57 protein-coding genes (1 of these 57 running past the window's edge) are annotated in these 57,671 nt (G+C 40.1%); 34 read left to right on the forward strand and 23 right to left on the reverse strand.

What is annotated here, in order from left to right:
* The first annotated feature begins 711 nt into the window (after window positions 1–711).
* A complete protein-coding gene (locus H6G14_RS03415) occupies window positions 712–1,281 on the forward strand; it encodes a retropepsin-like aspartic protease family protein (RefSeq protein WP_190565746.1) in 570 nt (189 codons plus the stop codon).
* Window positions 1,282–1,341: 60 nt separating this feature from the next.
* Here H6G14_RS03415 and H6G14_RS03420 read toward each other — a convergent pair whose 3' ends face one another.
* Window positions 1,342–2,844 carry a HAMP domain-containing histidine kinase gene (locus H6G14_RS03420; protein ID WP_190565747.1) on the reverse strand — a complete coding sequence of 501 codons (1,503 nt, stop codon included), beginning with the start codon at window positions 2,842–2,844 and terminating at the stop codon, window positions 1,342–1,344.
* An 845-nt stretch (window positions 2,845–3,689) separates the two neighbouring features.
* Between H6G14_RS03420 and H6G14_RS03425 the strand changes: the two genes are divergently transcribed.
* Complete coding sequence (locus H6G14_RS03425; protein ID WP_190565748.1) at window positions 3,690–4,139, forward strand: BON domain-containing protein; 450 nt, start codon at window positions 3,690–3,692, stop codon at window positions 4,137–4,139.
* Window positions 4,140–4,363: 224 nt separating this feature from the next.
* Here H6G14_RS03425 and H6G14_RS03430 read toward each other — a convergent pair whose 3' ends face one another.
* A complete protein-coding gene (locus H6G14_RS03430; protein WP_190565914.1) occupies window positions 4,364–5,209 on the reverse strand; it encodes a M56 family metallopeptidase in 846 nt (281 codons plus the stop codon).
* Entirely contained in the window at window positions 5,209–5,628 is a 420-nt protein-coding gene (locus H6G14_RS03435) for a BlaI/MecI/CopY family transcriptional regulator (RefSeq protein WP_010996725.1), read from the reverse strand. The genes H6G14_RS03430 and H6G14_RS03435 overlap by 1 nt, the downstream gene beginning before the upstream one ends.
* Before the next feature lie 275 nt (window positions 5,629–5,903).
* On the opposite strand from H6G14_RS03435, the gene H6G14_RS03440 reads away from it, so the two are divergent.
* The 5 genes from H6G14_RS03440 (at window position 5,904) to H6G14_RS03460 (ending at window position 13,904) form a co-directional block, all read left to right on the forward strand.
* Entirely contained in the window at window positions 5,904–6,641 is a 738-nt protein-coding gene (locus H6G14_RS03440; RefSeq protein ID WP_190565749.1) for a 2-phosphosulfolactate phosphatase family protein, read from the forward strand.
* 821 nt (window positions 6,642–7,462) lie between these two features.
* Window positions 7,463–9,844 (forward strand): phosphoketolase family protein, encoded by a 2,382-nt coding sequence (locus H6G14_RS03445; protein ID WP_190565750.1) that lies wholly within the window; start codon window positions 7,463–7,465, stop codon window positions 9,842–9,844.
* Between the two features lie 206 nt (window positions 9,845–10,050).
* Window positions 10,051–11,082, forward strand: a complete 1,032-nt coding sequence (gap, locus tag H6G14_RS03450) for a type I glyceraldehyde-3-phosphate dehydrogenase (protein ID WP_190565751.1) — start codon at window positions 10,051–10,053, stop codon at window positions 11,080–11,082.
* Between the two features lie 96 nt (window positions 11,083–11,178).
* Complete coding sequence (gene pyk, locus H6G14_RS03455; protein WP_190565752.1) at window positions 11,179–12,609, forward strand: pyruvate kinase; 1,431 nt, start codon at window positions 11,179–11,181, stop codon at window positions 12,607–12,609.
* Between the two features lie 296 nt (window positions 12,610–12,905).
* Entirely contained in the window at window positions 12,906–13,904 is a 999-nt protein-coding gene (locus H6G14_RS03460; protein WP_190565753.1) for a transaldolase, read from the forward strand.
* Between the two features lie 326 nt (window positions 13,905–14,230).
* Here H6G14_RS03460 and H6G14_RS03465 read toward each other — a convergent pair whose 3' ends face one another.
* On the reverse strand, window positions 14,231–14,575 hold the full coding sequence (locus H6G14_RS03465) for a hypothetical protein (protein ID WP_242053337.1): 345 nt from the start codon (window positions 14,573–14,575) through the stop codon (window positions 14,231–14,233).
* A gap of 257 nt (window positions 14,576–14,832) precedes the next feature.
* On the opposite strand from H6G14_RS03465, the gene H6G14_RS03470 reads away from it, so the two are divergent.
* The gene (locus H6G14_RS03470; protein ID WP_190565755.1) at window positions 14,833–15,024 is read left to right on the forward strand and encodes a hypothetical protein; all 192 of its coding nucleotides are present in this window, start codon (window positions 14,833–14,835) and stop codon (window positions 15,022–15,024) included.
* Between the two features lie 311 nt (window positions 15,025–15,335).
* On the forward strand, window positions 15,336–16,553 hold the full coding sequence (locus tag H6G14_RS03475) for an acetate kinase (protein ID WP_190565756.1): 1,218 nt from the start codon (window positions 15,336–15,338) through the stop codon (window positions 16,551–16,553).
* Here the strand turns inward: H6G14_RS03475 and H6G14_RS03480 are convergent.
* The 3 genes from H6G14_RS03480 to H6G14_RS03490 form a co-directional block, all read right to left on the reverse strand.
* Complete coding sequence (locus H6G14_RS03480) at window positions 16,542–17,501, reverse strand: hypothetical protein (protein ID WP_190565757.1); 960 nt, start codon at window positions 17,499–17,501, stop codon at window positions 16,542–16,544. The two genes, H6G14_RS03475 and H6G14_RS03480, sit on opposite strands and share 12 nt — an antisense overlap.
* The gene (locus tag H6G14_RS03485) at window positions 17,488–18,399 is read right to left on the reverse strand and encodes a hypothetical protein (protein WP_190565758.1); all 912 of its coding nucleotides are present in this window, start codon (window positions 18,397–18,399) and stop codon (window positions 17,488–17,490) included. Before H6G14_RS03485 ends, H6G14_RS03480 begins: the two co-directional genes overlap by 14 nt.
* A gap of 98 nt (window positions 18,400–18,497) precedes the next feature.
* On the reverse strand, window positions 18,498–18,959 hold the full coding sequence (locus H6G14_RS03490; protein ID WP_190565759.1) for a hypothetical protein: 462 nt from the start codon (window positions 18,957–18,959) through the stop codon (window positions 18,498–18,500).
* 429 nt (window positions 18,960–19,388) lie between these two features.
* On the opposite strand from H6G14_RS03490, the gene sipA reads away from it, so the two are divergent.
* A complete protein-coding gene (gene sipA / locus H6G14_RS03495) occupies window positions 19,389–19,631 on the forward strand; it encodes a regulatory protein SipA (protein ID WP_190565760.1) in 243 nt (80 codons plus the stop codon).
* A gap of 80 nt (window positions 19,632–19,711) precedes the next feature.
* Entirely contained in the window at window positions 19,712–20,269 is a 558-nt protein-coding gene (locus H6G14_RS03500; RefSeq protein ID WP_190565915.1) for a peroxiredoxin, read from the forward strand.
* A gap of 293 nt (window positions 20,270–20,562) precedes the next feature.
* On the opposite strand, the gene H6G14_RS03505 is transcribed toward H6G14_RS03500, so the two are convergent.
* Entirely contained in the window at window positions 20,563–21,804 is a 1,242-nt protein-coding gene (locus H6G14_RS03505) for a hypothetical protein (protein WP_190565761.1), read from the reverse strand.
* 259 nt (window positions 21,805–22,063) lie between these two features.
* Here H6G14_RS03505 and pedR point away from each other — a divergent pair, with 259 nt between their 5' ends.
* The 9 genes from pedR to H6G14_RS03550 all read left to right on the forward strand — a co-directional run bounded on the left by pedR (window position 22,064) and on the right by H6G14_RS03550 (window position 28,196).
* Window positions 22,064–22,327 (forward strand): photosynthetic electron transport-dependent transcriptional regulator PedR, encoded by a 264-nt coding sequence (pedR, locus tag H6G14_RS03510; RefSeq protein WP_010996707.1) that lies wholly within the window; start codon window positions 22,064–22,066, stop codon window positions 22,325–22,327.
* A gap of 462 nt (window positions 22,328–22,789) precedes the next feature.
* A complete protein-coding gene (locus H6G14_RS03515; protein WP_190565762.1) occupies window positions 22,790–23,449 on the forward strand; it encodes a DUF6391 domain-containing protein in 660 nt (219 codons plus the stop codon).
* A 187-nt stretch (window positions 23,450–23,636) separates the two neighbouring features.
* Window positions 23,637–24,638: a glycosyltransferase gene (locus H6G14_RS03520; RefSeq protein ID WP_190565763.1), complete on the forward strand. Its 1,002-nt coding sequence runs from the start codon at window positions 23,637–23,639 to the stop codon at window positions 24,636–24,638.
* 69 nt (window positions 24,639–24,707) lie between these two features.
* Window positions 24,708–25,028 carry a hypothetical protein gene (locus H6G14_RS03525; protein WP_190565916.1) on the forward strand — a complete coding sequence of 107 codons (321 nt, stop codon included), beginning with the start codon at window positions 24,708–24,710 and terminating at the stop codon, window positions 25,026–25,028.
* Window positions 25,029–25,168: 140 nt separating this feature from the next.
* Window positions 25,169–25,519, forward strand: coding sequence for a YtxH domain-containing protein (locus H6G14_RS03530; protein WP_010996703.1), 351 nt, complete (start codon window positions 25,169–25,171; stop codon window positions 25,517–25,519).
* An 84-nt stretch (window positions 25,520–25,603) separates the two neighbouring features.
* The gene (locus tag H6G14_RS03535; protein ID WP_190565764.1) at window positions 25,604–26,149 is read left to right on the forward strand and encodes a DUF948 domain-containing protein; all 546 of its coding nucleotides are present in this window, start codon (window positions 25,604–25,606) and stop codon (window positions 26,147–26,149) included.
* A gap of 287 nt (window positions 26,150–26,436) precedes the next feature.
* Window positions 26,437–27,246 carry a TPM domain-containing protein gene (locus H6G14_RS03540; RefSeq protein ID WP_190565765.1) on the forward strand — a complete coding sequence of 270 codons (810 nt, stop codon included), beginning with the start codon at window positions 26,437–26,439 and terminating at the stop codon, window positions 27,244–27,246.
* Between the two features lie 134 nt (window positions 27,247–27,380).
* Window positions 27,381–27,524, forward strand: coding sequence for a hypothetical protein (locus H6G14_RS03545; RefSeq protein WP_190565766.1), 144 nt, complete (start codon window positions 27,381–27,383; stop codon window positions 27,522–27,524).
* Window positions 27,525–27,575: 51 nt separating this feature from the next.
* Window positions 27,576–28,196: a precorrin-8X methylmutase gene (locus H6G14_RS03550; protein WP_190565767.1), complete on the forward strand. Its 621-nt coding sequence runs from the start codon at window positions 27,576–27,578 to the stop codon at window positions 28,194–28,196.
* A gap of 122 nt (window positions 28,197–28,318) precedes the next feature.
* On the opposite strand, the gene H6G14_RS03555 is transcribed toward H6G14_RS03550, so the two are convergent.
* From H6G14_RS03555 to H6G14_RS03565, 3 genes are all read right to left on the reverse strand, one after another.
* Window positions 28,319–29,002, reverse strand: a complete 684-nt coding sequence (locus H6G14_RS03555) for a phosphate ABC transporter permease (protein WP_190565768.1) — start codon at window positions 29,000–29,002, stop codon at window positions 28,319–28,321.
* Window positions 29,003–29,027: 25 nt separating this feature from the next.
* On the reverse strand, window positions 29,028–29,864 hold the full coding sequence (gene dapB, locus H6G14_RS03560) for a 4-hydroxy-tetrahydrodipicolinate reductase (RefSeq protein ID WP_190565769.1): 837 nt from the start codon (window positions 29,862–29,864) through the stop codon (window positions 29,028–29,030).
* Between the two features lie 78 nt (window positions 29,865–29,942).
* On the reverse strand, window positions 29,943–30,689 hold the full coding sequence (locus H6G14_RS03565) for an ABC transporter ATP-binding protein (RefSeq protein ID WP_190565917.1): 747 nt from the start codon (window positions 30,687–30,689) through the stop codon (window positions 29,943–29,945).
* 195 nt (window positions 30,690–30,884) lie between these two features.
* Between H6G14_RS03565 and H6G14_RS03570 the strand changes: the two genes are divergently transcribed.
* Window positions 30,885–31,208 (forward strand): DUF4351 domain-containing protein, encoded by a 324-nt coding sequence (locus tag H6G14_RS03570; RefSeq protein ID WP_242053338.1) that lies wholly within the window; start codon window positions 30,885–30,887, stop codon window positions 31,206–31,208.
* Here H6G14_RS03570 and H6G14_RS03575 read toward each other — a convergent pair.
* The 5 genes from H6G14_RS03575 to H6G14_RS03595 form a co-directional block, all read right to left on the reverse strand.
* The gene (locus H6G14_RS03575; RefSeq protein WP_190565770.1) at window positions 31,190–31,969 is read right to left on the reverse strand and encodes an ABC transporter ATP-binding protein; all 780 of its coding nucleotides are present in this window, start codon (window positions 31,967–31,969) and stop codon (window positions 31,190–31,192) included. The two genes, H6G14_RS03570 and H6G14_RS03575, sit on opposite strands and share 19 nt — an antisense overlap.
* Complete coding sequence (locus tag H6G14_RS03580; RefSeq protein ID WP_190565771.1) at window positions 31,966–32,892, reverse strand: branched-chain amino acid ABC transporter permease; 927 nt, start codon at window positions 32,890–32,892, stop codon at window positions 31,966–31,968. The genes H6G14_RS03575 and H6G14_RS03580 overlap by 4 nt, the downstream gene beginning before the upstream one ends.
* Window positions 32,893–32,914: 22 nt before the next feature.
* Window positions 32,915–33,517: a Uma2 family endonuclease gene (locus tag H6G14_RS03585; protein WP_190565772.1), complete on the reverse strand. Its 603-nt coding sequence runs from the start codon at window positions 33,515–33,517 to the stop codon at window positions 32,915–32,917.
* 11 nt (window positions 33,518–33,528) lie between these two features.
* Window positions 33,529–34,479 (reverse strand): branched-chain amino acid ABC transporter permease, encoded by a 951-nt coding sequence (locus H6G14_RS03590; protein WP_190565773.1) that lies wholly within the window; start codon window positions 34,477–34,479, stop codon window positions 33,529–33,531.
* Between the two features lie 98 nt (window positions 34,480–34,577).
* Window positions 34,578–35,828: an ABC transporter substrate-binding protein gene (locus H6G14_RS03595; protein WP_190565774.1), complete on the reverse strand. Its 1,251-nt coding sequence runs from the start codon at window positions 35,826–35,828 to the stop codon at window positions 34,578–34,580.
* Window positions 35,829–36,102: 274 nt separating this feature from the next.
* On the opposite strand from H6G14_RS03595, the gene H6G14_RS03600 reads away from it, so the two are divergent.
* Both H6G14_RS03600 and H6G14_RS03605 read left to right on the forward strand, forming a co-directional pair.
* Window positions 36,103–36,444 (forward strand): hypothetical protein, encoded by a 342-nt coding sequence (locus tag H6G14_RS03600; RefSeq protein WP_190565775.1) that lies wholly within the window; start codon window positions 36,103–36,105, stop codon window positions 36,442–36,444.
* Window positions 36,444–37,142 carry a DUF6745 domain-containing protein gene (locus tag H6G14_RS03605; RefSeq protein ID WP_190565776.1) on the forward strand — a complete coding sequence of 233 codons (699 nt, stop codon included), beginning with the start codon at window positions 36,444–36,446 and terminating at the stop codon, window positions 37,140–37,142. Before H6G14_RS03600 ends, H6G14_RS03605 begins: the two co-directional genes overlap by 1 nt.
* Before the next feature lie 137 nt (window positions 37,143–37,279).
* Here H6G14_RS03605 and hglK read toward each other — a convergent pair whose 3' ends face one another.
* Entirely contained in the window at window positions 37,280–39,463 is a 2,184-nt protein-coding gene (gene hglK / locus H6G14_RS03610) for a heterocyst-specific glycolipids-directing protein HglK (protein WP_190565777.1), read from the reverse strand.
* Between the two features lie 60 nt (window positions 39,464–39,523).
* Complete coding sequence (locus tag H6G14_RS03615) at window positions 39,524–39,850, reverse strand: hypothetical protein (protein ID WP_190565778.1); 327 nt, start codon at window positions 39,848–39,850, stop codon at window positions 39,524–39,526.
* A 366-nt stretch (window positions 39,851–40,216) separates the two neighbouring features.
* Between H6G14_RS03615 and H6G14_RS03620 the strand changes: the two genes are divergently transcribed.
* Window positions 40,217–40,678, forward strand: coding sequence for a hypothetical protein (locus H6G14_RS03620; RefSeq protein WP_190565779.1), 462 nt, complete (start codon window positions 40,217–40,219; stop codon window positions 40,676–40,678).
* 307 nt (window positions 40,679–40,985) lie between these two features.
* On the opposite strand, the gene H6G14_RS03625 is transcribed toward H6G14_RS03620, so the two are convergent.
* The gene (locus tag H6G14_RS03625; RefSeq protein WP_010994992.1) at window positions 40,986–41,186 is read right to left on the reverse strand and encodes a hypothetical protein; all 201 of its coding nucleotides are present in this window, start codon (window positions 41,184–41,186) and stop codon (window positions 40,986–40,988) included.
* Window positions 41,187–42,368: 1,182 nt separating this feature from the next.
* On the opposite strand from H6G14_RS03625, the gene H6G14_RS03630 reads away from it, so the two are divergent.
* Window positions 42,369–43,820 (forward strand): glycoside hydrolase 100 family protein, encoded by a 1,452-nt coding sequence (locus H6G14_RS03630; protein WP_190565780.1) that lies wholly within the window; start codon window positions 42,369–42,371, stop codon window positions 43,818–43,820.
* Between the two features lie 101 nt (window positions 43,821–43,921).
* On the opposite strand, the gene H6G14_RS03635 is transcribed toward H6G14_RS03630, so the two are convergent.
* A complete protein-coding gene (locus tag H6G14_RS03635) occupies window positions 43,922–44,977 on the reverse strand; it encodes a DMT family transporter (protein ID WP_422394065.1) in 1,056 nt (351 codons plus the stop codon).
* 252 nt (window positions 44,978–45,229) lie between these two features.
* Here H6G14_RS03635 and H6G14_RS03640 point away from each other — a divergent pair, with 252 nt between their 5' ends.
* A complete protein-coding gene (locus tag H6G14_RS03640) occupies window positions 45,230–45,589 on the forward strand; it encodes a hypothetical protein (RefSeq protein WP_190565782.1) in 360 nt (119 codons plus the stop codon).
* A 213-nt stretch (window positions 45,590–45,802) separates the two neighbouring features.
* Here H6G14_RS03640 and H6G14_RS03645 read toward each other — a convergent pair whose 3' ends face one another.
* On the reverse strand, window positions 45,803–47,119 hold the full coding sequence (locus H6G14_RS03645; RefSeq protein ID WP_190565783.1) for a GAF domain-containing sensor histidine kinase: 1,317 nt from the start codon (window positions 47,117–47,119) through the stop codon (window positions 45,803–45,805).
* Between the two features lie 993 nt (window positions 47,120–48,112).
* On the opposite strand from H6G14_RS03645, the gene H6G14_RS03650 reads away from it, so the two are divergent.
* Window positions 48,113–49,531 (forward strand): ATP-binding protein, encoded by a 1,419-nt coding sequence (locus tag H6G14_RS03650; RefSeq protein ID WP_190565784.1) that lies wholly within the window; start codon window positions 48,113–48,115, stop codon window positions 49,529–49,531.
* A 221-nt stretch (window positions 49,532–49,752) separates the two neighbouring features.
* On the opposite strand, the gene H6G14_RS33485 is transcribed toward H6G14_RS03650, so the two are convergent.
* Together H6G14_RS33485 and H6G14_RS33490 are read right to left on the reverse strand one after the other, a co-directional pair.
* Window positions 49,753–49,935, reverse strand: a complete 183-nt coding sequence (locus H6G14_RS33485; protein WP_242053340.1) for a DUF2808 domain-containing protein — start codon at window positions 49,933–49,935, stop codon at window positions 49,753–49,755.
* Between the two features lie 42 nt (window positions 49,936–49,977).
* Complete coding sequence (locus tag H6G14_RS33490; RefSeq protein WP_242053341.1) at window positions 49,978–50,256, reverse strand: hypothetical protein; 279 nt, start codon at window positions 50,254–50,256, stop codon at window positions 49,978–49,980.
* 444 nt (window positions 50,257–50,700) lie between these two features.
* Between H6G14_RS33490 and H6G14_RS03660 the strand changes: the two genes are divergently transcribed.
* The 7 genes from H6G14_RS03660 to H6G14_RS03690 form a co-directional block, all read left to right on the forward strand.
* Window positions 50,701–51,387 (forward strand): response regulator transcription factor, encoded by a 687-nt coding sequence (locus H6G14_RS03660; protein ID WP_190565785.1) that lies wholly within the window; start codon window positions 50,701–50,703, stop codon window positions 51,385–51,387.
* A 191-nt stretch (window positions 51,388–51,578) separates the two neighbouring features.
* Window positions 51,579–51,851, forward strand: coding sequence for a hypothetical protein (locus H6G14_RS03665; protein WP_190565786.1), 273 nt, complete (start codon window positions 51,579–51,581; stop codon window positions 51,849–51,851).
* Between the two features lie 257 nt (window positions 51,852–52,108).
* Entirely contained in the window at window positions 52,109–53,125 is a 1,017-nt protein-coding gene (locus H6G14_RS03670) for a mechanosensitive ion channel family protein (RefSeq protein ID WP_011317488.1), read from the forward strand.
* A gap of 158 nt (window positions 53,126–53,283) precedes the next feature.
* Entirely contained in the window at window positions 53,284–54,060 is a 777-nt protein-coding gene (locus H6G14_RS03675) for a GTP-binding protein (protein ID WP_190565787.1), read from the forward strand.
* Window positions 54,057–54,869: a metallophosphoesterase family protein gene (locus tag H6G14_RS03680; RefSeq protein ID WP_190565788.1), complete on the forward strand. Its 813-nt coding sequence runs from the start codon at window positions 54,057–54,059 to the stop codon at window positions 54,867–54,869. The genes H6G14_RS03675 and H6G14_RS03680 overlap by 4 nt, the downstream gene beginning before the upstream one ends.
* A gap of 171 nt (window positions 54,870–55,040) precedes the next feature.
* The gene (locus H6G14_RS03685; protein ID WP_190565789.1) at window positions 55,041–55,793 is read left to right on the forward strand and encodes a metallophosphoesterase family protein; all 753 of its coding nucleotides are present in this window, start codon (window positions 55,041–55,043) and stop codon (window positions 55,791–55,793) included.
* Window positions 55,794–57,148: 1,355 nt separating this feature from the next.
* Window positions 57,149–57,671: the 5' portion of a beta-barrel domain-containing protein gene (locus tag H6G14_RS03690; protein WP_190565790.1), read on the forward strand. It continues 1,610 nt past the right edge of the window; the window shows 523 of its 2,133 coding nt (coding positions 1–523); it begins with the start codon at window positions 57,149–57,151; the stop codon falls past the right edge of the window.

Here is a 57,671-nt window from a genome sequence, read left to right on the forward strand (position 1 = left end):
TGTGCTGTCGAGGGTTTGCTGATTTCTCTGATTGTTCGATACCTAGTGAGTAGATGATACTTTTTATCAATCCACTCTTTTGCCATTTTGTCAATGCGTAAGTCCTATATAAGTAGGACAGGGTAAACATCTGCGTTTCACTGTCCATAAATTGTCTATGATACCGTTTCTTCATGTAGCTTGCCTGGCGTAGCCATAGATGCGCTTTATTCTGGACTGTAGAGACTTTGTATGCAAAGTCTCTACATCATTTATTTGGTGCAACTTCATAGAGAATTGGTATGAGTATCTATTTTAGGTACTCGTAGTTTTATGGAGTCTTCACTTAATCTTTAATTTATTCCTAAGTGAATATATGTAATATAGGACTAGTATTTGATTTCTGAAATATACGTAGGGTGAGCATAGCCCACCGTATCATGGTTGTGGTGGGCAATGCCCGCCCTACAGATACTTAGATATTTTCAATAATCAAGTCGGATTCCTATATATACTAAAGTGTTTATCAAAAAACCGATATTTTTAACAGTTAAACAATCAATTAATTTCCCGTAAAAATCATATAGATTAACTTTATTGCCTGAAATTACTATTTATTACAGAAAAAATACTACAAGCAACTAATTATTTAACTGTTTTCTAGATAGCTTTATATATCTAGTGAAATAGGTTGTTTATGGAAATTCCAGAAATATAATTGAGAACAAAATAATGATAAAAAATGATGGGAGGCGGGAAACTAAAAATATTAGGTTAGGTGTAATATCAGTGATACCAACACTGTTGTTTTTGATGTTTTCCCACACTGTTAGTGCTGAAGATCCAGGGGAATGTTTTATGATTACTACCTCTGGTAGAACCATTCCCTTGAGAAAGCTTTGTGGTGGTACAAAGACATTTCAAAACAGCGAACAGAGAGTTTTTCGAGTTCCGATCAAACGGCGATTGGGTAGAACTCCTGTGATTGATGTGACTTTCAATGATAAGAAAACTTTTGAAATGATTGTCGATACAGGTGCAAACAATACCTTAATACCTCTAAAGTTAGCGATCGCTCTCCAACTCCAGCCTACTGGGATCATGAAGGCTCAAATTGCTGATGGTACACAAGTGGAATTTTCTACTAGTCAGGTTAAATCGATCGCTGCTGGTGGAGCCATAGCTAAGAATATCCAAGTGGCGATCGCACCGAAAGCAGAGTTCGGTCTACTAGGTCATGATTTCTTTGGCAACTACGACATCAAGATTTTAGAAACAGAGGTAGAGTTTCATCCTCGGTAGTTGTTAGAGACGCGATGAATCGCGTCTGTACAATTAATTGTGAAAAATAGCAGAGTAAGCTTACCTCTTTATAGTTAAATTTTGCTTGTTACTGACTTCTAGGGGTAAGAAAATAGTTAATACTTCGCCGTAGTGTGGGCGCTGGCGGACGATTAACTTACCACCGATCGCTTGAAATAGGTGCTTGGTAGCAGCGATATTCAAACTAATTGTGCCTGTTTCTGGTTGGAACATGAGTAATTGTCCCAAGGCTTTACGGATGGGTGGTGTAACTGGTGCGCTGGCTTTATTGCTATCTTTGCAGTGAGTGTGAGGAGACAATTGTAACTTTAGTTGATCTCCCGCCGGAATCACTTGTACTTGAATATGGCTCCCGGCTGGTAAACTGCGGGTAAAATTCTCCATCAACCCAGTGAGTACACGATCCAGCATATTAGGATTGCTCACCACAGTTGGTAATTGTTGGGGTAAAACCACATCTAAAGTCAAGTTTCGCCGTTCGGCTGCTTGTTGCCAACGAGGGATACTTTGTTGCAACACTTGATCCAAAGACATTGCGGTTAAATGAGTATTCGCAGATTTCCCGGAAGTAGATGTTTCTAGTTCTGCGGCTTTGAATAGCAACTCCATGCGATCAATTTGCTCAGTACACTCATGATCGATAATTTCTAGACGATTAATCACATTGGCAGGTAAATCACGCCGCTTTAACAGCAGGCGAGTCATAGTACGAATAGTAGTTAACGGTGTACGGACTTCGTGAGCAAAAGCTTGCAATAATTCTACATCGGGTTTGATTGATGGCGGATTAGGTATGGGACATTGGACATTAGGTATGGGACATTGAGGATAGGGAATTTCTTCTATTCTGTTACCTTGTTCCTCTCCTCCCCTGGTTCTTCCTAATCCCCAATCTCTAGTTTCTTCCTCTGGTAATTCTTGGAGTAAAAATTGGCTAAACTGGAGTACTGTACGATAATCCGGTGCGATCGCTGGATACTGTTGCACTAAACTATCCAACTCCGTGAACAAATCAGGATTAGTCAGCATTACCCTTGCGCCTAGCGATCGCCAAGCCTGCTGGACTATTTCTGGCTCAAAGGAAAACGAGAAAGCTTTTTTACCGTTTTTATGTGTGGCGAGAACTAAAACTAATCTAAATTTATCTGTAAATATTAAACAAAACTGCTCAGATGCCAAAGGATCGGCAGGTAGTAAAGGTAATACAGGCTCACAAAGGGTAGTTTCTGACTCTGTAGAGGCGATCGTACTTGGCATTTGAAATGGCATCAGTGCCAAAGGGTTAAATGGCCTGGCGGTAAAAGTAATCGTCTGTAAGTTTTGAGTGAGGATGGGTTGACTGAATAGGGGTGCTGGTGCAGCTAAAACTAATCCTTGAAGCGCCTCAGATCCAACAGCAACTAAACTGTTAATGAGTAAATGTTCTGTCGCGGCTAGACTCATACGCCACTGTCGCTCTGCTTTGGTTGGTGAGCATTCAGCCACAGTTCCCTGACCGTCGGCTAAAACTTCACTCAGACTTGGCAATATCCATTCGTACACAGAACTTCACCCCTTCTTTCAAGAGCGACTAGCAGCTCGGAAAATTCAAAATTTCTCTACTACTTATGAGCGTATAGTTATTTATGCCTTAGTAACAGTCGTATAACCGAACAAGATAGGCGCAATTTCCCCTGTGGTGCTTTTTCACGTCTACCATCTCCAGTATGAAGTTTTTGTGAATTGGTGGCACAAATTAACAATTCAAAATTCAAAATTCAAAATTCAAAATTCAAAATTCAAAATTAAAGACAGTTGGAATTGGGGATTTAGCGAGAAACGCGGTCTTGGGCTTTGCCCAAGTGGAGCGATTTCTCAAGACAAACCCCAACTCAACTGATACTACGTGTAGACGTAGCGCAAAGTCTGAGCGCCGGCTTCCGGCGAACAGAACTTTGTAAGAGAGGGGTCTTAAACCCTTGAATTTACGATAAATGAAGAGTCTGTTAGCGATTACGCTTTTAAATTACATAGTCACTTGTATGGTTTGTTGACTGTGAGGCAGTCGCAGTCTTGGCGGTTTCCGTCGATTGCGAACTGCCGAACCCGGAGGGCTGACAGTTAACAGTCAACCGTCAACGGCCAACACGGAAAAATTCTGATAACATCTAAAAACTTTTATATGTCAAGTATTGTTAACTGCTGGTCTTGACTAAAACTAACTGAAAACTTTTAAGAAAAAGTTTGCGGATTTGAGTCCCAATGAGTGATCTAAGTTGTTAGCCTTATCTATCTTTTGCCTGCATCAACCATCTTGTACTGACAAGTTTAATGTTTATTTAGCATTTGCTCCTCCACACAACACACAGGTAAATTGATCGCTTCAAGTATTCCATTTGGAGACAAAAATGAAAAAAGTGTTTTCCCTATTAGTGTCCGGCTTTCTATTAGTTGGTAATTTTGGCTGCAAAGAAGCTCCCAGCAGCACCAGTGGATCTGATCAAGTACCTGCAAAACAGGCATCTGAAATGACAAAATCCACAGGTAAAACTATCAAATCTACTGTCAAAGAAACCCCGATTCCCGCAGTTAATAGCAATAACAAAGATAAAACGGTAACCAATAAAACCTTAGCTACAAAAACTGAAGGAGATATAAAAGCTTTAGTGACCAATAAATTACAGGCAGGTATCCCAGGTAATAAGCTTGTAGTAGAAAATCAACAAGGTGAAATTACCATCAAAGGTATAGCAAGTTCTCAGCAAGAACTAGAAAAAGCCGAAAAATTGGTCAGAGAAGTGAAAGGCGTGAAGACCGTAAAAGTAGAAGCTAAAGTTGAGCCTAGCAACAGGTCTTAGGTTATTAGGGAACACCAACAAATAAACTATTCCAAATTGACGGTTAGTAGGGTACGTCAGTATAAATAATTTCTTGGTACAGCTAAGTTTTCTCGCACTGACGCACCCTACCTTTGGATATTTTTTATTGAAAAACAGGACTCATGATCAAGTCCTGTTGATGATTGATGAAGATAGATCACAAAGCCTGAGTCGAATGCTGACGCTGCGCTCAAAATTTTTGTTCAAGTGTGAAATATGACAGTTATTAAGGGCAGTAGCGCTAAAATAAAACCGTGCCAAGATTGAAATTTGGCTTCTGGGGTGTGATTTGGTGGTGCTAATAGGGCTTCTATTCTTTGTTCCAAGCGATCGCCTACACTATCACCCAAAGCTGCACAGCAAATTTCTGATTGTGAAAATGCAGAACCATTACTAACCACTAATAAGAGTGATTCTGCTAGTAACAAGGGATCAACTTGGGATGCGGCGTAACTATCTGCACGAAGTTCGCGCAAAACTAAAAGTTCTTGCCACAAAGCATCTGTATTGGGTAGCCAAGCGGTGCAAGAACGCACCCAACCCAGCCAGAAAAACCAAAAGGTGTCCCGATAATAAAAATGTCCTTGTTCGTGGGCGAGAACGCTTTCTACGTGGTTGGGAGAAAGTGTTTGTAGTAATCCTTGACTCACTACTAGTTCTGGTTGCCAGAAACCAATTTGTCCAGCAAATAGGGCTGCTGTGTTGAGTAGCCTGACTTGTTTACCTTCAAGATGAACCAAAGGACAGTGGCGGGCGGATTGTAGCGATCGCCAGCCTTGAATAGCTAGTGCGATACACAAACCAGAAAAAATTGCCAGAAAGGTTAAAGCTAGCGCGTAGCTGAACCAACCTGTGTACAGGCCTCCCATTTTGCCTTGCGGCCCCATAAATAAGAGAGCGATCGCTGTCATCAAAATTAACAACGGTGGAAACAGAAAGAAAAACAATGTTCTTTGCCACCGTGCTTCCCAATTATCTTGGGGGTTAGTCCAAGAACTTCTGAAAATCCACGAAACCACCAAAGCTGTCAAAATCATCAGCAAGTGCATCATTGTTCCTCCCTGGCTTGGCGCGCAGCTTGAATACGTTTGGCGATCGCTTCTATTTGTTCGCTGGCCGCTTCATCAAGGCTATCAGCAAAAGCTGCCACTACATCAGGGTTGCCCACTGCCAGAAAGCTGTGTAGTTGATCGTGGGCTTTAATTACCTGGGCTTGTTGTTTTGATAGTAATGGCCGCCAATAAAATGCCCGCCCTTTTTTATCACAAGCTAACCAACCTTTGTCCGTGAGGCGACGTAACACTGTAGTCACGGAAGTGTAAGCTAATTCGCGGTTAGGATCAGCCAGAATGCGATCGTGGACATCTTTGACGGTAGCTGAACCTACTTCCCAGACAATATTTAAAATTTCTGCTTCCAAAGGGCCTACAGACATTTGTTTAGGACGATAGTCGGGTAAAGGAGCCATATTAGTTGTGCATTGGATTATAGAGTTTGGATATTGGATTAGATGCTGAGATTTCCCTTTGGGGATAAGGGGTCATGGAGAATGCTGAATCAGAATTTCTTCTGCCTGCTATCCCTGGCCTTTTTTCAGGTTACCGTTGTTTGAGAGCGATCGCACAATAGCAAATACTCTTGCCTAACTATAAAAAATAAGCTCAATTCAGCTGTCATGATGGGTAATGACACCCATTAGAATGTAATCTCGACAGTAGTATTTAGAGCAGGTGTATCCCCCGCGTGAAGCTATTTGTATACCATACTCCGGAATTAACCCCCAAAGACCAGGTTCCCGACTGCGCGATCGCGGTCGATGTCTTACGAGCCACCAGCACAATTGCCACCGTCCTTTCTGCTGGTGGCGAAGCTGTGCAAGTCTTCAGCGATTTGGATGAACTTATTGCAGTTAGTGAAGCATGGCCTCCACAAAAACGGCTCCGAGCCGGAGAACGTGGTGGTGGGAAAGTCGCTGGTTTTGAACTGGGTAACTCTCCCCTTGACTGCACACCAGAACTGGTGGAGGGAAGACGCTTGTTCATTAGTACTACTAATGGTACTCGTGCTTTAAAACGGGTGCAAGACTCTGCCAGTGTACTAACAGCAGCTTTTATTAACCGAGCAGCAGTAGTACAGTATCTTCTAGAAAAACAACCAGAGACAGTCTGGATTGTCGGCTCAGGTTGGGAAGGTAGTTATTCTTTAGAAGATACAGCTTGTGCTGGGGCGATCGCTCATAGTGTTGTGGAAAAATCCCAGCTACCCCCTGAGAAATTAGCGGGTAATGATGAAGTCATTAGTGCGATCGCTCTTTACTCACAATGGCAAGACAATTTGTTAGGGCTACTCCATCATGCTAGTCATGGTCAACGTTTGTTACGCCTTGAATGTCATGAAGACCTAAAATATTGTTCCCAAACCGATGTTTTAACTGTTTTGCCTATGCAGCAAGAAGCAGGTGTATTTAAAACTAAAAACTAAATATGCAAAATCCGTAACTAAAGAAATTTTTTGTTTTTTTAGATTTAGCATTTTTTAGGATTGTCACAGAATCAACCAAACAACTAAGGTTTGAGTCAGGGGTGTCAGTTTGAATACTTATATCCCTGACAATTTTTTATGGCGTTGTGCATAGCAGTTGTTTTAAGGTGATATGCACCTAAATCAAATACTCTTGCGTCAGGGATGTCCATAGTCAAGAGTCCAGAGTTAAAGGCTAGCTTGGACTGTGGACTTTGGACTTTTGAAAACCTGAGTGCGAAATATACAATTTAAATGCGTAACAGCTTAAATCTGCTTTAATACTTTCCTTGTGTGCAGTTGTTAGTTTTTGCGGCACCGACTACCAAATACTCACCACTAACAAAAACTCTATCTCTCTGGGGGTAGAGTTTTTTATTAAACTTAATTAATTTAAATTTACTCGGTAAATTCTAGCAAAGTCATTATTTATTAACAATTTTCGGTAATTGTATCAAAAGCTGCATTTAGTCATACCAAAAAACAAATAGTAGTTATTTGTTTTTTGAATTACATTGTGACTTTCTTAACAATACCTAAAATTAATGTTAAAAACTACTCACTAAAATATTAAGTCTGTTAACCTTTCAGGGAAGCCAGTAACAGAATTTCTTTAGCCTTATTTTTAGATGGGTACAAATGTATGAAATTGGTTAATTAGGACTAAAGTCCTTGTTAGCTACTGGAAAAATTCGTCACAAGTAAGATGACTCCCACACAGTAGATCACTAAACTGGCATACTAACGAATCCGGCAAAATAATTGTGTAATTGGAGATTGATATGACTTTAGCAAGTCCTCCACAGATAAAGCCTTTAACAGACGAAGAACTGTATAAAATCAACGCCTACTGGCGTGCAGCTAACTATTTGTCAGTTGGACAAATTTATTTACTTGATAACCCCTTACTAAGAGAACCACTCAACAAAGAACACGTTAAACCTCGTCTCTTAGGACACTGGGGAACTACGCCAGGACTGAACTTTATTTATGTCCATCTCAATCGGATTATCAAAAAATACGACCAGAGTATGATTTACATTGCCGGGCCTGGTCATGGCGGGCCTGGACTGGTAGCGAATACTTATCTAGAAGGGACATACAGCGAGTATTACCCCAACATCTCCCAAGATGTTGGCGGGATGCAGAAACTGTTCAAACAGTTCTCCTTCCCTGGTGGTATTCCCAGCCACGTAGCGCCAGAAACCCCTGGTTCAATTCATGAAGGTGGTGAACTTGGTTATGCTTTGGTTCATGCCTTTGGTGCGGCTTTTGATAATCCCGATTTAATTGTGGCTGCTGTTGTTGGTGATGGGGAAGCGGAAACAGGTGCATTGGCTACTAGTTGGCATTCCAATAAGTTTCTCAATCCGGCTAGTGATGGTGCAGTACTGCCAATTCTCCACCTGAATGGGTATAAAATTGCTAACCCCACAGTCCTAGCACGGTTAAGCTACGAAGAGTTAGAAAGCTTATTTGTAGGCTATGGATACAAACCTTACTTTGTCGAAGGTGCTGATCCCGCCCTTGTGCATCAACAAATGGCAGCCACTTTAGATACAGTGATTGCAGAAATTCACAGTATCCAAAGAGAAGCCCGTGTACATGGATTTAGCAAACGTCCCCAGTGGCCGATGATTATCCTCAGGACTCCCAAAGGATGGACAGGGCCGAAAGAAGTAGACGGGAAGAAAACAGAAGATTACTGGCGATCGCACCAAGTACCCTTTGGTAATGTCACAGGTAATCCAGAACACCTGAAACTACTGGAAGAATGGCTTAAGAGTTACAAGCCAGAAGAACTCTTTGATGCTAACGGTAAACTGATACCAGAATTAGGAGAATTGGCACCAAAAGGCGATCGGCGCATGGGCGACAATCCCCACGCTAACGGCGGTATCCTGTTGCGTGACCTAGTAATGCCCAATTTTCAAGACTACGCGATTGAAGTTCCCCAACCAGGTAGAGTCACTGCGGAAGCCACCCAAGTCACAGGTACATTTCTGCGGGATGTGATGAAGCTCAACTTAGATAGTCGTAACTTCCGCATCTTTGGCCCTGATGAAACGGCATCAAATCGCATTAATGCTGTCTTAGATGTCACCGATAGAACTTGGGTAGCCCAAAAACTACCAGAAGATGATCACCTTGATCCCAGTGGTCGGGTGATGGAAATCCTCAGCGAAACCTGCTGTCAAGGATGGTTAGAAGGATATCTGCTAACGGGCCGTCATGGGTTCTTCTCTTGTTACGAAGCCTTTATCCACATCATTGACTCCATGTTCAACCAGCACGCCAAATGGTTGAAAACCACCCGTCACATTTCTTGGCGTAGACCTGTAGCCTCTCTCAATTACCTACTCACCTCCCACGTTTGGCGACAAGACCACAACGGTTTTTCTCACCAAGATCCCGGATTTATTGATCATGTAGTCAACAAAAAATCGGAGATCATTCGGGTATATCTTCCCCCCGATGCCAACACCTTATTATCAGTGACAGACCACTGTTTAAGAAGCCGTAACTATGTCAACGTCATCGTTGCAGGCAAACAACCAGCCTTACAATACCTAGACATGGATGCAGCAATTAAACACTGCACCAAAGGTATTGGTATTTGGGAATGGGCTAGCAACGACCAAGGTAGTGAACCAGATGTGGTCATGGCTTGTGCTGGAGACGTTCCCACCTTAGAAACCTTGGCAGCTGTAGACATTTTGCGCCAACACTTCCCCGATTTAAAAGTACGGGTAGTTAACGTTGTCGATTTGATGACACTACAGCCCAAAACAGAACATCCCCACGGTCTAAATCCCAAAGACTTCGAGACTATTTTCACCACCGACAAACCTATAATTTTCGCCTTCCACGGCTACCCTTGGCTAATCCATCGTCTAACTTATCGCCAACCCAACCACAACAACCTCCATGTACGCGGTTACAAGGAAGAAGGAACAACCACGACTCCCTTTGATATGGTTGTGCTGAACGACCTCGATCGCTTCCATCTAGTCATGGACGTAATCGATCGCGTACCAAAACTGGGCTACAAAGCAGCCTACGTCAAGCAACAACTACAAGATAAGCTCATCGAACACAAACACTACATTTCCAAACACGGCGAAGATATGCCAGAAATTAACGACTGGCAATGGCCGTATTAGGTACTAGCGATTATCTCAGATACCCGACTTCTTCAAGAAGTCGGGTATCTCGCAACCAAAACCTTAAAAGATGCCAAGTAATTGGGCTTAAAGCGTCTGGGGCTGTCACGATCAGCTCAGTCAGACTAAAATTCACCTGGCTATTTGTAGTGTTGAAGCTAGGGTAAACGCCCAAATTGATTTGACAAAAATGTAGGAGGTTAGTTTTGACGAAATTAAAAGTTGGCATCAATGGATTCGGTCGTATCGGGCGACTTGTGCTTCGTGCTGGCATTAACAACCCCAACATTGAGTTTGTGGGGATTAACGACCTCGTACCACCCGATAACCTAGCTTACTTATTAAAGTATGACTCTACCCACGGTAGGTTAAGAAGCCAGGTTGAAACCAAAGATGACGGTATTGTGATTGATGGACATTTCATTCCTTGTGTATCAGTCAGAAACCCAGCAGAGTTACCTTGGGGAAAATTAGGTGCTGATTACGTCGTAGAATCGACTGGACTCTTCACTGATTCCGAAGGCGCATCTAAGCATCTACAAGCAGGAGCAAAGCGCGTCATCATCTCTGCTCCTACCAAAGACCCGGATAGAGTGCGGACGCTCTTAGTTGGGGTGAACCACGATTTATTTGATCCCAGCAAGGATTTAATCGTCTCCAATGCTAGCTGTACCACCAACTGTCTAGCACCCATCGCTAAGGTAATCAATGACAACTTTGGTTTAACCGAAGGGTTAATGACCACAGTTCACGCCATGACTGCTACTCAACCCACGGTAGACGGCCCCAGCAAAAAAGACTGGCGCGGTGGTAGAGGTGCAGCCCAAAATATTATTCCCTCTTCCACAGGTGCAGCCAAAGCCGTAGCTCTAGTTTTACCAGAGTTGAAAGGTAAGTTAACTGGTATGGCTTTCCGCGTTCCTACACCAGATGTTTCCGTTGTAGATTTAACCTTCAAAACTGCCAAAGCCACCAGCTACAAAGAAATTTGTGCAGCAATGAAGGAAGCATCTAAAGGTTCACTAGCAGGTATTCTGGGTTACACAGACGAAGAAGTAGTTTCCACAGATTTTCAGGGTGATACTCATTCCAGCATCTTCGACGCAGGTGCGGGAATTGAATTAAACGCAAACTTCTTCAAGGTAGTCGCTTGGTATGACAACGAGTGGGGCTACTCTAATCGTGTAGTTGACCTGATGTTGTCAATGGTACAAAAAGAACAACTGGCTGCTGTTTAATCAGGGTATTGGGGCTTAACAGTTAACAGTTAACGGTTAACTGTTAACTGATTTAATCCTCCCCTGCTTCTCTTGCCCCTCTTATCCCCAATATCTATGCGTCGAACTAAAATTATCTGTACTGTAGGCCCGGCTACATCTGCACCAGAACGTTTAGAAGCGTTGGTAGAAGCTGGGATGAATGTAGCGCGGCTGAATTTTTCTCATGGGGCTTATGATTTTCATGCCCAAACTGCTCAGTATTTGCGGCAAATCAGTGCTGACAGACAAAAGCCTGTGGCGATTATGCAAGACTTGTGTGGGCCGAAGATTCGTTTGGGAACGCTACCACCAGAAGGGTTAACGGTAGAGGCTGGTCAGGAAGTCACTTTTGTTTTGCAAGAAAAGGGTAATAGTCTAGATGAATTACCTTTACCATTGCCGACTTTGTTTGCAATGGTACGACCAGGGGAACCAATCTTAATTAATGATGGTCGTGTCAAGTTGATTGTGACCGATCGCGATGCCGATCGCATTCGAGCTATTGCCAAAATCGGCGGTCTTCTTTCTACTCGCAAGGGTGTTAACCTGCCAGCCACTCGTTTACCTGTTAGTTCCATCACCGAAAAGGATTTGCAGGATTTGCGTTTTGGGATTGAGTTGGGTGTGGATTGGGTGGCGGTGTCCTTTGTGCGATCGCCTTACGACCTCGAACCAGCCCAACGGATGATCGAAGCTGCGGGGAAAACCATCCGAGTGATTGCCAAAATTGAACGTCCAGAAGCAGTTGAGCAAATTGATTCTATCATCGACGTGGCTGATGCAATTATGATTGCTCGTGGTGATTTGGGTGTAGAAATGCCTATCCACGAAGTACCCCTGATTCAAAAGGACATCATTCGCCGTTGCAACCAAGCGGGTAAGCCCGTGATTACAGCAACGCAAATGCTAGAGTCGATGATTAGCGCTCCCGATCCCACCCGTGCGGAGGCTACAGACGTTGCTAACTCCATCCTCGATGGTACAGATGCAGTGATGCTCTCTGGAGAAACTGCTGTAGGACAATATCCTGTCGCCGCCGTCCAGACTATGCACGATATCGCTGTGACTACAGAAAAGTCTTTGCAAGAGGGTAGTAAACATTGCTTATCCCATGAAGCAGGTGGTCTGAGTGTCACCGAATCTGTAGCTGAAGCTGTCTGTCGTATCGCCTACGAAACAGGTGCAAAAGCGATTCTTTGCAACACCACATCTGGGAGTACAGCAAAACTCGTGTCGAAATATCGTCCAACTACACCAATTTTTGCTTTGACTCCCGACGAAACCGCCTACCATCAGTTAGCACTTTCTTGGGGCGTGGAACCTTTATTAACTCCACCAGTCCACAATGCGGAAGAAATGTTTATGAACCTCATAAACACTGCCGTCAGAACGGGTTTGGTGCATGACGGTGACAAGGTAGTTATTACTTCTGGAGTGCCAATTGGTAAATCAGGCACAACTAGTTTAATTAAAGTGCATTCTATTGGACAACCAATCACCGCCTAATATTCCTAGAATAAGTCTGAGGCTATTTTCACTCAACTAAATTGGGCAATAGTTAAGAAAAATGGCCAGAATCAGAATTTTCAGGAATCAAAGAGGGTGTGAAGAAGAGGGGATAGGGTAAATCCTACACAAAATGGACGGACTTACGTAGTGTTATGGATTATTTATTGAAGCAGTCCAGAGTCAATAGTCCAAAGCAATAACTAACGGTGTTCAGCTCCCCGACTTCTTCAAGAAGTCAGGGATCTAGCAACCCAGCAAGTAAGTCTTAACAAACTAAAATCATGGAGTATTTTATGACTAAAAATCTACTAGAACAATTGCGAGAAATGACTGTTGTAGTTGCTGACACCGGTGATATTCAAGCAATTGAAAAGTTTACACCCCGCGACGCGACCACCAATCCCTCTCTGATTACGGCAGCCGCTAAAATGCCAGAGTATCAGGAAATTGTTGATCAAACCTTACTCCAAGCTAAAAAAGACGCAGGCACAGGCGCTAGCAAAGGTCAAATTGTCTCCCTCGCGTTCGACCGTTTGGCGGTATCCTTTGGATTAAAAATTTTACAAATTATCCCTGGTCGCGTTTCTACAGAAGTAGATGCCCGCTTGTCTTACGATACTGAAGCTACTATCACCAAAGCACGGGAATTAATCGCTCAATACAAAGCGGCTGGTATTGGCCCAGAACGCGTTTTGATTAAAATTGCCTCTACTTGGGAAGGTATCAAGGCTGCGGAAACTCTGGAAAAAGAAGGTATTCATTGTAACTTGACATTATTGTTTGGGTTGCATCAGGCGATCGCCTGTGCGGAAGCCGGTATCACCTTAATTTCCCCCTTCGTTGGTCGGATTCTCGATTGGTACAAGAAAGAAACCGGACGTGATAGCTACCCCTCTGCGGAAGACCCAGGTGTATTATCAGTCACCACAATTTACAACTACTATAAGAAGTTCGGCTACACAACCGAAGTTATGGGAGCTAGTTTCCGTAATATTGGTGAAATTACTGAGCTTGCAGGTAGCGATTTATTGACAATTTCCCCTGGTTTATTGGGTGAACTACAAGCCACAATCGGTGAACTACCCCGCAAACTCGACCCAGCGAAAGCAGCTACTTTGGATATTGAAAAGATTTCCATTGATAAAGCGACTTTTGACAAGATGCACGCTGCTGACCGCATGGCCTATGACAAACTAGACGAAGGCATCAAAGGCTTTACCAAAGCCTTAGAAGAGTTGGAAACACTACTAGCAGAAAGACTAGCTCGTCTAGAAGTAGTAGCAAGTCACTAGTACTTGGTGGCTTAGTGGTTAGTAAGCTAATGCGCGCCTAAATTGCATAACTACTAATCAGGGCTGTTAACTGTTGACTGCTGACAGTCAACAGCCCTCACAATAGATTGTGCAACTTCAAAACAGTCCCAATGAAATAAGTTTCACAATCATAGATGAAAGATATCTTCCCCCTACACCCTTACACCCCTATACCCTCTTTCAAGTCAGAATAACTAGCCACTAACTACTCAATTCTTAGTCCTGATATTCTTACCCAAAAAGACTGAACATATCCAAACCCAGAAACCTAGACTAAATCGGACTTTCTTAATGACGAATTAGTATTAACGACGGATATATCTTCCACGCACAACTGGGCGGACGTATCTTCCACGCGCAACTGGACGGACGTATCTTCCACGCACAACTGGGCGGACGTATCTTCCACGCACAACTGGACGGACATATCTTCTCCGGACTACTGGACGAACATACCTTCTCCGCACACCCCGACGTTGAGCAAGTAAAAAACCTTCAGTTTGACCACTAATTAGGTTTGCATCTGCTTCAATACTTTGTTGATCAATACTATTGCTGATAGTGCTAGCTTTTGCTTCAGCGATAAAGGGGGGATAAACTAAGCTACAAAGCAATATGCCGATTGAAGATAGTTTGGCAACACTTTTCATTTTGTTAAGCTTTAGTAAAAAATTTATACCAGTGATAAACATAGAATTTTGGGAAATATCTATGTCTCTATCTTCAGAGCGATATTTTTGTTACCTATAAGTTCATCAAATAATAGAGAATCAACTCACACCACAGATATTACTTACCAATAAAGCCATCGTTGATGATGGGTGGGGACTAATTGTTGATAACGTCCCCAACCTATGTGAATCGTAGTTTTCTGGTTATCTACACAGTGTTAATTTCAGTGTCAGCTATGAATATTATCGATGCCAATCATACATTAATCGTCCATGACGATCGCGGACAAGTTCCCATCCTCCATGACGATAGTATTGACCGTGATAATTTACTCTACGGTGGTACCGATTACGATATCGTCCATGACGATAATAATGCCTATAATAATGCCGATTATGATAGCGCCGTCTGTGGTAATGACCTCTAACCCGTCTTCTTCCGTGATAACGCCTTCTGTATCGTCGGTGAGCTATTAATGTTTCTTTGTGTTCACCTTCGAGTAAGTTTGTTTCTGCTCCAATAGTTTGCTCATTCAAAGCATTATTGAGAGTATTCTCTTTAGCTTCAACTAATGTGGGCGGATAGATGAAAGCTAATAACAGAAACACGATTGAGGATAGCTTTTGGAAACGGTTCACGTCTTTGCTTTTCCTAAAATATCGGTAATAAGTTTAATAAATACTTGAAATTAGGAAATGATATAGTTCACACTTCACAAACCTGAATCACGTAAATGTAATGAAAGTACTAATTTTGAATGCTGGTTCGAGTAGCCAAAAGAGTTGTTTATATGAAATTCCCGATGATGCTCTCCTGACAGAAGCACCCCAGCCGCTTTGGGAAGGGAAAGTTAACTGGACTCAAGATAGAAGTGTGGCGGAAATTGAGGTCAAAACAGCCGGAGGTGAAACGCTAAATGAGTCTATTTATGGTGATTCTCGCCAAGCACACGTCACCTATATGCTCTATACTCTCAGTCGCGGTGCAACTAAGGTGATTGGTCAATTATCCGAAATCGATGTGGTGGGACATCGGGTGGTACATGGTGGGCAAAATTACCGCCATAGCGTAATTATTACTGAAGAAGTGAAACAGGCGATCGCTAAATTATCTAACCTTGCCCCAGCCCATAATCCTGCTGCTTTGGAAGGTATCGAAGCCATCGAAAAAAGCTTGGGCGATGTTCCCCAAGTAGCGGTCTTTGATACTGGCTTCCATGCTACTCTACCCGATGCCGCCGCTATTTATCCCGGCCCATATGAATGGGTGGAACAAGGTATCCGCCGCTATGGGTTTCATGGCATTAGTCACCAATACTGTTCGGCTCGTGCTGCTCAAATCCTTGGTAGAGATTTGGCATCTCTGCGGATAATTACCTGTCATTTGGGCAATGGTTGTTCTTTGGCCGCAATTAAAAATGGTCGCAGTATTGATACCACAATGGGTTTCACACCTTTAGATGGGTTGATGATGGGTAGTCGTTCCGGTTCCATCGATCCGGGGATCATTGTTCACTTAATGCGACAATCAGATTACTCTGCGGAAAGATTGGACTATGTTTTAAATAAAGCTTCGGGCTTACGCGGTATTTCTGGTGTATCCAGCGATTTACCCCAGGTGATAGAAGCCATTACCCAAGGTAACTACCGCGCCCAACTGGCGTGGGATATGTACGTACACCGGCTGCGTTCTGGGATTGGTTCCATGTTGGCGAGTCTGGGGGGTTTGGATGTGTTGGTGTTCACTGCCGGTATAGGGGAAAAATCCGCAGGTATTCGCCAAGCAGCTTGTGAAGCCTTTGGGTTTTTGGGGTTAAAACTCGACCCAGAAAAGAATCAAAACAAACCAGTAGATATAGATGTCGCCACTGCTGATTCTACAGTACGGGTGTTAGTAATTCATACTCAAGAAGATTGGGCGATCGCTCAACAATGTTGGCATTTGTTAAAAAGGTAAGCGGGAGAGTGAACGTATCATGAATTTACCTAGTAGTGGCCAGACATAACGTAAAGTAGGTTTGACAATTTCTGGTGTCAACCACGAAAGAATTAGCAACAACAATAAGTAAAGATTACTCAACTCCCCAACGCCATGAGAAATAATACCAGAAACACTACAAACGATAGCCCACGCCCAATTATCTATATTTTCACTTTTAATAGTAGTAAATCTTCGTAAAATTTTTACCAATACAGGACGGCTAAAAGCTATTGTGATAGTCGCACCTATCCAAGTGATTATTGATGTTAACCCATTAACAGAATGTGAACTATAAGCCAAAAAACCAGCAGGCACAATCGCCGCTATTTCCCAAACTAATAGATTCAACTTACTCCTCAAAGCGCCTAAAATTTGTTCTATAAGCCAATAGTGAGCGGTAACAATCTTCTGGCAATCAAAATTGTTATTTAGCAAGTCCCATTTAATTTTGTGCAGAATATCGCCATGAAATAGAACAACGCTTTGCAAAACACGTTCTTGTTTATGAGCATCAACAGATTGTAATTGCTCTTGTTGATAATAAGAGGTGAAAGTAAAACCAGGTTGTAAAGATGTGTTCTTTTGTAGAGATTTACTCCAAAAGGCTTGTAGAATATTTATTAAAAAAATAGTATAAGAATTGGTGACAGTTATACTAGTCGCATCTTTTTCTTTTTTTGTTGATACAACATTATGGCTAAAGCAAGTGTAATACCACAGAGGCAGTAAAAGCTTTAGCGGAATTTCCAGAGTAGTACCCTTGTTTTTAGCTTCTTGGATTTGTTCTACGACTTGCTGATTCAGGTAAAAACTATAATCATTTTGCTCGACCTGAAGTTGTAAAGTATTGCCTTGGGGGATTTGCAAGGGAATAGCAATGATAACATCAACAGGATTATTGGTTTGGCTCTTATTGTCTTCCATTGACAGCTAAATTTGCCATATTTCTTACTAAATTAATCATAAAATCTAGTACTCCATGCCATTGTTTTTCACCAGCAATTACACCCTCGTTGTGAACTTGCAGGATTAAGTTTTTTGTTTCTTCTGGTAAACTGAATAGGTCTTTATGATATCGAGTAATAATATCTCCATCTAACTGCATAACAGTTTGGGCGTAAATAGTATCAGTCTTGGTACTTGTCACATCTCCACCATCAAGAGCGGCTTTCAATTCAGCAATCTTCCGCAGAGTACGCACAAATTTATCATTAATCAAAAGCGTATGAATTTCTTGGCAATTTTGTTGCCATTCTTTTTGCCAGTTTTCGTTACTATTATCTGTATTTCCATTATCAATAACAGGAGCAGGAGAAGGTAATATAGGACGGGCTAATTCCACATATCGAGGGTCTGATTCAACTATATTTCCTTGTTTAATTTCTTTTAATAACGCCAAGCGTTTGTGATATTGTTCTACTTTTTCATTGTGAAGTTTTTCATCCTCAATAATTATGTAAAAATACTCTCTTTCAAGTTGAGCAAATAGACGTTGATAACGCTCTCGTAATGGGCTATCGTCAGGGATTCCTTTTACTTTAAAATAATCTTTATCGTGTATGGAATAAATTTCTTGATAAGCTTCCCAGGCACTAAATTTAGTCCCAGTGATGTTAGAAACAACCATAGTATTGACTTCTAAGGCCGTAATATCATCAACTAATATTTGTACAGATGATACAAATTTATCTAATAAATTTCTACATTTAATCTCAATAGTATCTCTTGTTTGATTACTATTTGTTAATTTACCATTATTAAATCTACTACCAAGCGCATTTGGATTCTCAAGAGCGTCCACACCTTGAGTTTTATTTTGCATAGCAATCACCCTTTATTATGCTGTCAAATTTTGCTATTAAGTGATACCTATAGGTAGAAATAGAGTCTAATTATTAACTCTCAAACCTACAACAATCTTCATAGTTGTACCGTTTTGCGTGAGTTATACATTTCCATCAGAATTTTATATATTTTCTGGACGCTTTCTATATTCTTCTGCATGATTTCTCGACTATCTTTCACTTGAACTAAATGGAAATTTAGTAGTTCGGCGTAAGGGCCACTAGCCAAGAACTGACTACCCACCTCGTTTTCTATATCTCCACTGATCAAATTAATTTTTGTGTAAATCCGGTTTCCTGGTTTAGCAACTTCAGTGATGTTATGTAGTTCTTCCTCTGATTGTGTTGATGGTTCTGCTACCCAAGTAGTGATTTCCAGTTCTACAACTTCAGCGATCGCCGACTTAATAGCATCAATAATTCTGTTAGCATCTAAGTTATTAGAGTCAAGATCCGTAATTATTGACTGGAAATCATCTCTTTCTGATTTCAGAATTTTACTTTTCTTTACTGATTCTTCCGTGACCGTAATTTCCATAATGTTATAAAAGACGAAGATTTTAAGTGCAGATCAGGTTTAATTCTAAGTGATGTTGGAAATTTTACTAAGTTTAGGTGAATAAAGTTAAGTAAATTTAACAAATGAGTTCAGCACATATTCGATAATACTTAGAAAAAATTTAAGTATAATAAAGCACTAGCTGCTCAGGTGCAGCGAAAATTTTTAAGTTGAAGTCATGTTAATTAATTGCCCACAAAACAGAATCTTGAAAGCTTCAGAATCCCGGTATCTTGGAGATAAGCTAATACGCGTCTAAGTTGCATAACTACTAATCATGGCTGTTAACTGGTAACTGTTCACTGTTCACTGTCAACTCTCAACTCTCAACAGTCAACAGCCCTCACGATGGATAGTGCAACTTCAAAGCAAAATAGCTTACTGGGACTCTCGTTTCTTACGAATCATATGTCTGAAGAATTTATCGTTGGTAGTAAAGTCCGTGTTGTGGCATTGCCGCCCTATATCAAAACCGCAGACCCCATGCCTATGCTACGCCCCCCTGATGTGATTCAACTTGGCGAAGAAGGCATTGTACTTGACCGTCGTCCTGGCGGATATTGGGGTGTCCGCTTTCGTAAAGGTGCATTTCTCATCGATAGCCAATATATTGAAAGTGTGGATAAGCTTCCAGAAAATGATGGTGTGTAAGGGTACAAGGATTATGAACTGGAATATCTATGACCCCAAGAATTGTAAACTTGTGTAAAGATATCATTCTTGTTTACATCATGATTTCCCGACGCAATTTTCTACACATTTTGCTTGTCAGCTGCTTTGCTATTATCAGCTGGTTAAATTTTGCCCCCACTGCTTATGCACTTGGGGGCAAACTCCCCGCTATCAACCAACCTGCACCCGATTTTACGTTACCAACCAATACAGGTGATGGTAAGCTTTCTCTTGCTGATTTGCGCGGTAAGTGGGTAGTTTTGTATTTTTACCCCAAGGACTTTACATCTGGTTGCACGATTGAAGCTCGTCGTTTTCAGCAAGATTTACCAACCTATCTGGATAAAAATGTCCAGATTATTGGTGTGAGTGCTGATGATATAGACTCCCATGCTGAATTTTGTGATTCCGAGGGTCTAAAATTTCCTTTGTTGGCTGATACTGATGGCGAAGTGAGTAAGGCTTACGGTTCTTGGATCGGTTTTGTATCTATGCGTCATAGCTTTATCATTGATCCACAAGGTATTCTCCGAGAGACTTTTGTCAAAGTTAACCCGTCTGTTCATAGCACAGAAGTTCTGGCTCGACTTGAAAAATTGCAGTCCGCAGCTTCTTGAACTTTATTACCGGAAATTTGGGTTTAAAACCTCCCCTTTCTCAGGGGACTTTCAACACTAATGTTTACAACCGTATCGGTATCACTCCAAAAGGAAGATAAAAGCTAATCTGCCTAGCTAAATTAATGGGTGCCTAAATTGCATAACTACTAATCAGGGCTGTTGACCGTTGACAGTTAACAGTTAACAGTTAACAGTTAACAGCCCTCACGTATAGATTGTGCAACTTAAAAGCACAATAGCTGAAAGATAACGGCAAAAACTGGGCTTATTATCTTAAAAACACCGAATCATCAACGGATTCCATCATTATCAATAGCGCTGTATATACCATCAGGGGCAAGTCCCAACCAAGGGTCAGAATTAGGAGTTAGAAATAGTTGAGCATATACTTTCTCATTGAGTATTGCCACGTCATTAGTCTGATTACCTTCCACAAACCATTGATGAATTTGGCTGTGTAGCATATATTCATTTCTGACTGTATCTAAAGCCATTACTGACTCAAAGTTTTTTACCAATTGCTGTACATTAGCTGCTTTAGTTTTAGCTCGTATCAAAGCAACGCTGTTTTGATCTAGCTTAGTATCAGCTATGTAAAGTTGAGCTATTTTGTTCCAAGATTCCTCATCTGTGATTTTTGCCAACGTCTCCCGACTGTTAGTAGGCTGAATAGTCCTAAGTAAGGGACGCTCTACAGCCATCTTAGAAACTGCCAAAGAACCTGCTAACTCTGCGGTTGGTGGCTGATTTGTGTTATTTGGTGATTCTGTCAACCGGGGAAAAGAATTAATTCCCAGTTGAGATAAATCTGCTGTCCATTGGGTTTGGATTGCTTGCAGGCGATCGCTGTGATATTTTTTTAAAAAAGCATCACGATTGGCAACAGGAAGCTGGTGATACTCTTGCGCTACTAATTCAGCTTGTTGTAGTTTTTGTAAAAAGGCTTTAGGGCTGTAAAGTCCAGGTATAGCATCAATAGGACGACCAGACTCATCCAACACATAATGAATGCTATTACCTGTAATCGTCCGTTCTAGCTTCCGACCATCACCAAAGTCGATTGTAACCTTTGGTACAGGACGCACTGATTGCCAGTGTAAAATAAAACGGTCTTGCAACAGATGAGAAATTTCTGCATTGGGATATAGTGCAACACGGAAGAACCGACTATTAGCACAACTCAAATCCTGATCAAGCTTACCTAACAACCGCAAAGATAAAATCGGCTTACCACTAGCCTGAGCTGCTGCTTTAGCTTGTTCTATGTCAGTGTACCAGTAAAGACGAGAAGCATAACAATCTCGTTGCTGGCAGAGTGCATCTAAAGCTTTTCTGACTTGGGGGTTATGAAGTTGATTGCTATGGGATTTAAGAAATATTTGCAACCCCTTTGTTCCCTGTTTTCGTAATCTTGCTACTTCCTGAGATAGTTGAGATGCTTGATTCACAGGAATTCCTGCATCAGCAGCCGGTAAAAAACTCAAGCCGATTATCATCAAGATACAGGCATTTCTGAGGTTGATAAATTTCATATATTTAATATACACAGTGTGGATGTAAATACTCAAAAAAATACACAATAAAATCAGAATTTCTCAAGTATATTTAACTTTTTGAATACATTATTTGATACATATACAGAAAATTTAATTAAATTATCATTCCTTTAAAAAAGAAAAAAAATATTGTCAATTGTATTACAGCTAACACTTGAAATCCCTACAGCCAAAAGAATCTTCTAGAATTAAGAAAGGTGATAAGTACATATACCAACGGAGGAAACAAGAACTCATGGCTGGTGGCGAGTCTCAGACCCCTGTTACTCTGTCAGACAGAGAACTGCAAATTATCGACTTAGTGGCCGCTGGCTTAACTAACCAAGAGATTGCAGCAAAACTGGAAATTAGCAAACGCACAGTTGATAATCACATTAGCAACATCCTCGACAAGACGCGAACGGAAAACCGAGTAGCGCTAGTCCGATGGGCTTTACAGTGGGGTAAGGTCTGCTTGAATGACGTTAACTGTTGTTCTCTACCAAACCAGAACGACTGACAAAAGTTAATGGCGTGTGGCAAACGCCATTGATTGAGTGCATCTAGCACAGCGACGAATGTTGTCTGGTAATACAGATAATTTTGATGGTTTACTGATTGTTTTCTCCTCACGCATCTTTCATTTGTGAACCTCTAGCGCAAGTCTGATAAACGTCAGCATCAAGCAGTTATTGCTCAACAGAGTGGTGATAAAGGTATGAAGGATAATGGGTAAGTGTTTAAAACCATTATTCCTTCATACCTCCACTTTGGGATGAGCGTCAGCATTGAACAGATTTCCTACGGGACGCTACACTTAGCGTTTTATAGAGCATCGCGTTAGACTCGATGGGCGGCGACTTAAACTTATGTCAATAGACCTTGAAAAAATCATCAACAAAAATTAGCAACAATCCCTAGCTTCAAGCGTTACATTTGTAAGAAGTTTATATTGCTCCATTAACTTGGGAGCAGTGTTCTTATGGATACCTCTGCTTATGTTCAAGGTAGCTCGTCTCCCTTTGATTTTCTAAATTTCAACTTGACAACACCTCAACCTCAACAGGACGCTGACCTACTAAAAAATCTGTCTTTTATCCCAGGGTTGAAAGAAATCTTGATGTTGCGTCAGGTTCACGCCCTCGAACACGCCACCGTTTGGGTGTTGAGTGAAACTAGAAACACTCAAACGCCCATAAGTAGACCAAGCCCAGTTCAAGTTGATAACGAGCTACTAGGTGGTTTGTCTACAGACCAAGGCTTTTACCTCTACGGAGAGGTGAATATTAGCAATTTGCGGCGTGCTGTCACCCTTGCTCTCCACCGCCTAACAAATGGTGAATGGGATTTAGCCGTACATCCCCGGTGCGGTACGAACTTATCAGTGGCTATGCTGCTTACTGCTGGACTAGCAGTGGGTGTAAATCTCATGTTACCGTTCCGCCCTGTGGAACAATTGATAGGCTTAGGATTGGCAGCTAGCACCGCATCTGAACTTGCACCCGATTTAGGCTTAATAGCACAGCGATACATTACCACTGCGATTCCTTTTAACTTGGCAGTAGACAATATTACTATTTCCCGTGATGTTTGGGGTCGCCAAGGGCATTTTATTAAGGTGATATGGCGAGAGAGTCATTAGTCAAGTCGCTGCGCTCCAATTCAAAATTCAAAATTCAAAATTCAAAATTAAATACCTCACGGATAAATCTGGGGGCTTGAATTAATGCTGTTTCACTTTTTTTCTTCTCCATAAATAAATTTAGGGGCTTGTATCCTTTTTTCTTTGGTAATTAGTTACTATCCTCATCCCTAGTACCCATTTCCTAATGCGAAAACTTTATTTTTTAGTCCCAGGAACTGACGGCAAATTTGCTTGTGGTGGTCTTTGGGCAGAGTTAAAAACATTTAAATTGGCGCAGCAAATTTGCCATGCCGAGGTTGTAACTTACCGCCAAAGAGAAGTCGGAAAATTATTTCTTGATGAACTGTTAAAAGAAAAAAATTTAGATGACGTAATCTTTGTAATTAGCTGGGGTTTTGATATAGCCAAATTAGCGGCGAAACTCAAGCAACACAATGTGGTTTATCATGCTCATAGTGCAGGTTATAAGTTCAGCCTACCTGCAAGTATTCCCATCATTACGGTGAGTCGTAACACTCTAGGATATTGGGGGCAAAAATCCCCTAATTCTCTCATTTATTATCTACCTAATGAGATTAGTCCTGAATTTAAAAATTTATATATAGAAAGAGATATAGATGTTTTAGTTCAGGCAAGAAAATCTTCTCAATATTTGATAAAACAACTCATTCCAGCGTTAAAAGAAAAATGTCAAGTCGAGGTAGTTAATTCTTATGTTGAGGATTTACCTGGGCTATTTAATCGCGCTAAAGTTTATCTTTATGATTCTGCGGAATACTGGGCGCAACAGAATGTTAGTGAAGGTTTTGGGTTACAACCAATGGAGGCATTGGCTTGTGGGTGTCAGGTTTTTTCTAGTGTTAATGGTGGATTGGCAGATTATTTAGATCCTGGTTTTAATTGTCATAAAATATCTGGTTATTCCCAAGAATATGATGTCCAGCGTATTTTCAAGGTCATAAATTCTTCCATGTCAGCAAGTTTATCAGAAGATTTCTTTGTTGAGTATCGGATGGAAACTATTCTGAAGCGGTTGCAAGTAATTCTAGGGGAACTGAACGAATTTTTTGACCACAAAAAATATCATGCAAGTAACATACCTAGCTTAACAAAAAGAAGATTAGTCAAACTTTTTATCAATAGAATTTATGGTAAATTCCAAAAGAAATATTTTCAGGGTTTGTAGGGAATTTTAGTAAAATACTAAGTGATGGCTACATCCTCTTCACCTGTGTTTCAGAAAGCCTACAAAAAGATGGTAATAGTAGTTGTAGTTATTAATACGATGATTTCCGTAGTGCTACTTTATGTAGCTTGGCGGGTTTGGCAGTTGAGAAGACTGATAGCATTTGTTGCCGATCGCCTCATCGATTATGAGCGCTGTAGTCATGATTTACTATATAAAGCACCGGAAAATATTTATCTCGGCCAGCAAAATCTTCAAAATATGCGGTTGAGTAACCAAAGTTTACAGATCCAAATTCAGCAAGTAAGGCAAATTGTCAGTTTATTATTGCTTGGTCAACGCACTTGGGGGCGTTATGTTCGCAAACCAGTCTCCATATCACCAAAATGAAGCCTGTAGGATCAAATCACGCATAAAAGCAACATTTTTGGTTGATATATTGTCACGCTAAATTAATCAGATAAAATCGCCGGTGTTTTTCAAGAGGCGAAAACCACCTAAAATAAGTGTAAGGAGAGAAACAATATAAGATGTCTAATAACCGTTCTGGAACATTTATTGGCGGTATGATGCTGGGAGCTACCATTGGTGCTTTAGCAGGGCTACTTGCTGCTCCACGCACAGGACGCGAAACTCGTAAACTTTTGAAAAAGTCTGCTGATGCTATCCCCGAATTAGCAGAAGATTTATCAACAAGTGTACAAATTCAAGCAGATCGACTGTCTACCAACGCTTTGCGAAATTGGGATGAAACTTTAGATAGATTACGGGATGCGATCGCAGCTGGTATGGATGCTAGTCAGCGCGAAAGCCAAGTCTTGAAGCGCCAACAAGCTACTCCAGACGCTGATTCTCTTGCCCAAGAATTAGAAACCCCGTAATTATGAAACAGAAATACATACAGTAAACCTTGTTTTCCTGTGTAGGTACAAGCCTAGTCGTAGATTATTTGAATTTTTATTGCCGTGGTTGAACCCCTGTTTTGGTTGGGACTGTCAATTGTCTTAGTCGCTACCAGCTTGACTGCTGTTTTGGTAGCGGCCATACCCGCTTTGCAGGAATTAGCACGGGCAGCCCGCAGTGCTGAAAAGTTATTTGATACCCTCTCCAGGGAATTACCACCTACACTAGAAGCCATCCGCACAACAGGCTTGGAAATTACAGATTTAACCGAAGATGTTAGCGAAGGTGTCAAAAGTGCCAGTCAGGTTGCAAGACAAGTTGACCAAAGTCTAGATGGCGCGAGAAAACAAGCTCAAAATCTGCAAGTAGGTACACGCAGCATATTTGTTGGTGTCAAAACCGCCTGGAAAACCTTTACGAGACAAAAACCTACAAGAAGAGCAATTGAGCGTTTATCTATTACAGAACCGTCCTCTTTTGCTGTCCGAGAACGAGAAGCACTGAAATCAGAAAATCGCCTCCCCAAAGCAGAAATATACCGGAGTCATGATGGTTACAGTGAAGCTTCTAACTGGAACAACGGCATTGATGAGGAGGAATATTTCTAGGACTTACGCATGAAAACGAAATATCAAGGGTTTGGAGAAGGGTATAGGGGTATAGGGGTATAAATTTTTGAGACCCTTACACCCTTACACCCAGTCTCAACAGAAAATCTGGGTGCGTAAGTTTTAATCTCTAGTCAATAGTCATTCGCTACATCCCCTAAGAATAATCTTTGCTTTCATCCCTAAGATTAGAGTAAAGTAAACAAGTGTAACAAACTATCACTTTTCTCATACTCTTTTGAAGTAACTTGTTCACTTTTACTGTTGATATTTGTATAAGAACGTCCATGCAGTCTCGTTTTTGGCGACGAATTTTAGTATCTATTACAGTATTTTTCTTGGCTGGGTCACTTTGGGTAATGAATTCCCCCTCTGCGCTGGCTTACGACAATCCTGAGTTGTTACCTAAGTTTTTCACACCAGTTGTAGACCTAGCTAAAACACTCCCAGATCCGCAAGAAGAAAAGCTAGTCGAAGACATAGAGCAATTTGAGGCTGATACTGGTTGGAAACTACGTGTACTAACTCAGTATGACCGCACTCCCGGTAGGGCTGTAATTAATTATTGGGGTTTGGATGATAAAAGCATTCTCCTAGTTGCTGACTCCCGTGGCGGGAACATCCTCAGTTTTAGCGTTGGTGATGCAGTTTATGAACTGTTACCCCGGACTTTTTGGATAGAACTACAAACCCGCTTTGGGAATTTGTATTTTGTCCGAGAACAAGGAGAAGACCAAGCAATTTTACAAGCGTTAGATTCAGTTAAAGGCTGTTTACTGAAAGGTGGTTGTAACGTTGTACCTGGGCTACCAAGGGAACAGTGGATTTTAACCTTAATTACATCCGTTATTGGTGGAATTATTTGTGGCTTTGCTGGACAACCCCGCAAGGAAGGACAAATTTTTGCTTGGCAATGGGCTTTAATTTTCTCACCATTGTGGGGAATTTTGTTTATAGCCTTTGGTATTGGGCCTGTGGTAACACGCACAAGTGACTGGCTACCTCTAGTTCGTAATTTCTCTGGTTTCTTCATTGGGGGTTTAGTGGCTTACTTATCCCCTGTTTTTAGTCGTCCTTCGTCTAATGCTAATTCGTAGATAGGGATGGGGGACAAAAAAGTAAAAAGGTAAAAGATTTTTTCTTTTGTCTTGGACTGGGGATTGGGAAGGATATATTACTATAGGAATCATGTTTGATTTTTGAAAATATCTAAGTATCTGTAGGGTGGGCAATGCCCACCAAAACCATGATATGGTGGGCAATGCCCACCCTACTTATATTTCAGAAATCAAATACTAGTGAAGAAGACGCGATGAATCGCGTCTCTACAAATGGTTTATTTGTCCCCTTCTTTTTTCAAATTGGTATTACTTAGCGATCGCCCAAACTGATAAGCTGAAGGCTAGTCTCTGAGAATTGAATAGCAATGGAATGGCACGTAAGTGATGCTCAAAGTTTAGCAATTATCGATAGTGAAATTGGCGATCATGTGTTCTCGCCAGCAGAATATGAAATTGTTCGCCGTGTAATTTACGCTACGGCTGATTTTGAGTATAAATCTTTAATCAGATTTTCTGAGCGTGCTTTACAAGCTGGAGCCGCCGCATTGGCAGCACGAACTACTATTGTGGTAGATGTACCAATGGTGCAAACAGGTATTGCTTACGATATTCAAAAGACCTTTGCTAACCCAGTTTTTTGCAGTACAGAAGCTTTGACTCGTCCCCAAATAGAAAAAACTCGCGCTGCATGGGGAATTGAAACCTTAGCCAAACGCTATCCAGAAGGTATTTTTATCGTAGGTCAAGCGCCAACAGCTTTAACTACATTAGTGGATTTAATTGAAGCAGAAGAGATTAACCCAGCTTTAATCATTGCTACTCCCGTAGGGTTAGGAGATATAGAAGATGCTAAAAGGCGCTTGCAAGACTCTTTAGTTCCTAATATCACAATCGACAGCCGTAAAGGTAATGCTGTTGTGGCAGCTGCGATCGCCGATGGTTTGATAGACTTGGCTTGGCAAGCTTATGGGCAGAAGAGGGAGTGAATCAATTCAAAATTCAAAATTCAAAATTCAAAATTCAAAATACCCTACGGGAAGCTAAAGCTACAAAATTCAAAATCTCCCCTGCTCCCCTGCTCCCCTGCTCCCCTGCTTCTTCTCTCTCTCTACTCCTCAGTTCTGCGTCTGCGGCGTGGTTTATCTTGTCTGTCTGGGCGTAAACGGCTGCTAACTTCGTTAAAGAAATCCCTGCGTAGATAGGGATAATCGTTTACCCAGAGGTCGCGGCTGGGGATATACACATCACTAAATTCTTCGATTCTGCTTAGGTCAGGACGATTGGATAAGACAATCATCTCAGCAATTTGACCACGGGCGATGGCTTTATGGAAAGGACGTAGGGGTGCTTCTAACTCGACACTAAATCCTGTGTCGTCGCCTACCTCAATATTGATCCGTTTTTCTCGGTTTTCGACAATTACCAATTCGCCTTTGCTGTTGACAGTTTCTTGTTTACCCATCAACTTATCTGTAATCCACCAATCCAAAATGCGCCCACGGAAAAAGCCACTGTATTTGTAACGGCGGCATTTTGCATTCCTTAGGCTAGCCTGAAGTACGGGATACCACATCCAAAAAAAGGCGGCGAATACTCCTAAGAAGAAGACGATAAGGCCAAACTCCAAGCGAAAAACTGACCTAATCAGGAGAATCACAACTACGGATACTACAGAAGCTAGCAGGCGTTGCAAAAAGTTGGAAAACTTTCCCCAGTAGTACTTATACTGCGGGCCAGTGGCAATTAAAGGAATTAGTTGTTCAAATTTCTGGCGAGTCAGTGGAACTAACATGAGTGGGGAATGGGGAGTTTGAAGTTTAAAGGATCTTTTCTAAACCATATACTAACGACTTTAGCTGTAAGACTTTGCGAATCGCAAGTAAAACTCCTGGCATATAGCAGGCGCGATCGCTTGTATCATGGCGTAATGTATAAATTTGTCCTGGTGCGCCAAAAATTACTTCTTGATGGGCTATTAGTCCGGGTAGGCGGACGCTATGAATTCTAATTCCTTCCCCGGCTAAACTACCTCTAGCTCCGGCTATTTTTTCTGTCTCTTCCACAATAGCAGAGTTAAAAGTTTTACCTAATTCTGCTAGTAACTCGGCTGTCTGAATAGCTGTACCACTGGGTGCATCGGCTTTTTGATTGTGGTGCAGTTCGATAATTTCTACATGGTCAAAATATTGTGATGCGGTGACGGCTGCTTGTTGTAACAACACCATACCTATGGAGAAGTTAGGAATAATCAGACAGCCAGTGCTGGCTTTTTCGGCAAAATCAGCCAAATTTTGAATTTGTGCTGGGCTTAATCCTGTAGTACCTACAACCGGACGAATGCCATAGGCGATCGCACTGCGTACATTATCATAAACTGAGTCAGGATGAGTAAAGTCTACTATGACCCCTGGAGGCCCCTGTCTTTCTCCTGCGACATAACCCAGCATTGGTTCTAGTTGGTTTGTGATGGGAACTTCTAGAGGTTCGCTTAAACCTGCTAATTCTCCTGCATCTTTACCTTGATGTTCTGGACTGCTGTCAATTGCACCCAATAAGTTTAAGTCTGGTGCTTGGGATACTGCTTTGACTACTTCACGTCCCATTTTGCCAGCAGCACCATTGACAATAACTGGGATAGGAGCTTGATTTGTCATAACTCTTTCTGATTTTACCGATTACCAATCCCCACAGATATTATCAGTTTTTCCACGTAAATGATCTCAGCAATATAATCAACCCAAGTAGGCTTTTTTCACGCGCTCATCATTAATTAAGTCGGATGCTGCACCTGATAAGGTAATAGAACCAGCTTCCAAAACATATCCTCTATCAGCGATTTGTAGGGCTAAATTAGCGTTCTGCTCTACAAGTAAAATAGTCACACCAGTAGCACGCAGATTTTCAATAATCGAGAATATTTCCTTAACTATCGCAGGCGCTAAACCCAAGCTAGGCTCATCTAAAAGCAAAAGTTGTGGTCTACTCATTAAAGCACGAGCGATCGCCAACATTTGCTGTTCTCCTCCACTGAGAGTTCCCGCTAGTTGATTTTGTCGTTGTGCCAACCTGGGAAATAACTCAAATTGTTGTTTAATATCGGCTTTAATCTCTGTTTGATTGGAGCGAATATACGCACCCAAGAGTAAATTATCTAAAATCGTTTGCTTGGCTAATACCCTCCGCCCTTCTGGACAATGGGCAATACCGAACTTCACAACTTCATGGGGTAGACGGCGAGTAATATTGCGTCCACTATAAATAATTTGCCCATTTTTAGGAGTAACTATCTTCGATATCGCCCTTAATGTTGTACTTTTACCTGCACCATTTGCACCAATTAATGTAACAACCTCACCTTTTTGAATAGTTAAATTAATCTTTTTCAGAGCTTGAATACCGCCATAGTTAACATCAAGTTCCTGAATTTCTAAAATTTTAAAATCTTGTCTATTTTTATATCGGCTTTCATCTGCGTTCATCGGCGGTTTAAATCTAAAAATATTGAGCTTAACATAATATCTAACATACATTAATATTAGTGAATTAGTCATAGATATTTCCAGTTACGTGAAGTACATAAATAAGATTTTTTAACACAGAGGTACGCGGAGATTGGCCAATTTTATTAGCGGTGTACTAAGTATCTCAGCAGGTTAGTAAACGCTAGAGAATCATTGCTGGCATTTTTTGCTAGCTTTGTGTTAGAGACTCCTTTAGTACAGCAAATCATGAGGTGGGATATGGCAATATTGCGAGAATCGCCTTGGTATCAAGAAATCCTTGCTGAAGGTGAAAAACGTGGACTACAGCAGGGACTACAGCAGGGTATGCAACGTCAGTTAATACGGCTGTTAGAACGGCGTTTTGGTGAAATTCCTCAAGAGTTAACAGCAAGGCTAGAAGGGGAGACTGTAGAGCGATTAGAAAACCTGATGGATAGTGCGATCGCTGTTAGTTCATTAGCAGAATTTCAGCAGACTTATTCATTGCCCAAATAAGCCTCAATTACAGCCGGATCATTCCTGACTACAGATGGTTCACCTAAAGCAATTAATTGTCCAAAATCTAATACAGCAATCCTGTCACACAAACCCATGACTAGAGGTACGTGATGCTCAATTAAAATGATAGTTAAATTGAAGCGATCGCGGATCTCACGAATAAAATCACTCAATTGCTGTTTCTCACTGGGATTCATCCCCGCCGCAGGTTCATCGAGTAGTAATATTTGCGGTTCTAAGGCTAAAGCACGGGCAATTTCTAAGCGCCGTTGATCACCGTAGGCAAAGTTTCGGGATTTCTCTTGGGCGCGATCGCTCAATCCCACCATCTCTAATAATTCTAAAGCTTTCTCTCTACTGCGAGCTTCTTCTTTAGGTGCTGGTGGTAATCCTAAAACACCTGTAAATATAGTACTTTTAGTATGTAAATGACGGGCAATTATCACATTTTCGAGTGCCGATAATTCCCCAAACAAGCGAATATTTTGGAATGTCCGCGCAATCCCCAAACTAGCAATTTCATGAGGACGTAGTTGAGCAATTGCTTTATTTTGATAAATTAATTCACCACTGGAAAGTGGAATTAAAGCTGTAATTAAATTAAACAGTGTAGTTTTACCTGCACCATTAGGCCCTATCAAACCAAAAATTTCATAGTGATTAACTGTAAAAGATACATTATTTACCGCTACTAAACCACCAAAGCGGCGTGTGAGTGACTTTGCTTCTAATATAACTCTACTTTTATCTAGGCTCATCTATTTTTAGGCTTACCGAATTTAAAAATATCTGGAGTTACCAAACCTTGGGGGAAGAAAATAGTACCTATAACTATTAACAACCCAAAAATAATTAACCTACCGTCCCGGAGAAATTGAGCTAACCAAGTAGGGAAGCCACCTGTATCAGCTAGTCCGCGTAAAACCTCTGGTAAAGCTGTAAATACCATACCGCCAACAACTGAACCTAAAAAGGTTCTGGAACCGCCAATTAAAACAAAAGTGAGGTAGATAATACTAGCATCAAATGTCCCTTGTCTGGCATTCCAAGTATTAAGAAAATGCGCGCTAATTACACCCACAATACCAGCAAGCATAGCCCCTAAAGTAAATGCTAAAACTTTGTAATAAGTGGGATTAATCCCCATCGCCCCGGCTGCTAATTCATCTTCACGAATGGCAGTAAAAGCTCTACCTACTCGCACCCGTTCTAAACGGTAAAATAGCACCATACTAATTAATAGTAGTGGCAAAGCAATCCATAAATATTCGATTGGTGTTTGGAAGGGTTGAGGGATACCAAAAATGCCGACAGCACCCCCTGTAATATCTAAGTTTAAGGAGAGAACGCGTAAAACTTCCACAAAAGCGATAGTAGCGATCGCCAAATAAATTCCCCGCAAGCGTAAAGCTGGAATGCCGACAGCTATCCCCAATAAACCAGAGACGACAGCAGCAATTAACATCTCCAATAAAAGTAGCGGTATAGGAAATGAATTACTGTTAGTTTGAAAAACTTTGGTTGATAAAATCGCGGCAATATAACCACCTAAAGCATAAAATCCAGGGCTTGCTAAAGATAATTGCCCAGCCATAAGAGGTAAGTAAAGTGATAATCCCAGTAGCGCCCCCAACACCATAGAGACAATAAGAGAACCATAGGTGGATAAAAATTCAGCCATTTTAAATTGCTTTTATAAAACTTTAAGCTGTTAATATTTGCTCTGCGGTTAATGTTAGTTCAGGAAAGGTTTTTGATATAATACGCTCAGAACCTTTAAAAGATGTGCGCTCATAGTTGCCACTACTATTTAATAGAAAGACAAATACAGTCGGCTCTTTTGGTGTTCCTAAATATTTTCTATCTCCAATTGCCAAATAATCCACAATCCAATATTCTTGAATACCTAATCTTTGATATTCATCCAACTTATCAATATAGTCATCTTCCCAATTAGTTGATGTCACTTCTACAGCCAATTGAATGGGTTGCTCAAGTGCAGAATAGGCTGAACGATTTGACCGCCATAAATCCCTATCAATTACACTAACATCCGGTTTGCGCCCTTGTTCTATGCCATCAGCCGTTGTAGTTCTAAAAACGGCTGTATTCTTGACGACATAATTCAAATTAAGACTTTTAATTTGCTCTTTAAAAGAGTCAGCTATAAAGTCAGCGACATCATCATGATTTATAGTTGAACGCACTTCTATAATTTCTCCATCTACAAGTTCATAAAAACCTTCCTCTGGACATTTATCGAGAAATTGATCAAAGGTTAATTTTTGTCCTGCGATTGCTGTCATGGCTTGTTACCTCAGACTTTCTGAATAAACCGACGACCTAATAATCCTTGGGGTCTAACTAATAGCATGATAAACAAAATGCCGAAAGCTACAGCGTCTTTATAACCAGAGTAATCAGAGGGAACCAGCGCCTCAACCACGCCAATCAGTAAACCTCCCAGCACTGCGCCAGGAATGCTACCTAAGCCACCCAAAACAATCACCGCTAAACCCCGTAACCCAAAGCCAATCCCAAAATAAGGGCCTGCAATGCTTACACTAGAGGCGACTAGAGTTCCCGCCAAGCCAGCGAGAAAACTGCTGATAAAAAAAGTTAAGACAATAAAGCGATCGCTATTGATACCTAATAAACTAGCAGTAGTGGCATCTTCAGCGATCGCCTGCATCGCTTTACCATATTTAGTTCGATTAATAAAATAGGTAAGAATCGCCACAATTACGACTGATACAGTAAAAATTACCACCTGTACGCTGCGAATAGGAATGGGCTTTTCCAAAGTTCCAAAGTTAAAGGCTGGGGGTAAATTCCCAAAAGTATTTGCCGGAAATGTATAACTTTCTGCACCTACTAAATATTGAATTAGGTTCACAATTACCACTGCTACCCCTAAGCTGGAAACCACGGTTAGTAAGGTGTCAGATCCTTTTTTTCGCAAAGGTTGAAAAGCAATTCTTTCCATTGCTACTCCCACTAAACCGGCTAAACTACTGCCAATAATCAATGCCATAGCAAATGGTAATTGTATCGGCAGAGTAGCGTTAGCCAGCAAACCATTAAACCCAAACCTACCACCCATAAGAGCATAAGTAAAATATGCTCCCAGAGTAAAAATTGCTCCATGTGCTAAGTTAATAATTCCCAAAATGGAATACACCAATGTATAACCTAAGGCAAAAATTGCATAAACACTGCCGATAGATAACCCATTCAATAATTGTTGTAAAAATACACTAATATCCATTTAAGTTTGTCATTAGTCAGTTGTCAGTTGTCATTAGTCAACAGTCCATAGTGATTATTTACTTCCCCTACTTTTTCCCTTCCTCTACTCTCAATTTTCTATTTCAAAAATGTAAATTTACCTTGACTACCATCCTTTTCCATTTTAATTTGAGCTACATAAAAATCTTGTTGTACAACTTCACCAATTGGTGTAAAACTAATTTCTCCTAATGGTGTATTGTATTTACCTGTTAGTAGCTGTTTGTTCAATTCTGTACGTAACTCTGGTAACTGTATTTTATTAACTTTGTTTCTGGTATCTAATGCTTTGAGAGATTCTACATATACTTGTACTGCGGCAAAAGCTTGAGCGCTAAATTGGGGCGGTTCTTTCTTATATTGATTAACGTAGGCTTGGCGAAATGCCTGATTAATTTCACCCGTATATTCTGGACTATAAGCTTGAGCAATTAACACACCATCACAAAGTGCTTTACAAACTGCGAAAACATTTGAGGTATTTAAACCATTACCACCAATAATTGCACCTTGATAACCCAATTCACGCAACTGCCTGACTAAGTTTCCACCATCGGCAGCTAGTCCAGAAATAATCACCAAATCAGGTTTTAAATTAATCGCATTAGTCGCCTGGGATTGAAAGTCAGTGTCGGTAGTTTGGAATTTTTGTACTGTTACTAATTCCAGCCCTTGCTCCTTAACAGTTTGTTGAAAAATTTCGGTTTCTGATTTGCTAAAAGCATCATTTTGAGCGAAGAAAACCGCGACTTTTTTAATGTTGGGATTTTGCTTAAGTGCAGCTTTGACTGAATTGGGTGCAACTACAGAAACAGGTGCAGAAACTCGCGCCACATAATCACCGATTTCTGGTATGCCTTTTGCTGTATTTGATGGCCCAATAACTGGGACTTTTGCTCTTTCAGCAATAGGATTAGCACTAAAGGCTTGTTGGGATAATGTAGGCCCCACAATACCTACGACTTTATCTTTATTAATGAGAGTTTGAAAAGCATTAATTGTTCCAGCTTCATCACCAGCTGTATCTTGAAAAATTAGTTTAATTGGAGTACCGTTAACTCCACCTTTATCATTGAAATACTTTTCAGCAATTTTAGCTCCAGCGACTTGTTCTTGACCAAGTAGAGCTACATTACTAGTTTGTGCTAGGGCGATGCCAATGGGAATAGTATTGTTATCGCCTGTTGTGGTAACGTTTGTTGTAGTATTGGTTGTGTTATTTGGAGAATTGTTAGTCGAATTTGTATCTGTGTTAGCACCACCACAAGCTGCCAGAAAAAAAGTACAAGCAGAGAATAATGCTGTGGTATATGCAAAAGTTATTTTCATTTTTGTGTTGATATAAAACAATTTACGAGAGTTTTATTAAATCATCTTTCTCCTTTGGGAGAAAGTACTTTCTGAACTGTTATTAACAATACAGGATCAGAATATCTTTTCGCTATGCTCTTTTCTCTAGTCCCTAAAAATATAAATGTATAGATAAAATCGATATTTCTTTCATACTGATGTAACCTAGCAATCTGGGATTTTTTTAGTAATTTTGTACTATAATATACTGGTATTCAAAAGCTGAAATACAAGTTTTCTATCGAACTACTGTATGCTGAATGACGGCAAAAAATCCTTAATAAACCAAGCTAACGCTCTTTATCGACATGGTGACGTTTTGCTTAGGCGGATTAATAGCATTCCCAATGCTGCCCAAAAACGAGTAGGTACAACTCTGGCTCATGGTGAAGTGACAGGACATAGCCATCGCATACGGGAATCTCATGGTGTGCAGGTGTGGGTATATGGTAGCGAGATGTTTCTAGAAGTTAAACAAGCCAGTGCTACCTTGATTCATGAAGAACATCGAGCAATTGAATTACCCCAAGGGCTGTACCGCGTTTGGAGACAACGGGAATACCGTCCTGATGCTTACGTGGAGGTAGAAGATTAATGCTGAACATGATGTCAGGGGGGCGTATCCCGAAGAAGCGATCGCCACAACATCCCCAGGAAAATCATCAGCCTGTATCGCCTCAACTGGGGCGAAAACTCATCCTTGAACACCGTGCATGGGAGGGGATACGCGTTTTAGGGCATCTGGATTTAAGCGGTGCGACAGAACTTGGCAATTTACCAGAAAATCTCACCTGTGAAAGTCTAGATATTAGTGGCTGTGTGAACTTAGTCAATCTTCCCCCAGGTCTTCATGTCACCCGTTGGATTGAGTTGGCTGGAAGTGGAATTAAAAGTTTAGGCTTGGGACATGGTTTCGTGTTGCGCTGGCGAGGTGTAGAGGTAAGCGATTACATAGCCTTTGAATCTCAGTCCATCACCGGGCAAGATATCCTCAAAATAGAGAACGTTGAATTACGGCGAGTGCTAATTGAGCGTCTGGGATACGAAACATTTTTGCAGCAAGTGGGGGGATTAGTACGCGATCGCGACAAAGATGCTGGCGGGGAACGTCAACTAGTCTACATTCCCTTTGAAGATGATGAAGCTCTCATGGTCTTAAAGGTCACTTGTCCCTCCACAGGACACATTCACATCCTGCGCGTCCCTCCCCAGATGCAGAGTTGCCATCAAGCAGCAGCCTGGGTGGCTGGTTTTGACAACCCAGACGACTATCATCCCCTGATAGAGGCTTGATTGGGTGAAAAAGACGCGATTTATCGCGTCTCTACAGTTGGTTTATTTGTCGCTTTCTTTCTGCAAATTGGTATCAAAAACAGCTTGTATTAACCAATAAACTAATTAGCCAAACTTGATATTACACCCCTAAATCCCTACGGACAACGTGGATGAACGCCGCCTTGAGTGCAAATGTAAGCTAGTTGCTTGCCATCTAGATTTTTAGCTTGAGAAAAATCTACCCCTTTAACTACCGCAGATACAGAACCTAATTCTGGGGTTTGTACGAATTGATCTGCTGGGTCTTGTCTGCTAGGTGTGAGAATTGTGTCTTTAAAATCGGCACCGGCGACATTAGCTCCCCGCAAATCGACCAGACTTAAATCAGCATTTCGTAAGTTAGCATTTTCTAGTTGAGCAGAGCGTAAAATTGCGCCTGTCATGCGAGTAGCGCTGAGGTCAGCATTGCTGAGATTTGCCCGTTCTAAATCAGCGCCGGAGAGGTCGGAACTTTGCCAATCGGTTTTAGTTAAGTTGGCAAAGGATAATTGAGCGCCTATGGCGATGACTCGACTAAGACGCGCACCGTAGAGGTTGGCTTCTTGCAATTTAGCATCGCCTAAATCAGCCCCTGTCAAGCTGGCATTTTCTAAAACTGTACCCCGCAAATCAGCTCCTACTAATTGGGCGCTGCTGAGGTTAGCACCAATTAAGCGTGCATTGGATAAATTGGCTCTGTTGAGGGTGGCGCGGCTTAAATCGCTACGAGTCATGAGGACGCGGCTGAGGTTAGCATCAGTGAAATTGGCTTGTTTCATCTGGGCTTGACTTAAATCAGCGATCGCATCATCATAGGTGTCCCAGCGTCCATCGTCACCGACACTGCGAAAACGGCTACCCTTAAAACTAGCTTGGTTAAGATTGGCAGATTTAAACTTAATACCTGATAAATCAATATTGTCTAAAACCAAGTTAAAAAAGGAACCACCCACAGTCCCACTTTGGCCTAGTTGAGTCCGGCTGAGATCAAGCCCTAAGGTTTTACCACTATAAACATTGAGAATTTTATTAATTGTCTGCTGGTTAACTTGTAAGCGTTTTTGTCGAACTTCCCGTTCTGGGGATGTGCTACCAACAGAGTCTAATTCTGTCGCCAAAAACTGATTTTTGTTTTGTAATTCGGGGATGGCGGCGGTTCCTACGCTGGTGAGTGCCTGTTGGATGGTATCTATGAGAATGGGGTTAGTTTCCTTCACCATCATGTCCGTCAAAAACTGGATAGATTGGAAATCTTTGAGACTACCCAAAGCCAAAATTGTCCTCTGACGGTCTTCAATGCTGGCTCCAGACTCAGGACTTAATTGTTTTACAAGTTCCAAGAACTGCTGACTGTTAATTTTCTGCGATTCCCGATTTCCTTGCTGAGTTTGGATATAAACTTGAGTCCCAATTAAAGTAGCCAGTACAGCCGTCATACTGGTAAGGGCAACACCAAATAAGGTGAGGCTGGGGTTTTGCTGCATCCGTCGCCACAAGGAAATCAAGCTACTGTTGTCTGTGGTGATGACTTCTGCTTGGGGATAGCTCATAGCCATTGCAGTTGTAGCTAAGGCAGCATTTCCTTCCTCAGGTTGAGGACTGACACCAGATAAACCTCGTCCACTTGAGGCTAAATCTGGGGATGATACAGGGCGATTGGCATCGACTACATAAGTACCCGCCAACCAATCATGTAAGGCCTTTCGTCCCCGGCGTGCGGGTAAAGCCAAAGCCTCACCCATAACCATTAACACTGCCAATGATGTAAACAATCCCAAATTAGGAAAAGCAAAACTGTAGCGCCAGAGAATGTAAGCAACAGACATAGGTACAGTCCAGCGACCAATACCTTCACGGACGACAACGGCGGCTAAACCTGGGGAAGTGCCTTCTTCATTAACTACCTTCACCCCAAACCAACGCTTGGGCAGAGTACTACCTGTTTTTGCTAGTAAGTATAATTGCCACCAGGAAAGAGCTGTGGGTGCTAACAAAGCTAACATCCATAAGTAGTTAGTCGGCCAAGCTACATTTCGTATACCATAGTCTGCCGGTAATGCCAAAGGTCTGGCGATCGCTCTTTCTGTAACTACTAATGCTGGGTTGAGGGGTTCTCGATTAATATCACTTCTGGAATTGATATATACCCCTAGACCAAAAGGAACCAAGCCAGTGGTGGCTAATAAGGTAATTTCCGTTGCCCAAGCGGCCAAGCGCCTTGTGGCTAGGGGTAGTGAATTTGGTTTTGCTAAATTTTTGCTTGGTGGATTATTACTTTTTTTAACAATTGGAGTCGTCATTTTTAGATAATTCCCTTTAAGTTTATTCTTTTGCCGCATTCCGGCATCGTTAACATAAGACTATTGCTTATTTTGAGAATTGCCAGAGACCAAAAATTTGTATCCAAGATACACTAACCCGGCTAACAGCGCCAAAGATATTGCCGATACAACGACTTTTAACACCATTTGGGCGATCGCTATGCCTAATACTACCGACACACCCACAACTATTAGCTTTTTTGTCCCGGATAAGCCATTAAACCAGAGTTGTAATTTCTGAAAACTAGCGTTCTGATTTAGCCAATTCAATGGCGAGTTTTTTTCTGGTGCTGGAGACTGGGCATTCATATCCGCTTCTAGCTGGCGGAGACGACGCTCTAAATCATCTTCTGGTTGAGGACTCATGAATCTTTTTTTACCTCAGTTAAGATATTTAACAACGGAATTTGGGATGAGAGAAATGTAAGAAGCTAGCAGCAGGGGCAATACGCTTCGGTTAAGGCAATACTGCCCCAATTCCTAATTCTTCCCAATCCCCATTACCCCTTATCCCCAGAAGGGCCCCCACCTTCCCATTCCCTCTTTTCAATACAGCTATCCTATTAATTAGACACTTTATCTAATCTTTAACATTTAGCCATATATTCATTAAATTAGTAGATAAAATTTTATACAATCTATTTTGGAACATAGACGTAATAGCAACGTCTTTTAACTCAGACTATTTACTACATATATCGCTCTAAAAATAGTCGGGAGCATTAATTTATTATGAAGAAGTTTAGCCTATTTAAAGTTGTTCCCGCAGCTTTAGCGATGATTTTAGCATCAAGTCAAGCTAATTTAGCTCAAGTACCATCAATTCAGATCAATCGGAAATTGCCTTCAGAACCATTGGTTTTGAGTGGTCAGTCTGGTGGAACAGTCAAAAGCAATTGCGGCAATGTCGCTGCTACAGCCAATCAAATTATCCAAGTTACAGAAGCACTACCTTATTTACGATTGACCGTTGAAGGTCAAGGTAAGCCCACATTATTGATTGATGGGCCTGGTGGGCGTTTCTGTGTTATGGCAGATACTTACTCAGGCAGTAAAGCTGAACTATCAGGTTATTGGCAGTCAGGAAGATACTCACTAAAAGTAGGCAATTTATTACCAGGACAGCATAATTACAACCTCTCAATTTCCCAAGAAAAGCTGCCAAATAGCAGCAAAAGTATCCAATCTCGGTAAATTGGGGGTTGGGAAGAAGCAGAGGAGCAGAAAACTCTGAACAATATAACTTACCCATGAAAACGAAACATCAAGGGTTTGGACAAAGATTAGTGCTTGCTTTTAAAACTAGACAGACAAGCTTCTAAGTGCGGACAGTCTTCGCACTGAATTTCTTTACCAGGGTTAGCACATCCACAAGGAGGATTAACAAAACAATCATTTGCATTTGTGGGAAATAAATGCTTTTTGCATAGCAATTGTAAGGCGGCTTCATGTAGACAAAAAATACAATCTTGCACCATTTTCATTTCCTTATAAGGTGAAGTTATGACGCTACTGACCACCTAATCCAAGCTGAAACTTTGTCTTCCACTACAAACACTCGTTTTTGCGAATTAGCAGTTTCGGCCACCAGCACTTTCAGTGTCACCGTATCTATATTGTTAATCAGGTAGTTTCCATAACCAACAACTTTTCCCCAATGCCCAGTTTGTTGATTAAGTACATAATCTCCTGTGGAGAACATAACAGTATTACAACTATTAAAAATAGATTTAACATACTATATTGATTGTGGATGAACAGTTTGGTAAAAGCCTCATACTTGTAGATTGTTCTAATTGAAACTCTAGAAATATATTCTAGTTCCTTACTCTCTGCCTTTGGATATAATCAGAACTTACGCACACTGGTTGTCTATTGAGACTAGGTATAAGGGGATAAGTGCCAAACCCTTGACTTTTAGTTTTCATGGGTAAGTCTTAACATCTGTGCAACTTTTTTCTCGTCTTTACGTCTCACATTGACAATACCTAATTACTTACCGTAGATATTGCCTAAGCTATACTATTTGCTACGCTGTGTAAATAGTTAGCCTAACATTCTCATAAAAATCCCATCATAATCGCTGTGAAAATTGCATTCATAGTTGATTAAGTGGCAGATAAAAGGAGTAAATGCTGATAATCACTAATTATTGGTGCAAATAGCAAAAATACTCAATTTATTTTCAGTAAAATCACCCTTATTGAAATTAAGCTGTTGAGTTTATGCTAGCGTTTCAAAGATTACTTGCTAGTCTCCGTTTTCCGATCTTATCTTGCATTAATTTATAGCTGGATGTATTGCTGTGATTAGTTTATAGGTAATTGGCTTTCTCAAGCACAGCATTTAATCTTTCAGTGGTGTACAATATATAGTCCTTGCGAAGTATTGACTTTTTGCTGATTGTAATTATTCATATTGCATATTTTCACAAAAAGTTATAAATTATTAATTTATAGGGGAAAATGAGTCTTAAAAACTAAATCCTAATTCATTAAGGATATGAGGAGCCACTAAGACTTCATCTAAACCTTAAATAGCCCCAAAGATATGTTTTTATTTGGTAAAGCAGAGTTCCAGAAATAATCATGGAACGATGGATAATCTAAAAATATATCTTCGTAGTGCAGTTTTTAGTAATCATTCGATAAGTTGAGGTAATTAATTGCAGTTATAGCTGTAACTTATCACAAGTATCAGTGATTGCTAGTAAATTAATTGTGCATTCAGAATTATAAAAATCAACGGCTTGAAAAATTTATAGTCGGTTGTTATCTCAATTGATGTAGGCTATTTAAACAATTATCTTTGCTATTTCAGTAAAGGTAACACTACCAAAGCGCATCTACCAACAATTTACACCCCCAATGGAGTTAATCTGGCGATGCAGAAGCTAAACGGACTGCTAACGAATGACATTATAGAAGAATCAGCATGGGAAGCTCTAGAACAATCGATTTTATATTATCAAGGTCGTCCAGTAGGGACGGTTGCAGCCTTTGATGCTTCTGTAGAAGCATTAAATTATGACCAATGTTTTGTGAGAGATTTTGTTTCATCAGCCCTAATTTTTTTGATTAAGGGTAAAACAGATATTGTCCGCAATTTTCTAGAAGAAACATTAAAATTACAGCCTAAAGATAGACAGTTAGATGCTTATAAGCCAGGGCGGGGATTAATTCCTGCTAGCTTTAAAGTAGTTTCAGATAATGGTGAAGAATATTTAGAAGCGGATTTTGGTGAACACGCGATCGCACGGGTTACACCAGTTGATTCTTGTTTATGGTGGATTCTTTTATTGCGTGCTTATGTAGTAGCTACCAAAGATTTTTCTCTAGCATATCAGCCAGAATTCCAAACAGGTATTCGGTTAATTATGGAAATATGCTTGGCAAATCGTTTTGATATGTATCCAACATTATTGGTTCCTGATGGTGCCTGCATGATTGACCGTCGTTTAGGTATTTACGGTCATCCTTTGGAACTACAAGTCTTATTTTATTCGGCGTTACGTGCAGCCCGTGAAATGTTAATTTGTCAAGGAAATCAAGATGTTGTTGAAGCAATTGATAACCGCCTACCACTTTTATGCGCCCATATCCGCCAACATTACTGGATAGATATTAATCGCTTAAATGCAATTTATCGATTCAAGAGTGAAGAATACGGTAAAGCAGCAGTCAACTTATTTAACATTTATGTAGACTCAATTCCCTATTACGAATTAGATAAATGGTTGCCTAAAAAAGGTGGTTATTTAGCTGGTAATGTTGGCCCTTCTCAGTTGGATACTCGCTTTTTTGCTCTGGGTAATTTGATGGCGATTATTTCTGACTTAGCCACAGAGGAACAGTCACAAGCCATCATGACGCTCATCGAAGATAGATGGGATGATTTGGTAGGAGATATGCCAATGAAAATCTGCTACCCAGCTTTAGAAGATGAAGAATATAGAATTGTTACAGGGTGCGACCCGAAAAATATACCTTGGTCGTATCACAATGCAGGAAGTTGGCCAGTTTTGATGTGGATGCTAGCAGCAGCATCTGTAAAAGCTGGTAAACCTTATATAGCAGGTAAAGCCATTGAAATTGCTCAAGCACGCCTTTTAGAAGATGAGTGGCCAGAGTATTACGATGGCAAAAAAGGACGACTCATAGGTAAACAAGCCAGAAAATATCAAACCTGGACAATAGCTGGCTTTTTATTGGCGGCGGAATTGATGAAAAATCCTTCTCATTTATCATTAATTAGCTTTGATAAACTACCATCAGAATTGGTTTCCAGAGCGTGTGAGTTTGAAATTGGCAGTGTAGATGCTTCTATATCTCGATGAATTTTCATTTACACTCATATGCTCTAAAATTTTATTGCGTAACCCCTTGTAATTGCCAGGGGTTTTTTTATGAGAAATCAGTACATCCATCTGAGCAAGTGTCAAATACCCTTAAATCCTATATCCATTTCTACCTTTTGTTCTGCGGGAGTTGAAGCAATTGGAGATTTATGAGAAGTTTGACGGCTTTTGCTAACTTGGCTGAGAAAAATACCTAACATAATCAAGCCACCACCAAGATATTGAGCCATAGTCGGTACTTCACCTAATATGAAATAAGCTGCCACAATACCTGCAATTGGGGTAAACGAAGCAACTAAGGATGCTGTAGAGACAGTAGAAGTTTTCAACCCTATAAGCCAGAATGACTGACCTACAACCACAATCAAACCACCATAAAAGAACATCCATTGCCACAAGAATGGTGAGAAGACATCAGCAAAATGATCTCTACCATAGAGTACTAGAGCAATAAAGAAAAAGATGACGGTTCCCAGTGCAGTCCGAAAGATGCTGTAAATCCCTAAAGGGATATGAGCCAAATATTTTTTACCGATAATTGTAGAAATAGCTAAAGCGATAGACCCTACGGCTACTAGAAATTCGCCTACACCCAATTGCCAACCTCCCATATTCATCATGCCTGACCCTGGAGGTTGGAGGATAATAGTTAGGATAACACCAGTAAATGCAGCGATCGCTCCGATAAATTCTCCAAAATTGATTCGCTCTTTTAACAACCAAACCGATAAAGCCAAAGCAAGAGTTGGTTCTAAGCGTCCCACCAAAATCACATTATTCACCCCTGTGAGTGACAATGCTTGAAAAATCAAGCCAGGCGCTAGCGCTCCTGATAAGATGGCTACTGCTGTTAAACCAAGCCAATCCTTCTTTGACAGTTGCACTAAAGTAGCTTTGTTCCACTGTTTGCTATGGATGAGGAGCATCACCATCAAGGCGCATAAGTTCCCCACAAACAAAACATTACATAAAGAAATGGGATTGCGTCCATCAATAAAGTGACGATCGCCAATTTCTGTGAGCTTTCGGGTAACTGCACTAGATGCACCAAAAATGAAGATGGCTAGCCAAAGATATACTTGTCCAGAAACTCTGCGGATTAGGCGATGTCGTCCTCTAAATTTAATCACAATCACATTACAGCAATAAAAGCATCATTCGTTATATTAAGTTACTTCAATCTAGTTAAAAATGAGGTTTTGCTGAGAGTAGGCTTAAATAAGGATGTGACTTGGAGGATGATGTGAATTTCTGAAAAAATGCTGAGAATTAACTTAATAGAATTAATAGATAAACTCAGGAAAATCATGAATTGGTTTCAATAATCTCTCAGTCCTCAGTGCGATAGTTTGGATGTTCGAGATAAGTCAAACATCCAGGAGTCACTAATGAAACTCGCGCCATTAATTACAACTTTTGCATTGACTGGTTTTTTAACGGTTTGGGATGCACCATTAAAAGTAATCAATCCTGCATTAGTTCAAGCATCGGCTCAAGAATTATCAGTAAGTCAGAAAATATCATTAGTTACTAAGAATAAGGGTCAGATTGGTGGTGGTGATCAGTTGCGTCGTTTCTTTTTTGGAGATTTGGAACCAATTGGAATTCAACCAGGTGGAGCGGGTCATGTAGTTAACCTTTATAACAAAGCCAACAATGTGACATTCTCTTATTGTTCAACTTATGATGTAGTTGTTGCGGTTAAGAAAGGTAAAATCACTAAATTTGAACCTAATGAAGTGAAGTAGTTAGGGGGCTGTATAGAAAAAATAATTAACAGTCTTATTGCTGAATTAGGGAAAAATGGAAATAAGCGTTATCATTTTTCCCTTTAATTGTTTTGTCATATGTTTTTCTATTTAATTCTCATGAAGTTACAGCCGTAGTCAGATGTATTAAAACATTAAGTTACGATGAAACTCTGATAAAACAAGGCTTTCAAGTCTATTAACCGTCAACAGCTATATCTTGTAAATGTGATCTTTACCGACTTCTAAATGTGCCAAATTATTAAAAGTAGCTATAGGCAATTGCACACTCACTATAGTACCTTTTGTTATATCAGACTCAATAGATAATTTTCCATAATGAGCATGGACTATACGTTGGGCAATGGCGAGTCCTAAACCAGTACCATGAGGTTTTGTAGAAAAGAATGGCTGAGTTAATTTTGATAAAACCTCTGGGGAAATTGGTTCGCCACTATTACAAATATTTATACAGACTTGCTCTGGCGATGAAATATTTACTTCCCATTTAACAATGTCTCCGGCTGCAATTACCTCACAGGCATTACGGACAATATTAATAAAAACTTGTTTTAGCTTATCTTTATCTGCTAATATTTTTACTGGAGTTAATGATGGAATAAATTCAATTTTACGTGAGAGTGCTTCTGGCATTTCACATACTAATACGAGTAATTCACTAATGAATTTATTAACTTCTAATTCACATATTTGTAAAACTTGAGGTTTTGCATAAAGTAAAATTTCACTTAGTAGATTGTCTAAGCGGTAAGCTTCACTAACCGCTAAGGATAATCGCTCTTGAGCATCTGATGACAAAATAGTTTTTTGAGAATATTTTAATCCCATGATCATTGTAGTTAAAGGATTGCGAATCTCATGCACAATCATGGCAGCAAATTCACCCATAGCTGCTAGTCTTTCCTTTTCTACAAGCTTGGTTTGTGTCGCTTTTAATTCTGCTGTACGTTTTTCTACTTCCACTTCCAAAATATGATTAAATTGGCACTGCTCCTTATATAAGCGATAATTATCAATAGCTGTAGCAGCACGTTCAGCAAATAGTTCCGTAAACTGAATTTCTTCTGGACTAAACTCTCGTGATTCGTGATGAAATGAGCAGATAGTGCCAATTACTTCACCTTCAGCCGTCCGTAACGGTATCCCTAAATAAGCTCGATAACCTTCTGGAGGCTGACCATACTCTGGATGTTTACTTGTATCTTCTACTACTAGAGAGTTACCAGTTTCGATAACAGTGTTAGTTAGGGAACCATGTAGCGAATAGACGTGTTCCCCTACACCCATATTAATATTACTGGCTAGGACTTTCTCAAATCCTTGTTGACACAATGTGACTACCGACCAATCTACATTCAGTAACTTGCTGACTCCACAGGCAATGTTAAACAGGTAGCCACTTAGTTCTCCAGTCCGATAGTTTAAAGATGATAAAAGAGCGATCGCCAGTCGCTCACGTTGCCACATTTGATTTTGCAAGAAAATTCCATCATCAATGGCTTTAACCATAAGTACCCATAACAAACTTAGGGAAATTATTTTTGAAATATTTATGTTGATCTGTGGTGAGAAACTTCTGATTATCTTCTCAAGAAGATATCAGTTTTATAGATATAAACCCTGGGATGTTTATATTTTTTTAACTAATTGAATAAGAAGTAATTCAGTGTCAAGACCAAATTAAAATTGAAACTGTTAAATGCTGGGTTTTAACAATATGCTATTGACAATATCAAATTTTAAATACATAGTTCCTTATCATTAGTAAGCCAATATTTTGAGCCAAATCAGAATTATGATGAATTCTTGATTTTCTCAGCAAGTTATCTTTTGATGTGCAGAATCAAGCCAAAGAAATTATTAATCTTTTGTGAAGATCATCAGTAGAGATAGAACTCAAGTATGGATGTAATGACTCTCAGTGTCACAGGAGTTCTTAAGAAATTCTCAGCTTAAATTAATTTAATTACTAACTAATATATTTTAATTAATATTAAAGAGATAAGATATCGGACGCTTAACCTGCATATTTTAATTTAGGAACAAAACGTCAATTTCTCTCCCCTGTATCTTTCACTGCCCTATAATAACGATTGCAGCACTCTCAGCTAATGCGTGCCTAAATTTACATAACTAATAATTAGGGTTGTTAACTGTTGACCGTTGACAACTAACAGTTAACAGATATTACGATTGATTGTGCAAATTAAAAGCATAATAGCTGAGAATTTTTGTTAACAGTCAGTAGTCAGTTGCAAAACAACTAACCAGCGCCGATAAGGAAGGTATTAATCCAGATATAAAACAACTAGCGAGTGACAACCGACACGCACAGCGCAAAGAAAATATTTGGTATTTTATCGGTAATAACTACCCTATTTACTGTAGTCTGCAAGAACGGTAATTATAAATCGGCTATAACTAAGGATGTAGCAGTTAACAGTCAAGTTACATTTAACAGCTTGATTTTATTATCAAAGCCTTATTTGCTACTCAAAAACAGTGAATAACATCAAAAAAAATTGGATAAATATCGACCCATTTTCTCTACAGTTACGCCTGACCGTTGGTATGGCTTCCTTTTCAGCTTTGGTATTAGGTAGCCTGGCTACCTGGACTAGTTGGAGGATGCAGCAAATTTTAATTGATAGCCGTAAACATGAGGTAGAACAGATAGCCAAGCGTTTACCACAAGACGTGCAACTTTATAGCAAAATGATGCAAGCTGACACCAGTTTACAAAAGGCTATTAATAATTTTGCAAATACTAACACATTAATATGGTTTAAGAATTCTAACAGTAAAATAATATCAAGAACTGATAATTTAGATTTATTACCTGAGTCTTTGGTAACTAAGTTAATGAAATTGACTCAGATGCCGATTAAAGCACAAGTTTATCAAATTAATCCCAGCTATTTTGTTGTATGTGGAACTTCCATCAAAGTCCAGGGTAAGTTGTTGGGTGAGTTATTTGTAGTCAAGGATATTACCCGCGAACAAACTATGTTTGTGGCAATGGTGCGTAGTTTAGGTATTACTAGTATTCTGGCAATTATTATTCTGACTATAGCGATCGCATTTTATATCAGGCGATCTTTACAACCTTTGCGCCAACTCAGTCAAATGACTGCTGTGATTTCCGCCGAAGATTTAGGACAAGCCCAATTATATCTTGATAATGCCCCCAGCGAAGTCAAGGAATTAGCACAAACCTTAACTATGCTTTTATCCCGTCTTGCTCAATCCTGGGAACAGGAGCGGGAATTTGTCAGTAATGTTTCCCACGAATTACGCACACCCTTAACGATTGTATATGGTTATTTACAAAGCGTATTGCGGCGGCAAAATAATTTAACTCCTCTTCAACAAGAAGCTTTAGAAATTGCTGCATCAGAAGCAGAAAGAACTATCCGCCTGTTACAAGATTTACTGGATTTAGCAAGAGCAGATAGTGGTTATTTATACTTTCAGATGAAAACTTATGTGCTGAACGACATAATTGCAGAAATTGTGGTTATGGCTGAAAAGTATAGCGATCGCCTCATTACTATCGAGTCAACAATTTTCCCTATTGAAGTGAAAGTAGATTACAGTCGTTTTAAACAAGTATTACTGAATTTGATTGATAATGCTGTTAAGTATTCTGAAGCTGATACACCCATAACCTTTAAGTTAGATCAACTTCAAGACACAGCAATTATTCAAGTTTGTGATCAAGGTTATGGTATTCCTTTACAACACCAAGCCCGGATTTTTGAGCGATTTTATCGTATAGATGAATCTCGCTCCCAGGCGACTGGCGGTTGTGGTTTGGGTTTATCGATTGTCAAAACGCTGGTAGAGGGTATGGGTGGTAGTGTCAGCGTGCAATCAAAGTTAGGAGAAGGGAGTATATTTACAATAATTCTACCTAGATAGGCAAATTATGAGTCAATTCAAAATTCAGAATACCCAACGAGAAGCTAAAGCTACAAAATTAAAGACAGTTACCCACCAGGAGTGATTTTTTAAAAATAACTTTTTCTAAGCAAAGATATTTATTAATTAATTATTTAATCAAATATATTTCTTTAATTTAAGAGTCAGATATCAGATAAATTTGATTTCTGATATCTGACTCTTAATTGCTTACGTATATACTAATTCTTATCATAAATATCGATTCTGGCTGTACCAACAGGAATTTCTCCTGTCAATCCAACCCTTCTAGCCGTTACGCCGTAAAGCAGTACGTCTTGACCTATGCCATTTCTTCGTACACCTGTTAGTTCTACTTCTACAGAAGCACCAGATGTTACAGGTTCATCAAAAGTGATTGACAAATTGTCTTTACTAATCTCTGTTTTAGCGGCAATTGCTTTACCTTATTGATCTCTAATTCTCACGCCATTAAAACGTTCCATTTGACTTGGTAATGAAATCATGAGATCTTGCAAAGACATACCCACTACCGCTAGCTGAATAAAGTGATTACCATTGCGGATACCAGAGTTGGTAATATGGGGAACGTTAACATTCAGCGCCACCTGAGATAGTTTGTTTATATTTGAAGCAGGCTGTTCATGTTTTACAGGTGTAGCTATAGCTACAGCAGATGTAGAAAGTATAAGAGCAGATAAGCTACCGCAAATTAGACCTTTCATGATGTAATTCTCATTTTTAGGTAAATTAATTGCCTGGTGTTAATCAAGCAGTCTAATTAACAGATTGCTTCATGAAGATGAGTTCAAGCTGATATATAAATTAAAACAGTATGAAATTTGATGATCAATAATCTGATAAAAATCAGCGTGGCATTAAGAAATTAGTAATTTTCTCAGCAAAAATTTAAAATCTATTCAGGAAAAACTCACTTTTATCATTAATGTTTTGAAAAGCTGATGCAGGGGCAAAAATTAATTTTATAAACCAGATTTGAAAAAAATATTTAATGCCTTTAGGATATGAATCAATAATATTGAATGACTCGGTTGCAGGTATAGCACTTATGACCGAGAAACTTGAGTGTCGAGTTATTTCTTAATAAACCCAGAGTTAGTTTAAAATCGCAATTTTCTTAGACAATGACCGATGATAGGAATAAAAATATGACAGCACACATTCTTTTGGTTGAAGATGAAGTTAAATTAGCGCGATTTGTCGAATTGGAACTAAGTAGTGAAGGTTACAAAGTTAGTGTCGCCCATGATGGAATTACTGGACTCACCTTGGCACGAGAATCAACACCCGATTTAGCAGTTCTTGATTGGATGTTACCAGGACTATCAGGTTTAGAAATTTGTCGCCGTCTGCGAGCAACGGGTAATTCAATACCTGTAATTTTGTTAACCGCCAGAGATGAAGTGAGCGATCGCGTGGCAGGATTAGATGCAGGAGCTGATGATTATGTGGTCAAACCCTTCAGCATTGAGGAATTATTGGCAAGAATTCGCGCTCATCTGCGCCGCACCCAAGAAACAGATGAAGATTTGTTGCAGTTTGAAGACCTAAGTTTAAATCGCCGCACTCGTGAAGTGTTTCGGGGTAACCGAGCGATTGAATTAACAGCAAAGGAGTTTGATTTATTAGAGTATCTGCTTTCCCATCCCCGTCAGGTTTTTACCAGAGATCAAATTCTCGAAAAAGTTTGGGGTTATGATTTTATGGGTGATTCCAACATCATCGAAGTTTATATCCGTTATTTGCGGCTTAAATTGGAAGAAAATAACGAAAAGCGGCTGATTTATACAGTCCGTGGCGTAGGATATGCACTACGAGAGTATCCCAACAAATAATTTTACTGGGGAAAACTTACCAATTAAGAATTTATAGTGAAAAAGTGACCAATCACTCAGATTTCCATTGACTACGAACACAAAATCATTAGCAGGGGTTGCTACTGTATTCCCTGATAATTTCAGCTTTTCCTTCCCTGAGAGGCTGGTGTATAACTTTGTGGCCTTAGTTAAAAGTTTGATGGTTGTAGATGAATATAGGAATAATCGAGCCTTACAGTGACGGATTTTTGGAAGTTTTACCAGAAGGTGAAAGCAGCGACTATTGGCAAATTGCCGCTATACACATCAATGGTCAAGCTTACTGCCCTACTCCTCGGCTTTATCGTTCAGAAAAATTAGCATTAGCAAAAGCTGCGAAAATTTATGATTGGATAGCTGAACACGAAACAGAAATGAGTAATGGAGCTTACTGCTGTTCACCATTGCAACTTATTCTCTGGCAGCAATCGAAAGCATCTTAATTCACCTGTGGGTAATGCTAGAGACTATGTTTAAACCCAAAACCAGAGCAGCGAAAATTTAAGCCTAGTTGTACGTTAGGGTGTGCTTTATTTAAGCACACTATTTCTCATTTATGAAGTAAATACTTCCGCTACTAGCTATGATTTCATTTTGATTTCTCTATTTGCCACAAACGATTTTTGAATTGGTATAATAAAAAGTGTCTGACACTCAATGGTGTAGTAAAATTTTGCAAGAGTTAATAGCAAAATTAATTATGATTCAATGGCTTTTACCTATAGGATTGCCCATATTTGCTTTAATAACGGGACTGATTAGTGAAAAATTTATAATTAATAAGTTTAAAAACTTCGTCTATAAAAAAGAAATACCCGGAAGCCATATAATTTTTAAATCTCTGCAAGGTATGCTCCTAACTTGGTTCATACTTGCGGGCATTTTAGGAGCAGTTATCGCTGCTCCTTTGAAGCCAGATTTTACTAATTTATTGCAAAAAATTATTACAATATTTTTCTTATCTTCACTGACATTAGTTTTAGCTAGGTTAGTTTCAGGTTTCATCAGACTATACACTTATAGAACAGAAAGAGCTACAGCGTCTCTAATTTCTAACTTAGCCAAAGCTACTGTTTTAGTTTTGGGTTGCCTAATTTTGTTGCAAACATTGGGAATTGAAATTACACCCATTATTACAACTTTAGGAATCGGTGGTTTAGCAGTTGGTTTGGCGCTACAAGATACACTAGCAAATTTATTCTCCGGCTTTCATTTAATTATTTCTAAGCAAGTTAGAACTGGAGATTATGTCAAATTAGATGCTGGACAAGAAGGTTACGTTACCGATATTTCTTGGCGTAATACCACAATTAAAGAGTTTTCCAATAATGTAATTATTGTCCCTAATTCTAAACTGGCCTCGGCAATCTTTACTAACTATCATTTACCAGCTAAAGAAATCACATTAACAATGAACGTCGGTGTTAGTTATGATAGTTATTTAGATCAGGTTGAAAGAGTGACGGTAGAAGTTGCCAAAGAAGTTATGCAGGAGATTGCCCCAGAATTAAAAGAACATGAGCCATATATAAGGTTCCATACCTTTGGGGATTTTAGTATAGATTTTACATTATATATGCGTGTCAACGAATACTTTGACCAGCGTATTGGCAAACATTTATTTATTAAAAAACTACACAAACGCTATCAGGAAAATGGTATTTCAATTCCTTTTCCTGTGAGAAATGTGTATATTCAAGATCCCAATAACAATTAGAGAAGAGAAGCAAATAGTTGATATTTTGTTTTTTGTGCATACTTCTGCTGTTGTCATCGCTGATTAGTCAGGGTTGCATAACTGGCACAGGAAGCCAGTAAGACAAGATATTTCAGCGATCGCTTTGCAAAGTGCATGAAAATGATTATCATTTAAAAATGAATTTACCAATTATTACTGTCGTTGCCGGCCCTGCTGGCGGTGGCAAGACTACCTGGATTTGCCAACAAATAGGAAACACCTCCTCCCATGAAAACATCATTTACTTTAGTCCTGGGACTGGCAAAGTTCCCATTGACCAGACACGCGTAGCAGCAGAATTCCCGAAAGTCAAAGTTTTTAGTGATGGGCAAGAAATCGAGTTTTTGTCCGAACTGGCAACAGCTGGGAATGCTTATATAGAAATAGGGTTTTATTTAGAATTAAACGCCATCCAAACAATATTAGATAATTTACCTTATCAAGCCGTGGCTGTTTTACCAGCAAACCTCCCAGACTCTGAATACCATGCCTGGGCCAGAAAAATTATCATTGGTGCAGAAATTAATGCCAGCATCATACCCACGCAAATGTGGCGCGTACCCAGCAATGGTCAAGTGATTGACGAAGACAGTTTAAAAGAGTTTTGGTACGAAATTACTCATGGTGCTTATGGTGCAGTTAACCGCGCCAAGGGTATTTTTGATGTTGCTGACGGTAGGTCACTTTATGCAGATTTTATCGCAGGTATACCTACAATTGATTTTTTGGAATTAGACTTACCCCGCCACTTAGCAGGCAGACCGCAAAGGTTTAGTGGTATAGAGGTATTGGGAAAAAACTTAGATGAGTCGGCCATGAGACAGACTTTGGCAGATTGCTATTTAACAGATGTAGCGATCGCACAATACCAAGAACAGGTAACACAAATTTTACTAGAGGAGGGTAGCGAGTGAAAATAGCAGTTATGTCCTGCATTCATAGCAACTATGAAGCCTTAGATGCAGTTTTGTTAGATATTGACCAACAAAAAGCCGACCAAATCTATTGTTTAGGTGACTTAGTAGGATATGGCCCATATCCTAATGCTGTCGTCGCACAAATTCGCTCATTAGATATTCCCACCTGTGTAGGCTGTTGGGATGAAGATATTGTGGAAGGTTTAAACTCCTGTGAGTGTAGTTACCCTTCACTGTTAGCGGAAAAACGCGGTAAATTCGCCCATGAGTGGACACATAAAGAACTCCATCAAGAAAACCAAGAATTTCTCGCCCAATTACCCCACACCTTACGTCAAGACAACTTGGTTTTCGTTCATGGTAGCCCCCAGAGTAATCACGAGTATTTGTTACCAGAACTTGATGCTTTTGCCGCCTTAGAAAGAGTATTTTCCACAGATGCAGATGTGCTATTTTGCGGACATACTCATGTACCTTATGTCCGTACCCTAGATGCAGGTAGTTTACAAGTGTCCGTCAAAGGTGTGGGAATAGAACAGAAAGAAATTAACTTTTCTGCTTCAGTAAAACGAATTGTTAATGTAGGTTCAGTGGGGGAACCCAGACACGGGCGACCAAATGCCACCTACGCTATTTATGACACCGATACTCAAGAAGTAAATCTCAGAGAAGTACCTTACAACTATCAAAAAACCTGCGCCGCCATCATCGAACAAGGTTTACCCCCCATCTTTGCTTGGCGTTTAGCCCAAGGCTTGGAATATGCAGAAAGGGCTGATGACCCCACTCACGTTTGTACTCGATGAAGGATATAGGGGATTGGGGACAAAAAAGTAAAAAGTAAAAAGTAAAAAGTTAGAAGATTGGATTGGGGATTGGGGATTGGTCAATAGTCAATAGTCAATAGTCAATGGTTTTTGTCTCCTTGCATCCCTAATGCTTTTTGCAAAAAATAAATTATCAAATCGAAGAATTATATGAATAAATGGGCAATTTTAACTGGGATTGAGGGTAATTTGGCAGCTTATGAGGCTGTGATGGCCGATATTAAGCGCCAAAGTAAACAGATAGAAGCTTTATATATTTTGGGTGATTTGGTAGGGCCAAGACCAGAAGTAGAAAAAGTTGTAGAACGAGTCCGCAACCCACTAAACGGCGAGTTAGAACCTCTGGTTTGTAAAGGTTGGTGGGAAGAACAGTGCTTCATTTTGCATGGTCTTGGCCCCACTGGCGAGGCTGATAATTTGCTAGCGCAGTATGGCGGAGAAACGGTTAAGTTACTTTGGAATTCTGTTTCTCGTCAGACGGTGCAATGGTTAAGAACTCTAGATTTTGGTTTTTTTGAACTAGATTGTTTATTAATTCACGGTACGACTGTATCAATTGATGAAGCATTAACCCCCGATACTTCGCCAATTCAAATGCTTGACCGCCTGACAAGAATGCAGGCAAATAATTTATTTTGTGGTCGTTCTGGTTTAGCGTTTCAATATCACCTACAAGCTGGTTCTGTAACTACAGGTATCACAACTCTTGATAATCCAAAATCACTTGAAACTATGACCATTTCTCCACGCCAGATAATTGGAGTGGGTAATGTAGGCAGAACACCAGGTGTAGCAACATATACTCTCTATACTCCGGCGACGAACTACGTAGAATTTAAAACTATCCGTTATGGTGTCGGTCAAGGATTTCAGCGTAATTCCGTTAAAGCTATCTCATCTTAAAGTGCGTTATACCAAATTAAGATGAAGCTGTATAGAATAATTGGACGCAGATGCACGCAGATAAATCACAGATAAAAATATATCCAAAATCTAGTACAGCACAGCGTAAATAAGCAGACCATTCTAAACTAACGAAACGCTTACGCTGTATTCATTTTGAATTTTGAATTTTGAATTTTGAATTCCGCCTTGCGGTACTAGGGTGCTTCATTGCGATCGCACCTAAACCATACTCAGAAATTATTCATACTGACGCACCCTACTAAGGTATCAATTTCGGATAATTTCTTGTCTCATGTTGTCTAAATTAACTATATTCATATCAGATGATTTTGCATCTATCCTGCGTAGTAAACATATAAGTTTGATTTCTGTCTCCAGATTTATGAATTATTAGCAGACAGTGCTTATAGTTAAGTTCTTAGGTGAGGCTAAACCTAGTCACGCAAGTGAGGCGAAAAATCATGTTACTCAAATATTTGCAATTGCATTGTTTCTCAATCAATGATTGGTTCAATTGCAATTATCATTCTGAATAAATCTTCATGTCAGAGGTTTGCTTTTTAAGATTCCTAGATAGCACCGTAAATTTGGGAATTTTAAGCTAATAGGTTTTTAAATTACCTATTTTTTTGTGGTGGGAGTAAATGGACGTAATTTACGATAAATTTTGACTTTTTACTCTAGATTAACCATAAGACAATAGGCAGATTGAGAGTATTTTGCTTGTATGCGGAGTATATGCGCTGTAAAGTGGGCATCTTGTCCGCCTAGCATCTCCCAGTGAAACTTGCAACAGCTTATTAAATCAATCTATAGTCTTGTGTGTTAGTTAACCTAATTCTGGAAAATATTCTAGAAAACGGAACTGAAACAGAATTTTTTGATCAGAATATCATAACAGATGACCACTTTTCTCTCTGGTTTTGTTACAGCTTCCTTTATTGAATAAGGATATAGCTTTGCTCATTCTGCAAGTTGTTCTCGCGTGCAACGCAAAGACAATTGCTGATGTTTGTATTGTGGAAAAAGGGGTAGAGGAGGTGATAATAACTCGCTCAACGTAAGTGAGGTTTTTGAGGGAGTTTGAGCGTTCTCCTCTATATTTCTATACACGTCATCCGTGTTAGAGATTGCAGAAAAGTAAGCACATCTCAAAGCACATTCTTTTCTTATCCCCCATGTTTTATTATAGCCAATTTGGAACACAAATTGGGGAGATAAGAAAAATGTTTGTATCAATCTGCAAAATAAAATTAACTCGTTAACCCATGAAAACAGGGTCTATAAAAATAACCAGACACATCATTTAATAGCCTAATTTCTGTCAGATTCATATACCAAGGTGCAGTATCGTGAACACCTTACGCCGCCAAGAGAATGATTTTTGGCATCGATCGCATCAGCCAATTCCCGAAGAACTTCCTACCTTGGAAGCTAACGAATTTTTACCCCATATTGGCAAATGGACAAGTATCGGTGGGGTAGTTGTCTTCAGTATCTTTATTGTGGGGGTGGTGCTAACATCTGTTCTCAAGTACAACGTGACGGTGAAAGTGCCGGCGACTATTCGCCCTGTGGGAGAATTAAGGCTGGTACAGTCGCTAATTAATGGCAAAATTCTCAAGATTAGTGTTGCAGAAAATCAGATGGTAGCCGAAGGACAAGCGATCGCCTACATTGATGATTCTCGTCTGCAAACGCAAAAGAGCCAATTACAAAACCTGATTCAGCAAAGTCAACTACAACTCAATAAAATCGATGCTCAATTAGGTGAAATTGATGCTCAAATTACAGCCCAGACGAACTTAAACGATCGCACCACAATCGCCGCACAAGCTGAACTGAGTGGTACACAACGCAACTATGCAGATCAGC

This window comes from Nostoc parmelioides FACHB-3921, assembly GCF_014696625.1.
In the GTDB taxonomy this organism is placed as follows: Bacteria; Cyanobacteriota; Cyanobacteriia; order Cyanobacteriales; family Nostocaceae; genus Trichormus; species Trichormus parmelioides.

Bases quoted from the DNA above. Each gene is read 5' to 3' on its own strand.
- H6G14_RS03555 (WP_190565768.1), bottom strand. From the start codon at position 29,002: ATGTTAGTTCCACTGACTCGCCAGAAATTTGAACAACTAATTCCTTTA.
- H6G14_RS03460 (WP_190565753.1), top strand. From the start codon at position 12,906: ATGACTAAAAATCTACTAGAACAATTGCGAGAAATGACTGTTGTAGTT.
- H6G14_RS03625 (WP_010994992.1), bottom strand. From the start codon at position 41,186: ATGTTCTCCACAGGAGATTATGTACTTAATCAACAAACTGGGCATTGG.
- sipA (WP_190565760.1), top strand. From the start codon at position 19,389: ATGTCTGAAGAATTTATCGTTGGTAGTAAAGTCCGTGTTGTGGCATTG.
- H6G14_RS03640 (WP_190565782.1), top strand. From the start codon at position 45,230: ATGAAACTCGCGCCATTAATTACAACTTTTGCATTGACTGGTTTTTTA.
- H6G14_RS03470 (WP_190565755.1), top strand. From the start codon at position 14,833: ATGAATATTATCGATGCCAATCATACATTAATCGTCCATGACGATCGC.
- H6G14_RS03585 (WP_190565772.1), bottom strand. From the start codon at position 33,517: ATGACAGCAATCGCAGGACAAAAATTAACCTTTGATCAATTTCTCGAT.
- H6G14_RS03480 (WP_190565757.1), bottom strand. From the start codon at position 17,501: ATGGAAGACAATAAGAGCCAAACCAATAATCCTGTTGATGTTATCATT.
- H6G14_RS03425 (WP_190565748.1), top strand. From the start codon at position 3,690: ATGAAAAAAGTGTTTTCCCTATTAGTGTCCGGCTTTCTATTAGTTGGT.
- H6G14_RS03660 (WP_190565785.1), top strand. From the start codon at position 50,701: ATGACAGCACACATTCTTTTGGTTGAAGATGAAGTTAAATTAGCGCGA.
- H6G14_RS03605 (WP_190565776.1), top strand. From the start codon at position 36,444: ATGCTGAACATGATGTCAGGGGGGCGTATCCCGAAGAAGCGATCGCCA.
- H6G14_RS03575 (WP_190565770.1), bottom strand. From the start codon at position 31,969: ATGAGCCTAGATAAAAGTAGAGTTATATTAGAAGCAAAGTCACTCACA.
- pyk (WP_190565752.1), top strand. From the start codon at position 11,179: ATGCGTCGAACTAAAATTATCTGTACTGTAGGCCCGGCTACATCTGCA.
- H6G14_RS03675 (WP_190565787.1), top strand. From the start codon at position 53,284: ATGAATTTACCAATTATTACTGTCGTTGCCGGCCCTGCTGGCGGTGGC.
- H6G14_RS03540 (WP_190565765.1), top strand. From the start codon at position 26,437: ATGCAGTCTCGTTTTTGGCGACGAATTTTAGTATCTATTACAGTATTT.
- H6G14_RS03595 (WP_190565774.1), bottom strand. From the start codon at position 35,828: ATGAAAATAACTTTTGCATATACCACAGCATTATTCTCTGCTTGTACT.
- pedR (WP_010996707.1), top strand. From the start codon at position 22,064: ATGGCTGGTGGCGAGTCTCAGACCCCTGTTACTCTGTCAGACAGAGAA.
- H6G14_RS03435 (WP_010996725.1), bottom strand. From the start codon at position 5,628: ATGGCTCCTTTACCCGACTATCGTCCTAAACAAATGTCTGTAGGCCCT.
- H6G14_RS03530 (WP_010996703.1), top strand. From the start codon at position 25,169: ATGTCTAATAACCGTTCTGGAACATTTATTGGCGGTATGATGCTGGGA.
- dapB (WP_190565769.1), bottom strand. From the start codon at position 29,864: ATGACAAATCAAGCTCCTATCCCAGTTATTGTCAATGGTGCTGCTGGC.
- H6G14_RS03615 (WP_190565778.1), bottom strand. From the start codon at position 39,850: ATGAGTCCTCAACCAGAAGATGATTTAGAGCGTCGTCTCCGCCAGCTA.
- H6G14_RS03685 (WP_190565789.1), top strand. From the start codon at position 55,041: ATGAATAAATGGGCAATTTTAACTGGGATTGAGGGTAATTTGGCAGCT.
- H6G14_RS03505 (WP_190565761.1), bottom strand. From the start codon at position 21,804: ATGAAATTTATCAACCTCAGAAATGCCTGTATCTTGATGATAATCGGC.
- H6G14_RS33490 (WP_242053341.1), bottom strand. From the start codon at position 50,256: ATGAAAGGTCTAATTTGCGGTAGCTTATCTGCTCTTATACTTTCTACA.
- H6G14_RS03445 (WP_190565750.1), top strand. From the start codon at position 7,463: ATGACTTTAGCAAGTCCTCCACAGATAAAGCCTTTAACAGACGAAGAA.
- H6G14_RS03665 (WP_190565786.1), top strand. From the start codon at position 51,579: ATGAATATAGGAATAATCGAGCCTTACAGTGACGGATTTTTGGAAGTT.
- H6G14_RS03525 (WP_190565916.1), top strand. From the start codon at position 24,708: ATGGTAATAGTAGTTGTAGTTATTAATACGATGATTTCCGTAGTGCTA.
- H6G14_RS03475 (WP_190565756.1), top strand. From the start codon at position 15,336: ATGAAAGTACTAATTTTGAATGCTGGTTCGAGTAGCCAAAAGAGTTGT.
- H6G14_RS03550 (WP_190565767.1), top strand. From the start codon at position 27,576: ATGGAATGGCACGTAAGTGATGCTCAAAGTTTAGCAATTATCGATAGT.
- H6G14_RS03430 (WP_190565914.1), bottom strand. From the start codon at position 5,209: ATGCACTTGCTGATGATTTTGACAGCTTTGGTGGTTTCGTGGATTTTC.
- H6G14_RS03545 (WP_190565766.1), top strand. From the start codon at position 27,381: ATGCCCACCAAAACCATGATATGGTGGGCAATGCCCACCCTACTTATA.
- H6G14_RS03520 (WP_190565763.1), top strand. From the start codon at position 23,637: ATGCGAAAACTTTATTTTTTAGTCCCAGGAACTGACGGCAAATTTGCT.
- H6G14_RS03645 (WP_190565783.1), bottom strand. From the start codon at position 47,119: ATGGTTAAAGCCATTGATGATGGAATTTTCTTGCAAAATCAAATGTGG.
- hglK (WP_190565777.1), bottom strand. From the start codon at position 39,463: ATGACGACTCCAATTGTTAAAAAAAGTAATAATCCACCAAGCAAAAAT.
- H6G14_RS03500 (WP_190565915.1), top strand. From the start codon at position 19,712: ATGATTTCCCGACGCAATTTTCTACACATTTTGCTTGTCAGCTGCTTT.
- H6G14_RS03490 (WP_190565759.1), bottom strand. From the start codon at position 18,959: ATGGAAATTACGGTCACGGAAGAATCAGTAAAGAAAAGTAAAATTCTG.
- H6G14_RS03600 (WP_190565775.1), top strand. From the start codon at position 36,103: ATGCTGAATGACGGCAAAAAATCCTTAATAAACCAAGCTAACGCTCTT.
- H6G14_RS03620 (WP_190565779.1), top strand. From the start codon at position 40,217: ATGAAGAAGTTTAGCCTATTTAAAGTTGTTCCCGCAGCTTTAGCGATG.
- H6G14_RS03630 (WP_190565780.1), top strand. From the start codon at position 42,369: ATGCAGAAGCTAAACGGACTGCTAACGAATGACATTATAGAAGAATCA.
- H6G14_RS03515 (WP_190565762.1), top strand. From the start codon at position 22,790: ATGGATACCTCTGCTTATGTTCAAGGTAGCTCGTCTCCCTTTGATTTT.
- H6G14_RS03565 (WP_190565917.1), bottom strand. From the start codon at position 30,689: ATGAACGCAGATGAAAGCCGATATAAAAATAGACAAGATTTTAAAATT.
- H6G14_RS03580 (WP_190565771.1), bottom strand. From the start codon at position 32,892: ATGGCTGAATTTTTATCCACCTATGGTTCTCTTATTGTCTCTATGGTG.
- H6G14_RS03415 (WP_190565746.1), top strand. From the start codon at position 712: ATGATAAAAAATGATGGGAGGCGGGAAACTAAAAATATTAGGTTAGGT.
- H6G14_RS03670 (WP_011317488.1), top strand. From the start codon at position 52,109: ATGATTCAATGGCTTTTACCTATAGGATTGCCCATATTTGCTTTAATA.
- H6G14_RS03465 (WP_242053337.1), bottom strand. From the start codon at position 14,575: ATGAAAAGTGTTGCCAAACTATCTTCAATCGGCATATTGCTTTGTAGC.
- H6G14_RS03590 (WP_190565773.1), bottom strand. From the start codon at position 34,479: ATGGATATTAGTGTATTTTTACAACAATTATTGAATGGGTTATCTATC.
- H6G14_RS03485 (WP_190565758.1), bottom strand. From the start codon at position 18,399: ATGCAAAATAAAACTCAAGGTGTGGACGCTCTTGAGAATCCAAATGCG.